Origin of the sequence: Chryseobacterium viscerum (assembly GCF_025949665.1) — a bacterium.
Classification (GTDB): Bacteria; Bacteroidota; Bacteroidia; order Flavobacteriales; family Weeksellaceae; genus Chryseobacterium; species Chryseobacterium viscerum_A.
This window is the reverse complement of sequence record NZ_JAPDFT010000001.1, coordinates 2,768,235-2,825,905: the sequence shown is the minus strand read 5'-3', so window position 1 is coordinate 2,825,905 and position 57,671 is coordinate 2,768,235. Positions and strand designations below refer to the sequence as shown.

The 57,671-nt window shown below is 36.8% G+C and carries 40 protein-coding genes (1 of these 40 only partly in view); 19 read left to right on the top strand and 21 right to left on the bottom strand.

Going from position 1 to position 57,671, the window contains the following annotated elements:
• From dnaJ to proS, 5 genes are all read right to left on the bottom strand, one after another.
• Nucleotides 1–746 carry the 5' portion of a molecular chaperone DnaJ gene (gene dnaJ / locus OL225_RS12715; protein WP_047377037.1) on the bottom strand. It extends 373 nt beyond the left edge of the window, so 746 of the gene's 1,119 nt are visible here — the first part of the coding sequence; the start codon lies at nt 744–746; the stop codon falls past the left edge of the window.
• Between the two features lie 101 nt (nt 747–847).
• Entirely contained in the window at nt 848–1,384 is a 537-nt protein-coding gene (locus OL225_RS12710) for a nucleotide exchange factor GrpE (RefSeq protein ID WP_047377036.1), read from the bottom strand.
• Between the two features lie 223 nt (nt 1,385–1,607).
• Nucleotides 1,608–2,942 carry an Nramp family divalent metal transporter gene (locus OL225_RS12705; RefSeq protein WP_264518503.1) on the bottom strand — a complete coding sequence of 445 codons (1,335 nt, stop codon included), beginning with the start codon at nt 2,940–2,942 and terminating at the stop codon, nt 1,608–1,610.
• A gap of 113 nt (nt 2,943–3,055) precedes the next feature.
• Nucleotides 3,056–4,384 (bottom strand): OmpA family protein, encoded by a 1,329-nt coding sequence (locus tag OL225_RS12700; protein WP_264518502.1) that lies wholly within the window; start codon nt 4,382–4,384, stop codon nt 3,056–3,058.
• A gap of 118 nt (nt 4,385–4,502) precedes the next feature.
• Nucleotides 4,503–5,978: a proline--tRNA ligase gene (gene proS, locus OL225_RS12695; RefSeq protein ID WP_047377197.1), complete on the bottom strand. Its 1,476-nt coding sequence runs from the start codon at nt 5,976–5,978 to the stop codon at nt 4,503–4,505.
• 144 nt (nt 5,979–6,122) lie between these two features.
• Between proS and OL225_RS12690 the strand changes: the two genes are divergently transcribed.
• The gene (locus OL225_RS12690; RefSeq protein ID WP_264518501.1) at nt 6,123–7,223 is read left to right on the top strand and encodes a prolyl-tRNA synthetase; all 1,101 of its coding nucleotides are present in this window, start codon (nt 6,123–6,125) and stop codon (nt 7,221–7,223) included.
• A gap of 53 nt (nt 7,224–7,276) precedes the next feature.
• The gene (locus OL225_RS12685; protein WP_264518500.1) at nt 7,277–8,662 is read left to right on the top strand and encodes an OmpP1/FadL family transporter; all 1,386 of its coding nucleotides are present in this window, start codon (nt 7,277–7,279) and stop codon (nt 8,660–8,662) included.
• A 58-nt stretch (nt 8,663–8,720) separates the two neighbouring features.
• Here the strand turns inward: OL225_RS12685 and OL225_RS12680 are convergent, their stop codons facing one another.
• Nucleotides 8,721–9,449 (bottom strand): ZIP family metal transporter, encoded by a 729-nt coding sequence (locus tag OL225_RS12680; protein WP_047377031.1) that lies wholly within the window; start codon nt 9,447–9,449, stop codon nt 8,721–8,723.
• Complete coding sequence (locus OL225_RS12675) at nt 9,449–10,174, bottom strand: class I SAM-dependent DNA methyltransferase (protein ID WP_264518499.1); 726 nt, start codon at nt 10,172–10,174, stop codon at nt 9,449–9,451. The genes OL225_RS12680 and OL225_RS12675 overlap by 1 nt, the downstream gene beginning before the upstream one ends.
• 137 nt (nt 10,175–10,311) lie before the next feature.
• Between OL225_RS12675 and OL225_RS12670 the strand changes: the two genes are divergently transcribed.
• Complete coding sequence (locus OL225_RS12670) at nt 10,312–11,475, top strand: THUMP domain-containing class I SAM-dependent RNA methyltransferase (protein ID WP_047377029.1); 1,164 nt, start codon at nt 10,312–10,314, stop codon at nt 11,473–11,475.
• A 742-nt stretch (nt 11,476–12,217) separates the two neighbouring features.
• Here the strand turns inward: OL225_RS12670 and OL225_RS12665 are convergent.
• Complete coding sequence (locus OL225_RS12665) at nt 12,218–13,024, bottom strand: helix-turn-helix domain-containing protein (protein ID WP_264518498.1); 807 nt, start codon at nt 13,022–13,024, stop codon at nt 12,218–12,220.
• 39 nt (nt 13,025–13,063) lie between these two features.
• Complete coding sequence (locus OL225_RS12660) at nt 13,064–14,077, bottom strand: SDR family NAD(P)-dependent oxidoreductase (RefSeq protein ID WP_264518497.1); 1,014 nt, start codon at nt 14,075–14,077, stop codon at nt 13,064–13,066.
• 209 nt (nt 14,078–14,286) lie between these two features.
• On the opposite strand from OL225_RS12660, the gene OL225_RS12655 reads away from it, so the two are divergent.
• Nucleotides 14,287–15,291 (top strand): glycosyltransferase, encoded by a 1,005-nt coding sequence (locus OL225_RS12655; protein WP_264518496.1) that lies wholly within the window; start codon nt 14,287–14,289, stop codon nt 15,289–15,291.
• A gap of 207 nt (nt 15,292–15,498) precedes the next feature.
• On the opposite strand, the gene OL225_RS12650 is transcribed toward OL225_RS12655, so the two are convergent.
• The gene (locus OL225_RS12650) at nt 15,499–16,728 is read right to left on the bottom strand and encodes an aminotransferase class I/II-fold pyridoxal phosphate-dependent enzyme (protein WP_264518495.1); all 1,230 of its coding nucleotides are present in this window, start codon (nt 16,726–16,728) and stop codon (nt 15,499–15,501) included.
• 158 nt (nt 16,729–16,886) lie between these two features.
• Between OL225_RS12650 and OL225_RS12645 the strand changes: the two genes are divergently transcribed.
• The gene (locus OL225_RS12645; protein WP_047377024.1) at nt 16,887–17,345 is read left to right on the top strand and encodes an Lrp/AsnC family transcriptional regulator; all 459 of its coding nucleotides are present in this window, start codon (nt 16,887–16,889) and stop codon (nt 17,343–17,345) included.
• A 35-nt stretch (nt 17,346–17,380) separates the two neighbouring features.
• Here OL225_RS12645 and OL225_RS12640 read toward each other — a convergent pair whose 3' ends face one another.
• The 6 genes from OL225_RS12640 to OL225_RS12615 all read right to left on the bottom strand — a co-directional run bounded on the left by OL225_RS12640 (nt 17,381) and on the right by OL225_RS12615 (nt 27,653).
• Complete coding sequence (locus OL225_RS12640) at nt 17,381–18,121, bottom strand: hypothetical protein (protein ID WP_264518494.1); 741 nt, start codon at nt 18,119–18,121, stop codon at nt 17,381–17,383.
• A 24-nt stretch (nt 18,122–18,145) separates the two neighbouring features.
• The gene (locus OL225_RS12635) at nt 18,146–19,231 is read right to left on the bottom strand and encodes a serine hydrolase domain-containing protein (protein WP_264518493.1); all 1,086 of its coding nucleotides are present in this window, start codon (nt 19,229–19,231) and stop codon (nt 18,146–18,148) included.
• Between the two features lie 198 nt (nt 19,232–19,429).
• Nucleotides 19,430–20,461, bottom strand: coding sequence for a bestrophin family protein (locus OL225_RS12630; protein ID WP_047377021.1), 1,032 nt, complete (start codon nt 20,459–20,461; stop codon nt 19,430–19,432).
• A gap of 207 nt (nt 20,462–20,668) precedes the next feature.
• A complete protein-coding gene (locus OL225_RS12625; RefSeq protein ID WP_264518492.1) occupies nt 20,669–22,741 on the bottom strand; it encodes a thiamine pyrophosphate-dependent enzyme in 2,073 nt (690 codons plus the stop codon).
• A gap of 75 nt (nt 22,742–22,816) precedes the next feature.
• Nucleotides 22,817–24,958: a S8 family peptidase gene (locus OL225_RS12620; protein WP_264518491.1), complete on the bottom strand. Its 2,142-nt coding sequence runs from the start codon at nt 24,956–24,958 to the stop codon at nt 22,817–22,819.
• A 520-nt stretch (nt 24,959–25,478) separates the two neighbouring features.
• Nucleotides 25,479–27,653, bottom strand: a complete 2,175-nt coding sequence (locus tag OL225_RS12615; protein ID WP_264518490.1) for a S8 family peptidase — start codon at nt 27,651–27,653, stop codon at nt 25,479–25,481.
• A gap of 403 nt (nt 27,654–28,056) precedes the next feature.
• Between OL225_RS12615 and dnaE the strand changes: the two genes are divergently transcribed.
• The 4 genes from dnaE (at nt 28,057) to OL225_RS12595 (ending at nt 42,052) form a co-directional block, all read left to right on the top strand.
• On the top strand, nt 28,057–32,724 hold the full coding sequence (gene dnaE, locus OL225_RS12610; protein WP_264518489.1) for a DNA polymerase III subunit alpha: 4,668 nt from the start codon (nt 28,057–28,059) through the stop codon (nt 32,722–32,724).
• Between the two features lie 346 nt (nt 32,725–33,070).
• The gene (locus OL225_RS12605) at nt 33,071–36,616 is read left to right on the top strand and encodes a T9SS type A sorting domain-containing protein (RefSeq protein ID WP_264518488.1); all 3,546 of its coding nucleotides are present in this window, start codon (nt 33,071–33,073) and stop codon (nt 36,614–36,616) included.
• Nucleotides 36,617–36,742: 126 nt separating this feature from the next.
• Nucleotides 36,743–39,556, top strand: a complete 2,814-nt coding sequence (locus OL225_RS12600; RefSeq protein WP_264518487.1) for a T9SS type A sorting domain-containing protein — start codon at nt 36,743–36,745, stop codon at nt 39,554–39,556.
• Nucleotides 39,557–39,727: 171 nt separating this feature from the next.
• Nucleotides 39,728–42,052, top strand: a complete 2,325-nt coding sequence (locus OL225_RS12595) for a fibronectin type III domain-containing protein (protein WP_264518486.1) — start codon at nt 39,728–39,730, stop codon at nt 42,050–42,052.
• 177 nt (nt 42,053–42,229) lie between these two features.
• Here the strand turns inward: OL225_RS12595 and OL225_RS12590 are convergent, their stop codons facing one another.
• Nucleotides 42,230–42,388, bottom strand: a complete 159-nt coding sequence (locus tag OL225_RS12590; protein ID WP_156118404.1) for a hypothetical protein — start codon at nt 42,386–42,388, stop codon at nt 42,230–42,232.
• A gap of 43 nt (nt 42,389–42,431) precedes the next feature.
• A complete protein-coding gene (locus tag OL225_RS12585; protein WP_047377013.1) occupies nt 42,432–43,259 on the bottom strand; it encodes an ion transporter in 828 nt (275 codons plus the stop codon).
• Nucleotides 43,260–43,931: 672 nt separating this feature from the next.
• Here OL225_RS12585 and OL225_RS12580 point away from each other — a divergent pair.
• The 3 genes from OL225_RS12580 (at nt 43,932) to OL225_RS12570 (ending at nt 46,364) form a co-directional block, all read left to right on the top strand.
• The gene (locus OL225_RS12580; RefSeq protein WP_264518485.1) at nt 43,932–44,357 is read left to right on the top strand and encodes a hypothetical protein; all 426 of its coding nucleotides are present in this window, start codon (nt 43,932–43,934) and stop codon (nt 44,355–44,357) included.
• Nucleotides 44,358–44,487: 130 nt separating this feature from the next.
• Nucleotides 44,488–45,585: a Nif3-like dinuclear metal center hexameric protein gene (locus tag OL225_RS12575; protein WP_264518484.1), complete on the top strand. Its 1,098-nt coding sequence runs from the start codon at nt 44,488–44,490 to the stop codon at nt 45,583–45,585.
• Nucleotides 45,586–45,587: 2 nt separating this feature from the next.
• Nucleotides 45,588–46,364: a zinc ribbon domain-containing protein gene (locus tag OL225_RS12570; protein ID WP_047377010.1), complete on the top strand. Its 777-nt coding sequence runs from the start codon at nt 45,588–45,590 to the stop codon at nt 46,362–46,364.
• Nucleotides 46,365–46,696: 332 nt separating this feature from the next.
• Here the strand turns inward: OL225_RS12570 and OL225_RS12565 are convergent, their stop codons facing one another.
• Nucleotides 46,697–48,475 carry an AMP-dependent synthetase/ligase gene (locus OL225_RS12565; RefSeq protein WP_047377009.1) on the bottom strand — a complete coding sequence of 593 codons (1,779 nt, stop codon included), beginning with the start codon at nt 48,473–48,475 and terminating at the stop codon, nt 46,697–46,699.
• A gap of 368 nt (nt 48,476–48,843) precedes the next feature.
• Here OL225_RS12565 and OL225_RS12560 point away from each other — a divergent pair, with 368 nt between their 5' ends.
• Together OL225_RS12560 and OL225_RS12555 are read left to right on the top strand one after the other, a co-directional pair.
• Nucleotides 48,844–49,983, top strand: a complete 1,140-nt coding sequence (locus OL225_RS12560) for an acyl-CoA dehydrogenase family protein (RefSeq protein WP_047377008.1) — start codon at nt 48,844–48,846, stop codon at nt 49,981–49,983.
• Nucleotides 49,984–50,005: 22 nt separating this feature from the next.
• On the top strand, nt 50,006–50,371 hold the full coding sequence (locus OL225_RS12555; protein WP_047377007.1) for a hypothetical protein: 366 nt from the start codon (nt 50,006–50,008) through the stop codon (nt 50,369–50,371).
• A gap of 268 nt (nt 50,372–50,639) precedes the next feature.
• On the opposite strand, the gene OL225_RS12550 is transcribed toward OL225_RS12555, so the two are convergent.
• Both OL225_RS12550 and OL225_RS12545 read right to left on the bottom strand, forming a co-directional pair.
• Nucleotides 50,640–51,584, bottom strand: coding sequence for a DUF4349 domain-containing protein (locus OL225_RS12550; RefSeq protein WP_264518483.1), 945 nt, complete (start codon nt 51,582–51,584; stop codon nt 50,640–50,642).
• 444 nt (nt 51,585–52,028) lie between these two features.
• Nucleotides 52,029–53,624 (bottom strand): peptide chain release factor 3, encoded by a 1,596-nt coding sequence (locus tag OL225_RS12545; protein ID WP_264518482.1) that lies wholly within the window; start codon nt 53,622–53,624, stop codon nt 52,029–52,031.
• Between the two features lie 221 nt (nt 53,625–53,845).
• On the opposite strand from OL225_RS12545, the gene OL225_RS12540 reads away from it, so the two are divergent.
• The 5 genes from OL225_RS12540 (at nt 53,846) to OL225_RS12520 (ending at nt 57,620) form a co-directional block, all read left to right on the top strand.
• Complete coding sequence (locus OL225_RS12540; RefSeq protein WP_264518481.1) at nt 53,846–54,676, top strand: CPBP family intramembrane glutamic endopeptidase; 831 nt, start codon at nt 53,846–53,848, stop codon at nt 54,674–54,676.
• A gap of 41 nt (nt 54,677–54,717) precedes the next feature.
• Entirely contained in the window at nt 54,718–55,293 is a 576-nt protein-coding gene (rdgB, locus tag OL225_RS12535; protein WP_407293451.1) for an RdgB/HAM1 family non-canonical purine NTP pyrophosphatase, read from the top strand.
• Between the two features lie 68 nt (nt 55,294–55,361).
• Complete coding sequence (locus OL225_RS12530) at nt 55,362–56,276, top strand: ribonuclease Z (RefSeq protein WP_264518480.1); 915 nt, start codon at nt 55,362–55,364, stop codon at nt 56,274–56,276.
• Between the two features lie 7 nt (nt 56,277–56,283).
• A complete protein-coding gene (locus OL225_RS12525) occupies nt 56,284–57,054 on the top strand; it encodes a TIGR02757 family protein (RefSeq protein ID WP_413541852.1) in 771 nt (256 codons plus the stop codon).
• An 11-nt stretch (nt 57,055–57,065) separates the two neighbouring features.
• Nucleotides 57,066–57,620, top strand: a complete 555-nt coding sequence (locus OL225_RS12520) for a DUF1003 domain-containing protein (protein ID WP_047377002.1) — start codon at nt 57,066–57,068, stop codon at nt 57,618–57,620.
• The last annotated feature ends 51 nt before the right edge of the window (nt 57,621–57,671 follow it).

Below are 57,671 nucleotides of genomic sequence, written 5' to 3'. Positions count from 1 at the left end.
ATCACCAATAAATCTCCCGGAATTCCACCAAATGGCGCATCATTTCCTTTTCCTCTTACATTAAGCTGGATGCCGTCTCTTGCCCCTGCAGGGATGTTGATTGTGATTTCCTCCTCATCTTTGATAAGACCTTGCGCATTGGCTCCTGCAGGAATCTTGTCAGCAACTTTTCCAATTCCCTGACAGGTACTACAAGTTGTCTGAGTCTGCATTTGACCAAACATGGTATTCATTACTTTAAGCTGAACACCGGAACCGTTACAGGTAGGACATATTTTTGAAGTGGCACCTTCTGCCATCTTCATTTTTTTTACCTTAATGGTTTTTTGAGTTCCGTTTACCATTTCCTCAAGGTTCAGTTTGATTCTGATTCTTAAATTAGAACCTTTCACCTGCTGACGGCCGCCACCGCCACCACCGAATCCTCCGAAACCACCACCGAAAATATCTCCAAACTGACTGAAAATATCTTCCATGTTCATTCCGCCTCCGAAGCCTCCGCCTCCAAAACCGCCGTTTCCACCTACTCCGGCATGACCAAACTGGTCGTAACGAGCACGTTTCTGATCGTCGCTTAGAACTTCGTAAGCTTCAGCTGCTTCTTTAAACTTTTCTTCAGCCTCTTTATCACCAGGATTTTTATCCGGGTGAAATTTGATAGCCATTTTACGGTATGCTTTTTTTATTTCGTCGGCCGATGCAGATTTGCTGATCTCAAGAACCTCGTAATAATCTCTTTTTGACATGACAATTTTATAATTGATTGTTGATAAATGATAAAAGATATTGTAAAGCTAATAAGTGAAACATTCATCAATTATCACTCACCATTTATCATTTATGAATTTTAATTTCCTGTTACTACTTTTGCAAAACGGATTACTTTATCACCTAAAGTATATCCAGTTTCAATAACGTCTACGATTTTTCCTTTCAAATCTTCTGATGGAGCAGGGATTTGAGTAATCGCTTCATGGAAATCAACATTAAAGCTGTCACCAGCTCTCACTTCCATTGTTTGTAAGCCTTTTTCGGTAAGTTTATTTTTGAATTTCTGATAGATCAGTTCCACCCCTTGAAGGTCAGCCGGATTTCCGTTCTTAGCGATTTCCTTTAATGCTCTTTCAAAATCATCTAAAACGCCTAACATTGAAACCATCATTTCCTGGTTGGCATACTGGAAGAATTCCATCTTCTCTTTGCTCGTTCTTTTTTTATAGTTTTCGAATTCAGCATATAATCTGATGTAACGGTCTTTTTCTTCTGCCAAAAGTTCTTCTGGTGAAGGAGCAACTGTCACATTGTCCTGAGATGCTGCGTCATTCTGAACATTGTTTTCTTCCTGATTATTGATGCTTTCTTCGTTAATATCCTGGTTTTCCATAATTCAATATTTATTTACTGATTGTTTGACAAAGAGCCTGCCAAATCTGAAATCAGGACATTAAGGCAGAAAAATGAGTAATGGTGAATAGTGAATAAATCAATTCGCTTCGCTCATGAATTTGTCGTAGTGTAAGCTTTAAAAATTGACTTTGCGAAGCAAAAACTGACCATTGACCATTGACTTTAACAATGTCCAATTAAAAAACTAAAGTTGCGTTTTTCTATTCTCCTGCAAACGTCTGGTACAGAAGGTACAGGTTTAAAACAATGATAATAATAGAAATTGCCCATACGCAGATTTTAAGAACCGGCTTATTGACAAATTCTCCCATCTTGGCTTTATCATTGGTGAACATCACCAGTGGAACAACAGCAAAGCTTAGCTGCATGGAGAGAATTACCTGGCTTAAAACCAATAATTCGGTCGTTCCCTGTTCGCCATAAAGAATAGCGACAATAAGGGCAGGAATTACAGCAATAAGTCTTGTGATAAGTCTTCGCAGCCATGGCTTTAATCTGATATTCAAGAAACCTTCCATTACAATTTGTCCTGCAAGCGTTCCTGTCAATGTAGAATTCTGTCCTGATGCCAATAAAGCAATAGCAAATGCAATACTTGCCATAGAAGCTCCTAAAATAGGAGTCAACATTTTATAAGCATCATGAATGTCCGCAACATGCTCATTTCCTGTTGTATGGAATGTGGCAGCTGCAAGAATAAGGATTGCAGCATTGATGAAGAATGCCAGCATCAATGAAACTGTGCTGTCCAGGGTGGCAAACTTTATAGCTTCTTTTTTTCCTTCGGTATCGCGGGTATAATCTCTGGTCTGTACAATACTGCTGTGCAGATACAGGTTGTGGGGCATTACTGTAGCTCCTAAGATCCCAATGGCAATATAAAGCATTGCAGGGTTCTGAATGATTTCTTTCTGAGGAACCAATCCTCCCAGAATTTCATTGAAAGCAGGTTTAGAAATAATGATTTCATAGACAAAACAGGCCAGGATAATGAATATAAGACCTCCTACAATACTTTCAATCCATCGGAAACCTTTGGCCTGAAGTAAGAGGATAATTAAAACATCCACTGTTGTGATGACAATTCCCCAGGTGAGCGGAATATGAAATAAAAGATTTAATGCAATGGCAGAACCAATGACCTCGGCGAGATCACAGGCGGCAATGGCTATTTCACAAAATACCCATAGAATAAAATTGGTAGTAGGGCTGAAGTGATCTCTGCAGGCCTGCGCAAGATCTCTTTCTGCAACAACTCCTAGTTTCACGGATAAATGCTGCAGAACCATTGCGAAAATATTGGAAATAAGAATTACGGAAAGCAGGGTATATCCAAACTGGGCTCCTCCAGCGATATCCGTAGCCCAGTTTCCCGGATCCATATATCCTACAGCAATCATCAGTCCCGGTCCGGCAAATGCAAGATATTTCCTCCAGAAATTTGCATTTTTAGGAACTTTGATCGATGAATAAACCTCTGATAAGGAATGAGATGTTTTATCTTTTCGCCAGGCGCTTTTTATATTGAAATTCATAAATGTTAGAAATGACTAACAAATTTAATTAAATAAATGTAAACAAAGAAATCATGGCACAAAAAAATCCCGGAAATTATTTCCCGGGATCTAATTTTTATTGAATCTAAAGATTATTTTGCAAATCTTACAGACATTTTTCTGTCAGCAGCTCTTTCTGCATCAGAAGCTTTTGCGTCTACTTTTGCAAATTGACTTCCGTAACCGTCTGCAGCAATTACCTGTGCACCAACGCCAGCTTTAGCTAAAGCAGCTTTGATAAATTCAGCTCTGGCTTTTGACAATTTTACGTTAGAAGCTTCGTTTCCTGTTTTATCAGTGTAACCTCCAACTTTGATTTTTGCATCAGGGAAAGCCTTAAGGATAGCTACAAGGTTATCCAATTGTCCTTGTGAACCTGCTTCCAGTTCAGTAGAGCTTCCCATTTTGAAATTAACATGGTCGAAATCGTACCACTTATCTTTCAATGCAGAATCATCAGCTGCATTTTTGTAACCACCAGATTTCAGGAATGAAATCATCTGATCCTCCATACCACCTTTATAACCTTTTAACATTACACCATTAAGATCAATGTTTTCGTCGGTTTTAGCGGTAGCCGGAACAGGTGTTGCAGTTCCTGTTGCAGCTGTATCTGTCGTAGAACTGGTTGCTGCAGAGTCAGACGTACTGGTAGTTGTAGTAGTTGTCTGCTTTTTCTCGCACTGTTTCCATAGGAAATATCCGGCTGCCAATAACAGTAAAAGCGGAAGCAACCATTTCCAGATTGAGCCTCCGCCTTGATTATTGTTATTATTATCGTTAAATTGTTCTCTTATTTCTCTTGCTCCTTCAGAAACATTTTCTCTTGCCGTAGCAACACCTTCTGAGATATTATCTTTAGCAGTAGAAGCTACCGAAGAAACTGTTTCCTTAGCCTGGCCAAACCAATTTTCAGCTCCTAATCCAAAGGAAGCCAAAGAAAGACCTGCCGGCAATAAGGAAGAAATAATGCCTTTCTGATCACTCAGTAAGCTGGAAATACCTGAAGCGCCCAAATTATTGTCTGCTGCATATTTTCCAACCGTGCCTACTGTAGCTCCAGTCACCAGGTTTAACAAAGAACCTGCAGAGGTATTGCTTACTCCTGAAAAACTAGCAATGGAATTGACTAATCCACTTACTTTATCTCCAAAAATTGAAGACAACAACGTAGAAATAATAGGATTGCTAGACGATCCGCCTAATAAATTTCCTAAAATTCCACTTGAAGAGGCTTGTGTAATAGCATCCACAACGCCAGGCTTATCTGCACTATTAGCTAATCCGCCTACTACAGCAGGTAATAATCCACCAATTGCTTTAGAAATACCGGATTCACTTTCTCCAAACTGCGATGCAGCCTGTGAAACTAAAGCGGGACCTAATTGTCCTTTAATTAAATCAATGACATTTAAAGACATAATAATAAATTTTTTTGATTAATGTTGAGATAAATTTAAACAAAAATCCGTCCAAATGTCATTTTTTTTTGAATATTTCTTTAAAAATTGACGATTTATTTTTTAATCATTAAAATTATTAATAAGCTTTTGCGAATAATACACGTCTCTTAGATGGTTTTCCAGAAACCAATGAAATTCCTTCTTCTACATCATCATCCAAAGGAATACATCTGATAGTAGCCTTCGTTTCATCCTTGATCTGTTCTTCTTCTTCAGCTGTACCATCCCAGTGAGCATAGATGAAACCACCTTTCTCTTCAAGAACTTTTTTGAATTCTTCGTAAGTATCTACTTTTGTGAAATTATCTTTTCTGAATTCTAAAGCTTTGTTGTAAAGATCCTGCTGAATTGTTTTCAATAGATCTTCGATATAAGTATCTAAACCATCGATAGAACGAACTTCTTTCGTCAGATTGTCTCTTCTGGCAATTTCCACAGATTTGTTCTCAAGATCTCTTGGTCCCATTGCTATTCTTACAGGAACTCCCTTCAATTCGTATTCTGCAAATTTCCAGCCCGGTTTGTTCTGTGTGTCATTATCAAATTTCACAGAAATACCTTTTGCTCTCAGTTTAGCCTGAATATCCAAAGCAACTTCACTGATTTGCTCTAGCTGCTCTTCTCCTTTAAAGATCGGAACAATCACCACCTGAATCGGTGCCAGAGTAGGAGGCAGTACCAATCCGAAATCATCGGAGTGTGTCATAATCAAAGCTCCCATCAAACGGGTTGATGTTCCCCATGACGTAGCCCATGCATGTTCTATTTTTCCTTCTTTATTGGTGAATTTTACGTCAAATGCTTTTGCGAAATTCTGACCTAGGAAGTGAGATGTTCCTGCCTGTAAAGCTTTTCCATCCTGCATCAGTGCTTCGATACAGTATGTTTCATCAGCTCCTGCAAATCTTTCAGATGGAGTTTTTAATCCCTGAATTACCGGCATCGCCATAAAGTTTTCTGCAAAATCTGCATATACTTTATTCATCTTTTCTGCTTCTTCAACAGCTTCATCCTTTGTAGCATGAGCAGTGTGGCCTTCCTGCCATAAGAATTCTGCAGTTCTTAAGAAAAGACGGGTTCTCATTTCCCAACGTACAACATTCGCCCATTGGTTGATCAATATCGGTAGGTCTCTGTAAGATTGAATCCAGTTTTTGTATGTATTCCAGATAATAGCTTCTGAAGTAGGACGAACGATAAGTTCTTCTTCCAGTTTCGCATCCGGATCCACAATCAGTTTAGACGGATTGTCCGGATCGGTTTTTAATCTGTAATGAGTAACAACAGCACATTCTTTTGCAAAACCTTCTGCATTCTTTTCCTCTGCCTCAAACAAGCTCTTGGGCACAAAAAGCGGGAAGTATGCGTTAACGTGACCTGTTTCTTTGAACTTTCTATCCATTTCATCACGCATTTTTTCCCAGATTGCATAGCCATACGGTTTGATCACCATACATCCACGCACACCTGAGTTTTCAGCTAAATCAGCTTTTACAACCAGCTCATTATACCATTTGCTGTAATCTTCGCTTCTTGAGGTTAATTTTGCCATTATTTTTTTTAATTTTTTTAACTTTTGTACATTATTGTTATCTAAAAATAAAAATCTATTTTTGATAGATTTTTTTACCAGTATTTTGGTACATTTTTGGTACAGATTGCAAATATAATTTAAATTAAAAATTTTTACGTTATCATGAAAAGAAATATACATAAAAATTTGCTTGGTCTGCTAAGATCCAAAGGGGTGTTGGCAATATCAGGCGGATTATTACTTGTGTCTTGTGGTGCTCAGATGGGAGGGTATAGCGAGACAGATGGGGTGTATTACGACCCCAATAAGGATACGCTACCTGAAGGAGTTATCATCAATGATAGCGGAAACAGAGTAGGAGAATATTATGACTATTATCAGGATTCCAATGTCATCCAAAATGCACAGACGAATTCCAGAGAACAGCAAAACAGATATAATGACTGGAGTGGTACCAATCCGAATTGGAACTCCAACGCCACAGATTCAGATTGGGGGCTTTATGCAGGTTCTCAGACGAACTATTATGACAACTCATGGGGATGGGGATCTCCTTGGGGATGGTATGGTGGTTATAGCCCATATTGGGGCTGGGGCATGAACCGTGGCTGGGGCTGGGGTGCTAGTATGTCCTGGGGTTGGGGCGGATCATTCGGATGGGGCTGGGGAGGCTCTTACGGATGGGGAAGCCCATACTGGGGATATGGTGGATATTATGATCCATTCTGGGGCGGTTACGGAAACCCTTACTGGGGATACGGAGGCGGTTACTGGGGTGGTGGCTACTACAACAGACCTGTTTATAGAAGAAGCGGTACCAGTGGAGGAGGATTCCAGAATACAGGTGTAGCCAACGCAGTATACAGAACCAATACAGCCAATTCAGGCTTCAGAAATAGTAATGGTGGTTTCAGAAACACAAACAATGGTGGTTTCAGAGATTCTAACTCAAACGGAGGCTTCAGAAATAATAATGGCGGTTTCAGAGACGGTAATTCCGGAGGCTTCAGAAACGGTAATTCCGGAGGTTTCAGAAATACACAACAAAATGGAGGATTCCGTAATACTGCACCACAGACAAGACCTAATTATAATTATCAGCAATCACAGCCTAGAAACAATGGAGGTTTCAGATCCAATGATTCAGGAGGTTTCAGATCTAGCGGCGGCTTCAACTCCGGTGGAGGCGGCTTCAGAGGTGGTTCTTCTGGCGGCGGTGGCGGAATGAGATCCGGCGGCGGAGGCAGAGGTGGATTCAGATAATTTTCAAACGAATAAACTATTAAAAAATAATGTTAAAAAAATCTTTAGTATTAATGAGTATTTCTGCTGCATTTTATGCGCAGGCTCAGGATGTTTCTGTGATAAGAAATACCGTGGATGTTTACTCAAGTACTCCTATGGTGGGATCGGCTAAATTCAATGCAATGGCAGGATCTAATGGTGCGCTGGGAGGTGATGCAAACTCTTTGCTTACCAACCCGGCAGGTTTAGGGGTAGCTATTTCAGGAGAGGTTTCAGGAACTTTATCTATTTTAGGCAATAAAAACAGCAGCTCTTTAGCTGGATCTACTATAGACTATAGCAAAACTAAGGGAGACCTTGGAAATGCAGGCGGTATCATTGCTTTCCCACTGATGACAGAAACGGGTTGGAAGTTTATTAATATCGGTATTAATTTTTCCAATCAGACTCTTGATAATGTAATCCAGTCACCAGGTAATAACAATGTTGTTTACGCTTTTGATAAAGATGATATAACCAAGGACGCAGCATTGGCAGGACATATCTATGAAAGATATGGTAATTTGTCAAAGATGAGCTTTGGGGTAGGAGCGAATTATAATCATAATTTATATTTAGGGGCAGGTTTCAATTTTTTCAACGCTTCAGTTGATCAATATGATACCTTATTTTACCGAAATCTTACCAATAATTCTACAGAAGGATTCAGTAAGCAGGATACTCCTTACTCAGAGAGATCTTCAGGGTTTTCAGCTTCATTAGGGGTGATCGGAAAGCTAAGTCCTAATTTCAGAGTGGGAGCATCTCTTGAAACTCCTACATTCTGGACGATAGACAGAAATTACTATTTCTATAATGATCCTGTTTACGGAGACGATATGGGTGCTGAAAACAGAAAATTTACTTCGCCTCTTAAAGCAACAGTGAGTGCTGCATTTGTAGCAAGTAAAAATTTCTCTTTAAACGTAGATTATACCCTTGGACTTACAAAACCTGATTATAAGGTATATGGTGGTGCAGAGAGTGTGTTGAATGACTTCTTTAAAGAGAATTATAAAAACCTTTCTGAAGTAAGAGTTGGAGCTGAGTATAGAGTACAGCAGTTCAGACTGAGAGGAGGTTATGCTTACCAGTCAAGTCCTTTTGATGCGCTTACAATCAGCAGATTTAATGATGCAGGCAGCGTAGGAGATCAATCATACAGCAACATGATGCTAAGCGATAGAAACACACTTTCTTTCGGTATTGGGTATGATTTCAAATCATTCTATGTAGATGCATCTTATCAGAATATCTCATCTAAGTATACCAACCCTTTTATGAGAGGATATATGGATGGTAATTCAGATTCATCTTATTATTCTGCTAATAATATCTTTGAAAGTGATTCGTATGCGGCAAGTGAGGTTAAAAATAACAGAAACAATTTCTTCCTTACAGTAGGATGGAAGTTCTAAGCTTTAATAAGCTATATACAATAAAAAAGCTCCGGATTTTCGGAGCTTTTTTTATTTTTTAATGAGAATGAGCAACAGGATGTTGATGGAAGAAATGCATCATCAATGCAAGTGAAACTCCTAAAACAACCAGTCCGATCTTTACCCAGTCAATATTGTGATTTTTATTGCTTTCAAAAATGATCACCGATGAAATATGAAGGAAAATTCCCCCTACAATCGCCAGGAAATAAGGCTGAAGATCAGGATTGAAATAGTTTCCTAGCAGCATTCCCATTGGGGAAGCAAGGGCAAATAAAGCTACAATGAGAATAGAGGGATAGGATGAAGAACTTTTTGATTCTCCTTTTCTGTTGAATAAAAATGCTCCCAGAATAAACGAAATAGGAAGATTGTGAAATACAATTCCCCAAAGATAAGGAGACATCTCTTGCTCTTCATTGGCAAGAGGAATCCCTTCAATAAATGCATGGATGAATAATCCAACCATTAAAGCAACGGGAAGAATATTATGCTCACTATGATGATGGAAATGTCCGTGTTCAAAACCTTTGGTAAGAGCTTCCAGAATCATCTGTAGAAGAACTCCTGCAATTACAAATATCCCAAGATTACTGTTTCCGGAAGAGGTGTAAACCTGTGGAAAGACTTCGTTGAGACAGATTGTAATCAAAAAACCAGCACTTAGTATCAGTAGATTTTTGGCCAGTTTTTCTTTTTTACCAAAGTGTTTTCCCAGAAATACTCCAGTTATTACACTTAAAATCAGTAAAAGTACTGTTGTCATTATTTTTTCTTAAATAAATTGATACAACGTGGGGAATTTTCTTTATTAAATTCATTCAGCTGATAGTCTCCCCATATTTTTATTCTTTCAAAACCACACTCCGAAGCATAAGCATGGATGGCTTCCAGTGTGTGAAGCTTTACTTTCTCAAAGAAATGAAAAGGTTTACCGTCTGCTTCAAAACGGATATCTTTGATGACATGTCTGCCCTCTATTTTTTTCAGGATTTTAAAGTCTATATCACCGCGGGTGACTGCTGTTTCCGGAACTAAAGTATTTCTTACATACTCTTCATTCAGATAATCAAGTACAAAATATCCTCCGGGCTTCAATGCATTGTAAACAGACTGGAATACTTTTTTATCATCATTTTCATTATCAAAATACCCAAAACTTGTAAATAAGTTGAATACCGCATCCATAGGATCTGCATCAATTGGATTTCTCATGTCATGAACTTCAAAAATCAATGTTTGATTTTCATATTGTTTGTCAGATTCAATGCTTTGTCTTGAAAGGTCAAGCCCCAAAACATCATACCCTAATTTATTAAGGAAAACAGAGTGTCTTCCCTTTCCACAGGCAAGATCTATGATTTTCGACTGAGGCGGCAACTGAAGGTCCGCAGTGAGCTTTGTAATGAAGTTTTCTGCTTCAGTATAGTCTCTGTTGCTATAAAGCAAATGATAATAAGGGGTATCAAACCAAGATTCAAACCATTCCATAATGCAAAAATAACTAAATTTGTGCGGTTAAAAGCAAAGTATTTTACAACATTAAGAGATTGAAAAATTCAATTGGACAAGAAGTTGGATAGCTAATCTTTTAATTTTTAAAACTTTAAATCTTTTAATTCATACTTATGGATACAGAAAATATTAAAATACAGATAAAGACATTCTTCGGATTGGAGCAGATTCTGGCAGAAGAAATCAAAAAACTGGGCGGAAGAAATGTTGAAATTAAAAACAGAGCGGTAAATTGTGAAGGAGATCTTGGTTTTCTTTACAAGATCAATTACTCTGCGAGAACAGCATTGAAAATTTTAGTGCCGATTCATGAGTTTAAGGCTTTCAACCAGCATCAGTTTTATGACAGACTATTCAAATTTGAATGGGAAAACTTCATGGATGTTGATCAGTCTTTCTCTATTGATGCAACGGTAAACTCAGAAACATTCAAACATTCTCAGTTTGTGACTTTAAAAATGAAGGATGCCATCGTGGATTATTTTCAGGAAAAATTCAAAAGACGTCCGAATGTAGAAACAAGAAATCCGGATATCAAATTCCATCTTCATATTGACAGAGAATTGGTGATGATTTCAATGGACTCTTCAGGAGATCCTTTGTTTAAAAGAGGGTACAGAAGAGAACAGGGAGAAGCTCCTATCAATGAAGTTCTGGCTAGCGGAATGCTTCAGCTGGCAGGTTGGGACGGAAAAGGAAATTTCCTTGATCCAATGTGTGGTTCCGGAACATTACTGATTGAAGCGGCTATGATCGCGATGGATCTTCCGGCTCAGATTTTCAGAAAGAGATTCGGATTCCAGAACTGGAATAATTATGATGCAGAACTGTTTTCGAAAATTAAAGAATTCAGAATTAACAGAGTCAGACAATTTGATGGAAAAATTGTTGGGTATGACATTGATGCAAGAATGCTGAATGCTGCAAGAATGAATGTAGAAGCAGCAGAAATGGAAGACGTTATCGAGATTAAAAAACAGAACTTCTTTGATTCCAAAAAAGAATTGTTCCCGTTATTAATGGTATTCAATCCTCCGTATGATGAGAGAATTTCCATTAATGATGATGATTTCTACAAGAAAATCGGAGATACCTTCAAGACCCATTATCCAAATACATTAGCATGGCTGATCTCTTCTGATCTTGAAGCCGTGAAGAAAATCGGTTTACGACCTTCACGAAAAATCAAACTTTTCAACGGAAAGCTGGAAACGAGATTTTTACAGTACGAAATGTATGAAGGAACGAAGAAAGTGCATAAGCTGGAAGATAAATAACGAGAAAAATGTTAGGAGGTTTTTTTGATCTGTTAGATACTTTATTTAGTGTATCCGGATTGTTTCAGTCTGGTTCGGGATCATCGCGTTCAAGTTCTGACAGAAAGAGCCTGAATTACGATGAGAAACCTCAAAAGAAAGTATCTAACAGATCAAAATACTTCACAGAGAAAGTAAGTGCTGTAGCTTTGGTATTGGCAGCATTTTCTTTTTTTATTGTTTTTAAAGATCCTTTACCTGCACAAAATTATACACAAACTTTAGTGATAGCTTCTTTAATAGGAATTGGTATTTCATGTATAGCATTTTTTATTTTGCATGTTTTGGAACTTTATTATTTTAAAACCTTGTTTAAACTGATTCTTTTCAGCTGTTCAGTAATTGTTTTTTTAATTTCTGCAGTATTATATCTCTACTTTAGGTCGGGATTGTTTATATAAAAAGGACAAAATAGTATGAAGGAGCGAAGAAAATGCATAAATTGGAAGATAAATAGCGATTAGAAATGTCCTGGAATTTTTTTGATATATTTGATATAGTTTTGGATGCATTCGGCCTGTTTAGTTCCGGATCAAAATCATCAGTTTCAAAACCTAAAAAAAAGGCTCTGAATCATAATGTAATCTCTCAAAAGAAAGAATCAAAAGATTCAGATGTTTCACAGAAAAAATAAGTGTAACAGATTATTAGTTTAATCAAAATAATAAAAATAGGTTGTACAAATGTGTACAACCTATTTTGTTTATCGTGCCAGTGACGGAGCAAAACCATACTGTTTTTTAAAGGCATGTGAAAAATGTGACAGGTCTTCAAAGCCTACTTCCAGAAAAACATCGGAAGGTTTTTTATTCTTTTCAGATAAATGATAATAGGCCAGTTCAAGACGTTTTTGAGTAAGCCACCTCTGTGGAGTGGTTTGAAAAATCTTTCTGAAATCACGGTTAAATGTTGATAAACTTCTTCCAGTCAGATACCCGAATCGTTCCAAAGGCATGTTGAACATATAATTTTTTTCCATAAAACTTATCATATCCACTTTTCCCGGCTCATCAAAATCAGCCAGGACAGCATCTATATTCTGATCAATTTCCCTTAAAATACTGATGGCTTCAGTGATCTTTAAATGAGCTATATTTTCGGGAAGAGAACCCTCCATTTCAAAATAAGGAATAAGAGAGGCAAGGCAGCTGTTCAGAAGCGGATGACTGCTAAAGCTATAAATACTGGATTCCCGATATCCTGTTTTCTTTTGATTATCTACAGTGCTGTAAAATGCTTTCAACCGTTCTGTGGTGAGGTGCATTACTACTGCTTTATGAGGAAGCCCGTCCTTTGGATAATTGATAATCGTGGCAAGATGATTCCTCGGGATCAGAAAAATATCTCCGGCTTTGAACAAATAGGTTTTATCGGCCTGAATAATTTTCGTTTCCCCTGATATAAACCATACCAGCATATGATATTCAAAAACGGTTTCCGTTTTGAACAGTTTGTCATCATAGCTGGAAAGCTTAATATCCGGTGTGAGGTATTGTATCTGGAAATCCATTGTCAAAAGTTTTTCATTACAAATGTATTTAAAAAACACTTATTTGGTTTCAAAGTTGAATCCTAACATCTCTTCGCTCAGTTTCCATAATTGTTCAGCATTGTTTTTGTCGATAGAATAGGGCTGTACTCCACGGATGGTAGCCGGCTCATCAAACCTGTGCTCAATCTGTCCTCTGTCGATCTCTGCAATATCACAGTTTTCACAATAAACTCCACCTATTTCGTTGAGCTGAGGACTTACAGAACACCAGACTGTTGTTGCAGCTCCTTGTGATAAGGTTTTCAGTCTTGCTTCCACTTCCGGTTTGATATTTCCGTTTTCATCATGGGTTCCAAGCTGTTTAAAAAGTTCAATAGGTTCTTCTCTTCCCAGATCAGTTCCATATACAGAACCCGGATGAAGGGAATAAGCTCTGATATTGAATTCTTTTCCTCTCTCATCAAGTTCTACCGCAAATAAATTACAGGCTGTTTTGGATTGGCCATATCCGGAGAGGGTATCATAATCTCTTTTCTCAAAATTGGGATCTTCAAAATTAAACGGAGCCATCTGATGTCCGTAGGATGAAACACTTATGACTCTTGCTCCATCTGCTTTTTTCAGAGCCGTCCATAGTTTTGCGGTAAGATGAAACTGTCCTAGGTAGTTCGTTGCCAGTTGAGATTCAAGCCCTCTGGCGTCTCTGCGGAGAGGAACCCACATAATTCCTGCATTATTAATAAGAAGATCCAGGCTTCTGCCGGACGAGATAAATCTTTCTGCAAAAGCGTCAATAGATGCCGGGTCCATCAGATCCATTTTTTCAAGTTCAAAATTTTCAATTCCTGTAAGGTTTTTCTCTGCTTTTTCAATATCTCTGGCAGGAATGATAACATGCGCTCCGGCTGAAGTAAGGGCTTTTGTGGTTTCAAGGCCGATACCTGCGTATCCTCCCGTAATGATAACGTTTTTTCCGGTAAGATCAATTCCCTGAATAACTTCCTGAGCTGTTGAAAACGCATTAAAGCCAGATTGAATAGGTTGCTGCAATGAGCTGATAGTTGGTTTCATTTTTTTGTTGTTTTAAATTTCTATAGCAAAATTAGGATGAATTCCCTGTCTTCATTTTGTTTAAAATGTCAAATAACTTGGCTCAGAATTTCATTTGTAATCTCCATGTATTAAGGCAAATAGAATTATATATCGTTAATTTCCCTGAATAAGCTGTTAAACTGTTTGTAGGTTGTTCTGTGAATAAGTAATTTTGAAAAATTTTCAATTTGAAGCCTACTATTTCCATTGTCGTTGCCATTTACAACCGAAAAGATGAACTTTTTGAGCTGCTGACCTCTCTTACCCAGCAGACAGATAAGGATTTCGAGATCATTATCGTAGATGATGGTTCTTTGATTGATCTGAAACCAACCATTAAAAACTTTGAACAGGGTTTAGATATTAAATATTTCAGAAAGGATAACTCAGGGCCCGGATTGACAAGAAATTACGGTGCGGCAAGAGCAGCGAATGAATGGCTGGTATTTGTAGACAGTGATGTTATTGTTGAAAAGGATTATATTGAACATATTAAAAACGATATTCTTACCATTCCTTGTGACGCGTTTGGAGGAGCAGATAAGGCGCATAAAGGGTTTAATCTGATGCAGAAGGCTATTTCTTATTCTATGACTTCTGTTTTTACTACCGGAGGAATAAGGGGAAGTAAGAAAGCTGTTTCTAAATTCCAGCCCAGAAGTTTCAACATGGGTGTGAAAAAAGCTGTTTTTGAAAAAGTAGGTGGATTTTCAGAAATGAGAATAGGTGAGGATCCGGATCTTTCCATGACCCTTTGGGAGAACGGTTTTACTACTGCTTTTTTTGATGATATTGCCGTATATCATAAACGTAGAGTTGATTTTGGAAAATTTTCCAAGCAGGTTTATCAGTTTGGTTGCGCAAGACCAATTCTTAATCAGAGACACCCTAACTATGTGAAGATTTCTTTTGCATTTCCTACTTTATTTATGCTAGGATACGGAATGGGCTTTCTTGAGTATTTTATAATGGGAAGAGGGGTTATCCTTTCTTTTTACGGATTATATACCTTTTTGGTGTTGTTTCACGCTTTATTACTGACTAAAAATATCAGTATTGCTGGTATGGCAGTTATTTCCACTTATATTCAGATGTTTTCTTATGGATATGGTTTTTTAAAATCCTGGATTCTGCTGAATGTTCTAAAAATGAAACCTGAGGAGGCTTTTCCTCATCATTACTATAAGAAGTAAGAGGGCTGATCGTTTGCAAAAGACATTCAATAGGAATGGGCTTTAGCCCATTTATCAAATAAATAACATCTTCCAATGGCTTTAGCCGTAATCTAAAGATAATACACAACGTTTGCTATTCCGTAAGAATTCAGATCAGAGGTCGTAATTTAAACCAAAATAAAAAAAGGCTGTTTCAAACGAAACAGCCTTTTTACAATAATAAATTTAGGATATAGAAATGTTTTCATGGTGGTTAAGAACACCTACTTTCAGCATACACTCCTTCATTTTATGGTAAGTTCTTTTAATATCGTGGTCAAGGCCGATGGAGAATCTGATCAATCCGTCAGAAATCCCTATGGAAGCACGTTCTTCCTCTGGAATTTCAGATGAAGTAGATTTTCCTGAGCATGAGAATAAGGTTTTATAGAACCCTAAGCTTACTGCAAGGTAGCCAAGGTTTTCTGCCTGCATCATTTCCATCAGTTCGTTCGCTTTTTCTGTTGTGCCTGCATCCAGAGTCAGTAATCCTCCGTATCCGTATTCTTCATGAATCATGCTTTTCATTAATTCATGGTTCTTGTGTGATGGCAATCCCGGATAAGATACCATTAAACCATCTTCCTCGAATCTTTCGGCAAGATACATGGCATTATGGCTGTGCTGTTTTATTCTGATATGCAATGTTCTCAGGTTCTTTAGGATACTTGAAGACCTTAGACTGTCCATAGTAGGACCAAGAAGCATACACGCTCCGGAATTTACATTTTTAGTATCATCAATAAATGCCTGTGTTGCACAATATACACCTCCTACAGTATCACTGCTTCCGTTGATGAATTTCGTCAAACTGTGGATTACAACATCAGCCCCGAATACTGTCGGTGAGATTGAAAGAGGAGAGAAGGTGTTATCTACAATCAGTTTCAGATTGTGTTTTTTACAGATTTCGGAAAGTTTTCTAAGGTCTGCTACTTCAAGAAGCGGATTGCTCACACTTTCACAGTAGATCACTTTAGTATTGGGAGTAATTGCATTTTCTACAGCCTCAAAATTGTTGATGTCAACAAAGCTGGTTGCTACATTAAACTGAGGCATGAAGTTTTTAAGAAAAGCATAAGTTCCTCCGTAGATGGTTCTGCTTGAAATAATATGGTCTCCACTTTTGCATACCTGCATCAAAACAGAAGTAATAGCTCCCATTCCGGATGCTGTAACGTTGGCAGATTCCGTGTTTTCCATCTTGGCAAGAGCCTGAGCCAGATAAAGGTTCATCGGGGATGAATGTCTGGAATACAGGTAGCATCCTTCCGCATTTCCTTCAAAAGTATCAAACATAGTCTTTGCAGAAAGGAACGTATAGGTAGAGCTGTCAGAGATAGAAGGATTCACTCCTCCGAATTCACCAAAATACTGAAGATCCTGGATCTCGTTGGCTGCGTTAAAGTTTTCCATAAATATTTGTTTTTATTTTATTGTCACAATTTGCACTAATTTGCTAATTATTACAACATAAATTTGAATTTATAGAATATAAAACTGTAAAATATTGTTTATTTAGAAAAAATATTTAGTATCTTCGATATTATTAAACTTTTACCAAAAAAATATCTATGGAACTTGACGAAACTGATAAGAAACTCTTGTTTTTTCTACAGGAAGACTGCAAACAAACCACCAAAGAGTTGTCCGGGAAGCTTGGATTATCTGTTACAGCTGTTTATGAGCGAGTGAAAAAGCTTGAAAATTCAGGCGTTATTTCAAAATATGTAGCCTTGCTGGACAAAAGCAAAGTTAAGAAAAATTTTATCGTTCTGTGTCATGTGAAATTAAGCCAGCATAAAAAAGAATTTGTACTTCAGTTTGAAAAGGAGGTGATGGATCTGCAGGAAGTGACAGAGTGTTTCCATGTAAGCGGTGATTATGATTATATCCTTAAGATAGGCGTAAAAGATATTGAAGATTATCGCAGTTTTATGCTGACAAAACTTACGACGCTTCAGCACATCGCAAGCACACACAGCTCATTTATGATTTCTGAAGTAAAAAATACAACGGCGATCGTATTATAGATTATTGGACTGCCTTATGATAAAAAACGATCGGTTCAGATCGTTTTTTCATTAATAAAAAAGGAAGTTACTTCCGGTTTTTGTATCAGCTGTTCCAGATATGATTTTAAGGTTTCAGAGGTCAGATCAGTTGTATTATTGATCTGTATGCTTCGGAGGCTTCCGTCTTTCTGTGGGGCAATCAAAATGATATTGCCATATTTCAGATGATAAAGTTTCATGTTTACAATGGCAAAGTCTTCCTTTTCAAGAGTGGTGAAGGCTGAGAAGTCGATTCTGTTATCAGAAGTCTTTATAAATCCTTGCCCGATTACATCCGGAAAGTTCCTTGAGACAATATTCATTTTACTGGATGTATATTCTTTGTCATCAATGAAATCTGTAAGAACAAGAATCGTAAAGAATACTCTGTCTTTATTTTTGACCTTATGTGAATTTAGAGTTCCCCAGTTGTTTTCAAGAAAACTTGTATAGACAATCCTTTTGCCCTGAAGTTTTAATCCGAAAAAATTTCCCAGTGTTCCCACTCCTTTAAAGCCGTCTTTCTGAATACTGTCATAGATAGGATAAGGAAATACACCGTATGTAAAGGGCCCTGAATCTTTGCCCTTTACTTTGAGTTCTTCTTCCATTCTTTTAAAATCTAAATCTTCCTTTTGATTTTGTATTTTTAACTGTTTTTCTCTTACGTTTTTGATGTTTTCGGAGGACTGCGCGAAAGACAGGTTTGCAATAAAGATTAAAGTAAAAGCTAAATAGAATTTTGTGTTCTTCAATTGGTATTAGTTTTATATTGGTTGTTATAGATCTCCTTTTGTCATTTTATCAATGAAATAATGAAGTTTTTTAATCTCGGTTCTGCCTTTGTTTTTGTCATTTAAAAAACAAGTGGTCACAATAACCATTTTTAAGTCTGGAATGACGCATATGAGCTGGCCGCCATAACCTGTTGCTACGAAAGCCTGATGTCCGTTGGTCTTCCTTCGCCACCAGTAATAGCCATATCCGTTGGCATCCGGCATTACATCCCAGTAATCCAGTTTTACATGCTCTGCTGTAGATTCCTGAATCCATTTTGAAGACACGATCTGTTTGCCGCTAAATTTTCCGTTATTCAGAATCATAATACCGAATTTCAGCAGATCTTCAGGTTTCATAAAAAGCTCTGAAGCTGCAAAGTTTCTATCCATTGAATCCGTATCCCATCGGGGAATATTCATTTTTAAAGGTCTAAAAAGATTTTCTGCAGCAAATTGTTTCAGATTCGTTTTTACAATTTTTGCCAAAGCAGCCCCAAAAAGATGGCTTTCACCGCTGTTGTAATTAAAAACTGTTCCCGGATATTCTTCAAAAGGCAGATCCAGTACAAATTTTACGGGATCACCGGAAAAAGACATCGCTGTTGAGATTTTTGAATTTTCAACCCAGTCAAAACCACCTTGCATGGTCAGTAGATTTTTTAATGTTAATGTATTTCTAATGGAATCATGAGTTACCTTTCCTTCAATGTTGGAAATATTTTTAAATCTGCTCCTTGAGACATTGTATTCCGGAAGAATTTTTAAAACCGGAGTGTTGAGGTTGGGCAGGATGTTTTTATCCTGTGCAATACCTGCCAGAACAGAGACAATACTTTTGGTAACAGATTTTACACTGAAGATGGTTTCTTTATTGGCTCCGTGAAAATAGTGTTCGTAAATTATCTTATTGTTTTGCGAAACCATAAAAGATCCCAGAGAAGGAATGCTATCAGTGATTTCTTTGGTGAACTGGTCTGTAAATTCTTTCGGTAATTCTTTGTTAAAGGCAACCTGTGAATTCACTTTAGGGCAGAATAAGGTAAGACATAGCATAGTCAAAACCTGCAGTACTTGCTTGGATCTCATTGTTTAAAAAGAAGGGATAAATTATTAGCTGATGAAAAAAGTACAAGCCAAATCTATCCGGATGGATCAACATAGCCAATGCTTTCAATGCCTCTAAATTATGAAAAACAATGAACTTTTAAAATATATTTTACCGAATATTTTTATTTTTTAGAAAGATTCTGAAATTCGGTTTTATTAAAAAGGATAAGTGAAAAATTATACCAATACACCATTTTTAGAAGAAATAGGATCAGGAAGGTCTGTTTCTCCGCTCATCTGAAGAAGATCAATTTCAATTGTTCGGCAGATAGAAAGCATAGGAACATCAAACATTAATCCTGCAAAAGGGTTTTCAGAATAATCTCCCACCAGTTCCATGATAATGTAGATCCATCCGATGATGATACAGAATGGAATAGAAGTCCAGATTCCCCAATCGCCAAGTTTTGCAAACTCATTGACTAATCCCAGAGGAAGAAGCATGATAAACAGGATGTTAAAAACAAAGGCTGTACTGGCAAACTGTCTTGGGGAAGGGAATTTTTTGATTCTTTCTGCCTGTCCCTGAAAATTATAGAATTCATTCAAGGCGTTCTGCAGCTGAGTCTGGTTGAATTCTGTAATGGCTCCCATATTTTTCAGCTCATTGATGTCTTTTGCCTGTTGAGATACCAGGTAAGTGGCAAAATTTTTATAATCATTTTTAAGTTCATATTCTTCCTCCGAAAGATATTTGTGGAGGAAAATAGGGGCTCTTCCGTAATCCGGAAACCCGGCTTTAATCAATCTGTTTCTTCTCAGGTTAATATTCCCGAATTTATTATTTTCCGTACTGATATGCTCCCATTCTGTAGGAACCAGAAGCTGTTCACGGAAAGTGTATAGCCACGCAATATGACGATAAACGATTCTTCTTTTACGGTCTTCAAGATCAAAAACACCAATTTCTTCATTTTTGGTATCAAAGGCATACACCATAGATGCAAACGAACGGCTGGAATTCACAATGCCACCCCAGATTTTTCTGGCTTCCCAAAGTCTGTCATACGCCTGGTTATTTTTAAAACCCACAAGGAACGCTTCTGCTGTACCAATCAGTGCAACAGGAACCCAGGGAATCGTCATCCAGTGCCAGTTGAAGAAATAAAAGAAAACAGCAATCAATGTACACCAGATAGAGATGAGGATAAGATGCACACCGGCAAGATTGAGAACCTGTTTATAATTGACGTATTTGGTTGTGATCATAAAGAAGAATGTGTTTTGCGTGTAGAGACAAAATAAATACCAAACTGTGATGTGCTTTGTTTTGTAATGCCTGCCAGGTAATGAATAATTGGGTTTTCTTGGTTTATAATAGTCTAAAATTGAGGTTGATAATCTTAAATAAAAGTAATGAAAAAATTGCATAAAAAAAACCTCTAAAATTTTTAGAGGTTTTAATTTTATATAAATTTAATATTTCAATATTTCTTCAATCTTACTGCTGAGCTTTTCAGCATTTGGAAGCATTTCTTTTTCCAGTACCAGATTGATCGGAACAGCAGGTACATCCAGTGATCCCATTGTTTCTACAGGTGCGTCAAGATACTTGAAGCAGTTTTTAGAGATACGGTGTGCGAAAGCTTCTGCAAAAGAGTTGTTAAGCTGTTCTTCGGTGAGAACGATACATTTTCCATGAGCTTTTACTCTTTCAAAAACAAGTTCTTCATCAAGAGGAATTAAAGTTCTTAAGTCAATCACCTCAACTCTTCCGTTGAAATTTTTAGCTGCTTCTTTCGCCCAATAAACTCCCATTCCGTAAGTAACTACTAGTAAGGTTCTGCCTTTTTCAGTTTCATCCTTATCAGCTTCAATGATTACTTTTCCTTTTCCAAACGGAAGAACATAGTCTTCAGCTGGTTCTATTGTTTTAGCATCTTCGGTTCCCGGAACTTTACTCCAGTATAATCCTTTGTGCTCCAGCATTACTACCGGATTCGGATCATAATAAGCTGCTTTTAATAATCCTTTGAAATCGGCAGCATTACTTGGATATGCTATTTTGATTCCTTTTATATTGGCTAAAATACTTTCAACGCTTCCGCTGTGGTAAGGACCACCTCCTCCATATGCCCCGATAGGAACACGGATGATGTTGCTTACAGGGAATTTTCCACCGCTTAAGTAGCTCGACTTTGAGATCTCTGTGATTAGCTGGTTTATTCCCGGGTAAATATAATCTGCAAACTGAACTTCAACAATTGGTTTCAGTCCCACAGCACTCATCCCAGCTGTAGATCCAATGATATAAGCCTCCTGAATCGCTGTATTGAATACTCTTTTGCTTCCGAATTTTTTCCCTAAAGTCACTGTTTCACGGAAAACCCCACCAATTCTTTCTCCTACATCCTGTCCGTAAAGAAGAGCTTCAGGGTGTTTCCACATCAATTCCTGTATCGCGTGGATAGCAGCATCTACCATTACAATTTTTTCTCCGTTGGCGGGTTCACGTGTTCCTGTTTCCTCTGTAATTGGAGTAGGTGCAAAAACGTGCTGCATTACGGTTTCAGGTTTCGGATCTTCTGCATTTTTAGCTTTTTCAAAAGCTTCTTCTGCTTCAAGGCGGGCCTTTTTAGTGATTTGCTTCAAAAGATCTTCATCAATGCCTGTTTCCAGTAGATGTTTTCTAAGAATTTCTCCCGGATCTTTAGCTCTATGTTTTGTTAAATCTTCTTCGTCTCTATAGAATTCTCTTCTTACTCCGGAAGTGTGATGCCCGATCAATACTGTTTTTGCGCAGACAACCAAAGGTTTTCTTTCGGTTCTTACAAAATCCACCGCTTTTTTCATGGCTTCGAAACTTTCCACGAAATCTGTTCCGTCTACTCTCATCCTGCTTAATCCGGTGAATCCTGCTACAAAATCATAAGCATCACAGGTTCTTGCCTCATCCTTTGTTACGGAAATTCCCCATTCATTATCCTGAACCAGGAATATGATAGGAAGCTGATGTAATGCGGCAAACTGTAAAGCTTCACTCACTTCACCTTCTGTAACAGAATTGTCTCCAAGGCTGCACACAACAACAGGGTTGTTTTCGAACTCCTGAAGATTAAAGTCCTGTATGTATTTGATTCCCTGAGCTACTCCTGTAGTAGGGATAGTCTGCATCCCCGTAGCGGAGCTCTGGTGAACAATTTTGGGTTTGTTTTCGTCCCTGCTTGAAGGGTGGGAATAATAAGACCTTCCTCCTGAAAAAGGATCATCAGCTTTAGCCAGTAATTGAAGCATTAACTGATAGGGTTCAAAACCAATTCCTAAAAGAATACTTTCGTCTCTGTAATAAGGAGAAACCCAGTCTTCTTTCTTTAGCTGATAGGCTGTTGCAAGCTGTATAGCTTCGTGGCCTCTTGAAGTACTATGAACGTATTTACAGATATTTCTGTTTTCTTCGTAAATATCAGCCATTGCTTTGGCCAGCATCATGTGATTATACGCTTTGAGCAATATATCCTGAGAAACTTTTTCGTGAAGTGCATTTTCCATAGGAAGCAAATATACACAAAAAAACAAAATACTAACAACTGTTAGTATTTTGTAAAAAATCTTTGTCTATATAGGTTATTCCTTGATCACTTTTTTAGAAATAACATCTTTGTCTGTTTTTACTTCAATGATGTAAATTCCTTTGGTGTATGTGGATAAATCTATCTGTTCTTTGTCATTGTTGATGATTCCGTTTTGTAATTTTTTCCCTGTAAGATCATATACATTGAAAGTGGATTTTTTAGGTGCTTTCAGGATGTTTGTAAAGTCCTTCGTAATCGTAGGGGAAATTGCGAGATTATTAAGAGGGTTTGCAGTGTCCTTAGTTCCTAATAGCTCAGTAAATCCTGTTACAATAATAGAGTAGTTTTGAGGAGCATTTCCGCCTGAGTTGTTTTTGAGTATCCCTTTATTGGTAATCTCTATTTTATAAGTTCTTCCTGCAACCGGGGCATCAATGATAACCTGTTCCACATTATCTACAGTGTTATCTCCCTTGGTAGCCGGAGTCATTGGGTTGTTGGCATCCAGTTTCCACGGATAATACACGGTGTTTGTAGTGGTGTCTGTAATTTTCAGATCCAGATCATTAATTAATTTGGAACTTCTGTTATTGTAAATATTTCCCCATTGATTTGTGAAGTTGGTAAACTCAGGATCTATCCAGGATATGGTCACCTTTAACGGTTCTGAGCCTGATGCTTTTACTGTTTTTACATTGGCAACCCCGCTATTTAAGGTTTCATCATTGAAAATGATACTATTGTTAGATTTTCCAACAAGAAGTTCAGCTCCTTTTTTAGCATCAATAAACCCCCAGCCAAATTGTGGATCAGGACCAATATTTCCTGCTTCTTTTGCTGAGTGTACCATTAAGGTTTTTGCTGATGCAGCATTTAATAAGCTTCCGGAAAACAGTTGTTTGTTAATCTGTGTCCAAAGTCCAACAATACCTGTTACTACAGGTGCAGAATAAGAAGTACCATCTCCTATATCAATTTTACTGCCTCCTGTAGCATTATTATCTGTCCATGCACTGGCAACACTTGTTCCTACAGCAGTGATGTCTGGTTTGATACCTCCGTCATCTCTTGGTCCTGCACTGCTATAAACGGAATGGATAACATCTGAAGAGTTTGTGTATCTTCCATCATTAGTTGTAATTCTATCCGCTGCTGCTACAACGATAATATTTTTCCCTAGAGAGCCAATTCCTATACAGTCATATCCTTGAGCGCAATTATTGGGAGGTAAAACATCGGTTGCTGCGAATTCAACTAAATTTCCTGAACTATTTTTATAATACTTTTTATAAGTACTTGTATCAGCACTAGGTCCTTCACCAAATGAATTTCCTGCGGACTTTATGATAATGTATGATGGGTTGTTGTATACAATCTGATCATAATCACGGTCATTGGTATGATAAGTTCCCTGAGCATCAAATGTAGTATTGGGGCTTGAAAACGCCCCATTCCATACCCATGAAGGTTCATTATTAATCAGTTGAGGGTCTGCCCATCCCTGATTAGTTCCATATGAGTGATTTGAAATGTTAGGTTGAGCTGTTGTGATTTTTTGAAATACTGTTTTTTGGGTAGTTTCACCGTCCAGAACAGAAGTTCCAAAAGCATATGCATCTATAGTAGAATTAGGTGCAATTCCTTTGAAATTAACCTGTCTTGTTGTACCATTTGTAAACGTTACAGTGTATGGGTAATCTTTTGCTCCTATAAAACTGGAAACAGCTGTTGCGTGGTCACCATAGTTGACAGTGCTGCTTTCTTTATTCGTTATTCTATTCGGTAAATTGTTAAAAAAAACATGACCAGCAAATACTCTTGCTACACCGGATGAGGTGCTTCCGTCGAAAATGGTAAACTTAATGCCTTCTCCATTAAACGATCCCGTTAAACCTGTAATAGTTCCTCCCTGTAAAAAATCAGAATTGGAGTTTTTAATCTGATCCATGTCATGAGCTTGAAAAAAATAAGGTCTGTTATCGGGTAAAAATCCTGCCAGATTGGTTCTTTGCTGCTCGATTTCTTTTAAAACTTCAGGAGTTTTGTTAGCGCCATATCGTTTAGATACATAAGAATCAAACCTCTCATTGTTGTCTATTCTTTGGCGTTCTAACTTTCTATTCAATTCTTCGTTGTTTTGCGCACTTGTTAATGTAATAATCAATGTGCTGATTAAAAGTAATTGTTTCTTCATTTTGAGTAATAAATTGTAAAAATTATAGTTAGTCAAAATTATAGCAAAAAACTGATAATTAGTTAGTTTTGGTAAATAATTCTAATTTTTTTAATAATATTTTAATATTTTATTTCATGTTTGTTTGAGTTGTTTATTTTTTTAATAAGATGTGCATGTTTTTGTTATTTTCAATATTACTGTTTATTGCTTTTTTAGTATAAAACAATAATTGGAAAAAATGGTATTTAACATTTGAAACAGAAACGACCAGTTTATCAAAAAACTCAACGCTTTGTTTTCAGATTCTGATAACTGGCTAAAATGATTCAGGGTACATGGTTGTTGTTTGTTTTTTGGAGATTGGTTGAAAATAAGTCTAAATAAACCTAATTGTAATTAACTCATACAGCCAATATTTAAGGTATAAGAGTGTTTAGCATGAGTTCTTGATTTATCTTGAGAGAATGGAAGTAAGTATGCAAAAAAACAGAATACTAACTGTTGTTAGTATTCTGTAAAAATTCTATGTAGATACAGGTTATTCCTTGATCACTTTTTTGGAAATAACATCTTTGTCTGTTTTTACTTCAATGATGTAAATTCCTTTAGTGTAAGTGGATAAATCAATCTGTTCTTTATCATTGCTGATGGTACCGCTTTGTAATTTTTTTCCTGTAAGATCATACACATTGAAAGTTGATTTTTTAGGTGCTTTCAGAATGTTTGTGAAGTCCTTCGTAATCGTAGGGGAAATTGCGAGATTATTAAGAGGGCTTGCAGCATCCTTAGTTCCTAATAGCTCCGTAAATCCGGTTACTATAATAGAGTAGTTTTGAGGAGCATTACCACCTGAATCGTTTTTAAGTGTCCCTTTATTGGTAATCTCTATTTTATAAGTTCTTCCGGCAACCGGAGCATCAATGACAACCTGTTCCACATTATCTACAGTGTTATCTCCTTTGGTAGCCGGAGTCATTGGGTTGTTGGCATTCAATTTCCATGGATAATACACGGTGTTGGTAGTGGTGTCTGTGATTTTTAGATCCAGATCATTGACTAATCTTGAATTTCTGATATTATATAAATCTGCCCATGTCGTGTTGTCGGTTATATTTACGTTGTATGCAGGGTCTATCCATGATATGGTAACTTTTAAAGGTTCTGAACCTGATGCTTTTACTGTTTTTACATTGGCAACCCCATTATTTAAAGTTTCATTATTAAAAATGATACTGTTATTGGATTTCCCTACCAGCAGTTCAGCTCCTTTTTTTGCATTAATTAAACCCCATCCGAAATGTGGATCCGGACCAATATTTCCAGCTTCTAATGCAGAATGAATCATTAATGTTTTTGCGGAAGCTGCATTAAGCTCGGTGCCGGTAAAAAGCTGCTGGTTGATTTGTGCCCAAAGTCCAATAATTCCGGTAACAATGGGTGCGGAATATGATGTTCCGGTTCCATATTCATAATCTTCCTGATTTGCACTGTTTACACTGGCAGATAGAACATCTGTTCCTGTTGCTGTAATATCTGGTTTTATACCACCATCGTCTCTCGGACCTGCACTGCTGCTGGCAGAATGAATGACATCAGCAGATGCTGTATATCTGTTTTCATTATTGTTAATGACATTATTATTAGCAACAATAATAATATTTTTTGCTAACGATCCTATACCTATGCAGTCATACCCTTGAGCGCAGTTATCGGCTGGTTTAGTATCAGTAGAAGAAAATTGAACAGGATTCCCGTTATTGGTATAAAAAGCGGGCAAAAAATTATATGCTGTGGGCCCCATTCCATAATCATTTCCTGCAGCTTTTACTATAATATAGGAGGGATTATTATATACAATTTTATCATAATTTTGATCTTCTGCAAAGTATGTTCCATTTAAATTAGCTGAGTTATTTGGGCTTGAGAATGCTCCATTCCATACTAAAACATATTGACCCTGTGATACTTCTACAGGTTCCCATCCGGCAGTCATTCCATATGAATGATTTGAGATTTTAGGTTGGGCAATTAATATCTTTTGAAAAATATTACTTTGAGTTGTGTTTCCTGGAAGGGTGGAAGCGTTCATGAAATAGGAATCTATTGTTGAGCTTTTTGCTACTCCTGCAAGATTTAAATTATTGAAAGTAGCATTTACGCTTCCATCTGGATTATAAAAAGTTTTTGTAAGACTATAAGGTTTAGCTCCTATAAATCCTGATACGGCAGTTGCATGAGAATGGTAAGCTATACTATCCGGATTTTCTTTGTTGGTAATCCGATTTGGCAAATTATTGAATAATTGATGAGATTCTAAAACACGGCCGCCATCAAAAACAGTATACTTGATATTTTCTCCATTGAATGAACCTGATAAACCATTAATTTGTCCATTTTGAATTTGGTCAGCATTAGAGTTTTTAATCTGTCTTATGTCATTTAACTTTTGAAAATAAGGGGTTCCATCGGGAGTAAATCCTGCAACGCTGCTTTTTTTGTTTTCAATATTCTTTGTAATTTCTTCTAACAGTTTGTTTGGAGCCTTTTGGGTTTCATCCTTTCTGTTTCTTTTTAATTTTTCAACATAGTTGTCAAACTTTTTATTATTTTCTATTCTTTGTTTTTCAAACTCATTCATTAAAGCTTGATTGTTTTTTTGCGCACCCACCAAAGAAATAACTAAAGTGCTGATCGAAATAAAGATCTTCTTCATAATTTTTGATAAAAGGTTAAATGTTGTATTGTTATTCAAAATTATCAGTACTGTATTTTATTTCCAATTTTAATGCTTGTAATTTTACTATATGCGCTGTTTGGTGTATTTTAATTTGTATTTTGTTTATAATTTTATATTATATTTAATTTTTATAGGTTTATTTTCATTCAGTTTGAGAGTAGAAAACTGAAAAAGCTGATCAGATTACTTTTTTTCCATACAAATTGGGACCGAAAACAAGAATTTTAATGAAATCAACATCAGGTATTACTAAAAATTGTGTCTTTTTTAATTTCTTTTAAGCAAAACGCTGACTTCATAATGACCTTTTCAAAACAAATAATTGGAAAAAATGAAGTAACTTTACATTCTCTTTTTTATTAAAAAGTTAGAACATTATATGTATTTAATTTTTGACACAGAAACAACCGGTTTACCAAAAAATTTCAACGCTCCGCTTTCAGATTCGGAAAACTGGCCAAGAATGGTTCAGATTGCATGGCAGGTACATGATGATGATGGGAATTTAGTTGAAAATCAGGATTATATAATAAAACCTGAAGGGTATGATATTCCTTTCAATGCAGCCCGTATTCATGGAATTACAACGAAAATTGCCAATGAAGAAGGACGTGACCTTGAAGAAATTTTAAAAGAATTTGCTGAAGTTTTAGATAGAGTAAGAGTCGTTTCCGGACATAATGTGGAATTCGATTACAATATCGTAGGAGCAGAATTTTACAGAAAAAACCTTAAAGATAACCTACAGGAAAAACCCAGAGCAGATACCATGATTTTGGGAACCGACTTCTGTCAGTTAGGCGGAGGAAGGGGTGGAAGATACAAATCTCCGAAACTTGAAGAACTTTACGAAAAGCTTTATGGAAGCAAGTTTGATGAAGCGCATAATGCTGCTGCCGACGTAAATGCTACGGCAAGAGCTTTTTTTGAAATGATAAGAATAGGAGTTGTTCCCGCAGAAACATTGAAGATTTCTGAGGATCAGCTTGCATATTTCAAGAGCCTTTATCCTGATCCGATAAAACCTTTTAATATTGTTATCAGAAGGCAGGTTGCGGATTTTCATAACAAGAAAAAGCAGCAGGATTTCGGAAGTGTTGATGAAATTGATCTTGGTAAATATTTCAATTTTGACAATCATAGTGTTTTCTCAACATTAATGGCCACTTCCAGTATTAATGATTTAATTAAAAAAGCTACGGATGATAATTTCCCTGCCGTTGGAATGGTAGATTTGGGAAATATGATGGGCGCTTTTAAATTTGTTTCAGCAATTGAAGGTGCAAATGGTGACCGTGCAAAAAAGCATAAAGAATATTTAGCAAAAAAGCAGGAAGCTGAAGAAAACGGAGAAGAATTTAATGAGGCTGAACCTGTTTCTGAACCTTTAATTCCTGTTGTGGGTTGTGAATTTTATATTTCAGACCGTTACGAACAGAAGCAGTTTACCAAAGATGATCCTGACAGAAGAACACAGGTGGTTTTGCTGGCGAAAGATTTTGAAGGATATAAAAACTTAGCAAAACTTTCAAGTATTGGATTCTTAAAAGGATTTTATTTTGGAGTTCCCAGAATCAGCCGTGAATTGATTGCTGAATATAAAGAAGGGTTAATTGCTCTGACTTCCGGAATTCTGGGAGATGTTCCGGATGCTATTTTAAATACCGGTGAACAAAAAGGAGAGGAGCTTTTCAAATGGTGGAAAGAAACTTTTGAAGATGATTTTTATGTACAGATTCAAAATCATAAACTGCCTGAAGAAGAGCATTTAAATGACGTTTTACTGCATTTTGCAGATAAATATAATGTTAAGATTTTAGCACAGAACGAAACTTTTTATACCAATAAAGATGATTCTAATATTCAGGATATTGTAAGCTGTATCAAAGACGGTGAAAAATTGACAACTCCTGTCGGAAAAGGCTTTGGGAAGAGAAGAGGATTGGCTACAGGAGAATATTATATCAAAAATTCTGATGAAATAAAAGAAGCTTTTTTAGCTTATCCTGATGCTTTTGATGCTTATGAAGAATTCACTGCAAAATTCAAACCCTATACATTAAAAAGAGATGTATTGCTTCCAAAATTTGATATTCCGGAAGAATTTATTCATGCTGAAGATGATATTGATGGAGGGAAACGGGGTGAAATGGCGTATTTGACTCATTTAACCTATGAAGGGGCGAAAAAAAGATATGCAGATACCGGAATCACAGACGAAATTAAAGAACGTTTGGATTTTGAACTGGAAGTAGTTGCCAATACAGGATACCCTGGTTATTTCCTGATTGTACAGGATTTTTGTAATGAAGCAAGAAAAATGGGCGTTTGGGTTGGTCCAGGCCGTGGTTCTGCTGCAGGTTCTGCCGTAGCTTACTGTACCGGAATTACCAATGTGGATCCTATTAAGTATGATTTGCTTTTTGAAAGATTTTTGAATCCGGAAAGGGTTTCCATGCCGGATATTGATATTGATTTTGATGATGAGGGACGTGATAAAATCATCAAATGGGTAGTTGAAAAATACGGTAAAAACCAGGTAGCTCAGATTATTACGTACTCGGTTTTAGGAGGGAAATCTGCAATTAAAGATGCGGGAAGGGTGCTGGATGTTCCGATTCCTGATACCAATAATATTGCAAAATTAATTCCGCCAAGTCCGGGGATGAACATTGCAAAAGCTTTATCTAAATATGATAAACTAAAACCGGAAGAACAGATGCTTGTTGATGAAATGAGATATGTTCTGAACAGTCCGGATGATGCCCGTCATGATGTACTTGCGAGTGCAAAAAAAATGGAGGGCTGTATCCGAAATACCGGTATTCATGCCTGCGGGGTGATTATTACACCAGAAGATGTAAGTAATCTGGTTCCGGTGACTATTGCTGCAAAAGATGCAGATATCCTGGTTTCGCAGTTTGATAACTCCGTGGCAGAAAGTGCAGGTCTTCTGAAGATGGACTTCCTGGGGTTGAGAACTTTGACGATCATTAAAGATGCATTGAAGCTGGTGAAAGCAAGATATGATATAGATATTGATCCGGATCTTATTCCGCTTGATGATACGAAGACTTATCAATTATTTAAAGAAGGAAGAACAGTAGGAATTTTCCAATATGAAAGTCCCGGGATGCAAAAATACATGAGGGAGCTTAAGCCAACGGTTTTTGCCGACCTTATTGCAATGAATGCTTTGTATCGTCCGGGTCCGATCAAATACATTCCAAACTTTATCAACAGAAAGCACGGAATTGAAGAGATCGTTTATGACTTACCTGAAACAGAAGAGTACTTAAAAGAAACATACGGGATTACTGTTTATCAGGAGCAGGTAATGCTTTTGTCTCAGAAGCTGGCCAATTTTACAAAAGGTGAAGCCGATACTTTGAGAAAAGCGATGGGTAAAAAGCAGATCGATGTTCTTAATAAAATGTACCCGAAATTTATTGAAGGAGGTAGGAAAAACAATCTGAATGAAGAAAGGCTGGAGAAAATCTGGAATGACTGGAAAGCCTTTGCGGAATATGCCTTCAACAAATCTCACTCCACTTGCTACGCATTTATTGCTTACCAGACAGCTTATCTGAAAGCCAATTACCCTGCGGAATATATGGCAAGTGTGATGAGTAATAACATTAACAATACGGATTCAATTACCATGTTTATGGAGGATTGTAAAAGTATGGGAGTGGATGTATTAGGACCGGATGTGAATGAATCTCAATATAAATTTTCTGTAAACGAAAAAGGACAGATCCGTTTCGGATTGGGAGCAATCAAAGGGATTGGAGAAGGTCCGAGTGAAGGAATTACACGGGAAAGAGCGAACGGAAGATTCAAAAATATTTATGATTTTTTTGAAAGAATTCTGCCTTCGCAAATGAATAAAAGAGTAGCGGAAAGTTTGGTGCTTGCAGGAGCTTTTGATGAATTGGATTCTTTCCATAGAGGTCAGTATTTTGATATTGATATGGCTGGAAGAACAAATCTTGAAAGATTGATCAGATACGGACAAAGCTTTCAGGAGAGTAAAAATGAAATGGAACACTCTCTTTTTGCGGATTTTGCAGAAGAAGTTCAGATTGAGCAGCCGAAACTGGCACCATGCCCGGAATGGCCAAACATGCATAAACTTAATAAAGAAAAAGAAACCATCGGATTTTATCTTTCCGCACACCCTTTGGATGAATTTAAATACCAATATCAGTTTATGCAGGGGCAGCTTTCTAAAAAGGCGGTGTTGGAAAAGGATGAGGAAAAAGTAGTTATAGATGAAGCTCCTATTTTGGAAAAAGATTCTATTGATGAGGTTGCTGATCTTGTAGAAATTGTTTCTGATGACATCGTTGCCGGTGAAGAAGAGGAGATTATAGAAGAAGTTATAAAAAAAGCTGAACCAAAAGGGGTTTTTCATTTTTTGAATCTTGATGAAGTGGATGCCTATAAAGAACAGGCTTTCGCCAATAAACAGGAAGAACTTTTTGAAGAAAAGAAAAAAGACTGGAAAACTTTACAGAAAGAAAGAGAAAACGGTGGTGGCGGAAAAGAATATACTGTCGCTGGTCTGATTACGGAATATGTGGTAAAAGATGGTTTCAGAAGCGGTGAAAAAGTAGCTTTTGTTACGCTGGAAGATTATTCGGGATCTTATTCATTCAGATTGGGAGACAGGGATTATATGAGGCTGAAGGAGAAACTGGAGGTTCAGAGATTTGTAATTTTCAAAATAAAATTTGCTCAGGTGAAGGATGGAAGAGTCTTCGTTAATGTAAATGATGTGATAGAACTACAGGAAGCTTTTGAAAGGTTTGCGAAGAGTATATCTTTGGTCATGGACGTTATGGATGTAAGAGCTGAAGATCTGGATTTTTTCAGAACGGTGCTTGATAGAAATAAAGGAAATCAAAAGCTGAAGTTCTTTATCAGAAATCTTGAGGATGACTCTCATATCGAAGTGCAGTCTATGAAGCATTCGGTAGATCTGAATGGAGATTTGATTAAAGAAATTCAGTTATTGAATAAATATGAGTTCTATTTAAATTAAAGTAAAATATACTATTTAAAAAGAGTGGCTTAGGTCACTCTTTTTTTTGTTTACATATTGAGAATATTTATGAAAAATTTTAAATGCTTTTTTGCAATAAATAGAAAAATATTCTGAAGTCTATTTTAATTATATAGTAATTTAAATCGTTGATTATTAGTATTTTATTATTTTTCAACGTATTGCGAAATATCTGTTAAAATTAAATAAACGTTTGATTTTATTGTATTTTATTGCTGTTTTTATTTGTTTTTGTTTATTGTTTTGTGATATTTTCTGATTTTTTAGTTAAAATTTAAATTAATATTTATACATTTATCGCCCTAACTTTTATTATTAACTATTTATGAAGAAATTACTACTATTAAGTCTATTTTTAATAGCTTCCATTACCAATGCCCAGATAATGCTGGGAAGCGGGACTACCCAGGGCGGATATGTTCCTATTGATGTCAACTACGGATACAACTACACGCAGCAGATTTTTACTAAAAGTGAAATTAATGCTAACGCTGCGGGGAATATCACCGGAATGAAGTTTTATTTACCAAATAATGCTGATATTACAAAATCAGTAGATTGGGTAGTGTATGTAGGCCATACTACTAAAACATCTTTTTCCAGTACTACAGACTGGATTCCTACATCTGGTTTGTCTCAGGTGTTTTCGGGGACAGTAAGTGCTTCCGGAGGAGAAGTGACTGTAAACTTTACCACACCTTTTACTTATAATAATACGGATAACCTTGTTGTTGCTGTTGATGAGAATACTACAGATTATACAGCAACTTCAAACAGGTTCTATACTTTTACAGGAGCTTCCAATTCAACTTTGTATTATAGAAGCGATACAACCAATCCGGATCCGGCTTCGCCACCTACGGGAACAAGAACAACAACGAAATCTATTACCAATCTGCTGGGGCTTACTCCGGGAGTTCCGGCTTGTCCTGCTGTTTCTGCACCTGCCGCTGCTGCAACGGGCGTTTCGGTATTGCCTACCATTAGCTGGGCTGTTGCAAGCTCTGCATCATCATATAAGATCAGCATCGGAACAACGCCGGGTGCCACCAACGTGATGAACATGCAGGATGTAGGAAATGTAACTTCCTATACTTTAACGAGTTCTCTGAGTTTTGATACTCAGTATTATTATACAGTATATGCTGCCAATTCTACCGGAGTTTCTGCTGCATGTACAGAAAGATCTTTTACCACCATGGCTACCTTAGGATGTCCGTCTGTGAGTGCGCCTACAGCTGCTCAGGTTGGTTTACCTGTGTTGACTACTTTTTCCTGGCCTGCAGTAAGTGGAGCGTTGGGATACAACTTAAGTATTGGAACATCAGCAGGTTCATCCAATGTTTTGAGTAATTTTAATATGGGTAACGTTACTACTTACACCCTTACTCCTGCACAGCAGCTGAACCCTACAACACAGTATTATTATACTATTACAGCTTATAATGGTGGTGTTGTATCAACAGGTTGTACTGAAAGAAATTTCACAACTACTGTTGTACCTCCGGCAAATGATAACTGTTCAGATGCTATAAATTTAACAGTAAATCCTTCTTTGGCTTGTACTGCTACAACTCCTGGTAATACATTGGGAGCTACAGAATCTATGGCTGCCGGTGCTTGCAACGGAAGTCCAAATGATGATGTTTGGTATAAATTTACTGCAACAGCTGCAAGCCATGTTATAGCGATCTCTAATGTAACTTCTACAGGAACTACAACAGGGATTTCAGATATGTATTTCCAGGTATTATCAGGAAGCTGTGGTACTATGACAAGTATGCTGTGTTCTGATGCTGATACGAATATTGTTACCGGTCTTACTCCGGGTCAGACGTATTATATCAGAGTATACACTTATTCATCTACTGTTACTGCCAATGCAAGTTTCAATATCTGTGTAAGTACACCACCGGCACCACCAGCTAATGACGACTGTGCAAACGCGGTGGCTATTACTATTAACCCTGATATGAGTTGTGCTAGTGTTACAGCAGGGACTACATTGGGAGGAACAAGTTCGGGAGTTGCTCTTGGTTCTTGTTCAGGAACAGCTGACGATGATGTTTGGTATAAATTTACTGCAACATCAACAGGTCATACTTTCCAGCTGAAAAATATAGTTTCTGTAGGAAATGTTTCTACAACATCTTTGTATGCCCAGGTATTTAGTGGCGCTTGTGGCGCTTTGGTAAGTACTAATTGTATCAGTTCAAATACAAGCTTTACAAACTTAACGGGTCTTACTGCAGGTCAGACTTATTATGTAAGAGTATACACTTATGATTCTAATTCAGGGGCAAGTTTCTATGCAAACTCTTTTGATATCTGTATGGGAACGCTTCCTGCAGCTCCTGCTAATGATGAGTGTTCTGCTGCTGTTTCTTTATCTGTGAGCCCAACACTTACATGTGCTTCACCGGTATCCGGAACAACTTTAAGTGCAACTAATTCAGGATTGGCGGTAAGTCCGTGTACAGGAACAGCAGATGATGATGTTTGGTACAAATTTACAGCTACAGGTACTGATCATGTAGTATTGCTTTCAAACGTTACAGCGGTTGGAACTTCTACATCAACGAGTGTATATACTCAGGTTTTCAGTGGAGCTTGTGGTACTTTGACGAGTATTAAATGCGGTACGGCAGTAAATACACCGCTTACTGGTCTTACTCCAGGGCAGACTTATTATGTGAGGGTTTATAATTCCAATACAAATGGTAGTACACTATATGCTAATAGTTTCAATATCTGTATTGGTACACCTCCTCCTCCGCCTGCAAATGATGATTGTGCAAACGCTACATCTCTTTCTGTAAGCAGTACAGATGCTTTTGTGAATGCTATGAATGGTTCTACTGTGAGTGCTACTCAGAGTTCAGGAGTTACAGCACCTACATGTAGTGCATCAGGTATCAATGATGATGTTTGGTATTCATTTACTGCAACAGGTGCAACACATCTTGTACATGTTTTATATACTGATAATGCGACAAGTACACAGATCTATTCTGGAACATGTGGAGCTTTAACAGCTATGACTTGTTTTGATGGTGCTTATGGAAATTCCAGTGTATTATTGCAAAACCTTGTAGTAGGACAAACGTATTATGTTAGAGTGTATTCTTCTACAAGTACTGCAACTACAACATCCAATTTCCAGATTGCTGTAACCACTCCTTCACCTGTAATTAATGATACTTGTGATACAGCTATTGCTCTGGCTTGTAATGGTACTGCTCAGGGTGTTAATGCTCTTGCCGGGGATGAAACACTTCCTGCTTCAACATGTGGTAGTTCTGGAAGCACGGCATCTTATAAAGGTGTTTGGTATACCGTAAAAGCTACTGAAAATGGTCCTATTACTATTGATGCTTGTGGTACACAATATGACGCCTATTTAAGAGTGTATACAGGTACTTGTGGTTCACTTACTTGTTTCAGCAACAGTTCAGGTGTAGGATATGCTGATGCCGGTTGTGCCAATACTCTTTATAATGCTCCGACATTAACATTTACAGGAGTTGCGGGTACTACTTATTATGTATTACTTACAGGATATGCTGCATCTAGAATTGGTAATTATAACATTTCTGTTACACAAGGATGTTCAGGGCTTGCAACAGCTGAAGTTGAAAAGAAAAACAATGAAATTAAAGCTTACCCTAATCCATTTGTTGACGATCTGAATATTTCAGATGCTTCTAAAGTAAAATCTGCTTCTGTAGTTGATGTTGCGGGAAGAATAGTGAAGACTATTGACAATCCTTCTTCTGCGCTTCACCTGGGAGATCTGAAACAAGGAATGTATTTAGTAGTACTGAATATGAAAGATGGATCTAAGCAAACGATAAAAGCGATTAAAAGATAAAATGTATTAATTATATAACATGAAACGACAGCTAAACAGCTGTCGTTTTTTTATTTTTAAACATTCTGAAAAAGTGTTTTAAATTATTGTAAATTCGTAGACGTATTAATAACCAAAAACTTATACATGAAGAAAATCTTATTTTTATGCTTACTGATGGTGAGTATTGTACTAAGTGCTCAAATCAAATTAGGCGCAGGAAGTACAGACACGGGTAATGCTCCGGTCAATAGTGGTTTTACCTTCTCTTATTCTCAGCAGATTTATACAAAACAAGAAATCAATGCTGATACAGCCGGGAATATTACCGGGCTTAAATTTTACTTAACGTCTTCTGCAAACCCTGCATATTTATCAAACTGGGTAGTGTATTTGGGGCACACCACAAAAAACTCTTTAGATTATCAGACAGGTTGGATTCCTGTTGCAGAAATGACACAAGTTTATTCAGGTACAGTGACAAATGTAAACGGAGTTGTAGAGGTGACATTTACGACCCCTTTCCCATATGATAATGCAAGAAATTTGGTTGTTGCAGTAGATGAAAATGGATTTAATTCTAATTCAAATAATCCGTTTTTTGTGTATAATACTATGGAGCAGGCTCTTTATACTGAGAGTAATACTGTTAATCCGGACCCTGCCAATCCTCCAATTGGCCATTTTTTACCTTATAAGCCTGTGGTGAGTCTTATGGGGTTAGTTCCTAATCCATTACCGGATTGTCCGATCATCAGTTATCCTGCAAACAATGCTTCGTCTGTACCGGTTCTTCCTAATTTTACGTGGGTTGCTGTACAGGGAGCTACAAGTTATAAAGTTTCTGTCGGAACAACTCCAGGAGGAACAGATATTGTTAATCAACAGTCGGTAACGACAACAAACTTTACTCCGTCATCTCCACTTTTAGCAAGTACAGTTTATTATCTTAAAATAACAGCAGTAGGGCCGGCAGGAGAGTCTTCCGGTTGTGTTAATCAGAAATTTACAACAGTGCCGGGTATACCCTCCAATGATGAGTGTATGAATGCTATAACTCTGCCTGTAAATCCAGATCTGAATTGTATTGACTTTACTTCTGGAACTACTGTGATGTCAACTGTATCGTCTCCTGCATCATCATGTAGTACGAGTACTGGTGACGTATGGTATAAGTTTACAGCTACTTCTTCTACGCATACAGTTAATCTTAAGGAGGTAACCTCTGTACCATTAGGAGGTGGGTATGTTTATTTTCAGGTTTTAAAAGGTGATTGTGGTAATTTGACAAGTATATTATGTTCTGGTTCTGGATGTGGTTATGTGACAAGTGCATCCTGTCCTGTTTCTGTTGTTAATAACCTTACTGTAGGAGAGACCTATTATATAAGAGTATTTAGTGGATCAGGCTATTCATCTCATAAATTTGATATATGTGTAGGAACAGTTCCACCGCCGCCATCCAATGATAATTGTATCAATGCTATAAGTGTTCCTGTGAATTCTGGGATGGATTGTATCAATGTTACTTCCGGAACGACTTTATCATCAACGAAGTCTGCTGTATCTTGTGACAATTTCTCCAGATATGATGTGTGGTATAAATTTATAGCAACCGATACCAAGCATATCATTAAATTGATTAATAAAGTTGCTGTGGGAGAACCAAACTCTTTGGGAGGATTAAATTTTAATGTGCTTGGTGGCAGTTGTGCTAATCCTGTATGTGTAGGAATAGGAGGGGCTGTTGGACTTGTTACTGGTTTTACGGTGGGAGAAACTTATTACCTCAGAGTATTTGATGTACAAGGAACACCCCAATCGGGTTTCAATTTTGATTTATGTATTACAAAAGATTTGACACCGCTTCCAGCAAATGACGAATGTGCAAATGCGGTCTCTTTGGTCGTTAATCCGGATTTGACCTGTGTCGGGGGACTTGAAGGAAGTACTTTGGGAGCAACAGTTTCAGCGATGTTACCAGCAGCTTCGTGTGCCGGAATTGGGGTTCAGAATGATGTTTGGTTTAAATTTGTTGCCACAGGAACCAGCCACAGAATTAGTTTTAAAAATATTATTGATGTTGGAGTGAGTGGTACACAACAAGATATACGATTTGAGGTTTTCAAAGGTAGCTGCGGGGCTTTAACAAGTGTAAAATGTGGTGGAAGCGTTAATAGTTCTAGTTATATTAATAATGTTTCAGGATTGATTGCGGGTGAAACCTATTATATAAGGGCATACAGTACAGGTATTGGTATTGCTGTCAAATTCAATATATGTGTAGGAACATTGCAGCCTCCTGTTAATGATGATTGTACTGGTGCTTTGCCGGTTTCAAATTTCCCATATACTTATACGCAGATTGATGCTGAGCATACTACCAATAATAACGGATTTATAAACTCTTGCAATTCTGCAATGAATGACGGAACATGGTTTACTTTCGTGGGTGATGGTTTTCTGCATAAGATTACAGTTTCAAGACCTTTAAATAGCAGATTTAATTTTGGTATTGGTGCATATAAAGGAAGTTGTGGAAACTTGACGTGTGTAAAAAGAGTAGATTTTACTGGTTCAAGCCCAGTTATTATGGATTTGCCAACTGTTGCGGGAACCGTTTATTATATAAATATTGGAGATCGGGATTACTATACCGATACAGTAGAAGGTATTTTTACTATTACTATAGAAAAAGTAACCAGTCTTGGTACTTCTGAGGTTTCCCAAAATACGGAAAGTATAGAAGTGTATCCAAACCCATTTACAAACGTACTGAATATTGCAAAACCAGATAAAGTAAAATCAGTTTCCATTCTGGATTCTACCGGAAGACTGATTAAAACAATTGAAAAACCTTCTTCTGAACTTCAATTGAGAGATCTGAAAGAAGGATTGTATTTAGTTGTTTTGAATATGAAAGACGGATCTAAACAAACCGTTAAAGCAATTAAAAGATAAATAAATTCTTAAAAAAATAAAAAAAGCGACTGCTCAATTTGGGCAGTCGCTCTTTTTTTTTACGGAATTGCCTTATGTTAAAAGAAAAGTGGTATTTGTTATTATATGATGAAAAAAATATTTTTTTTGTTGCTGATTTTCACTAGATTTGAGTAACTAATACTGATTTATATGAAAAACTTTTTACTCGTTGGTTTTTTAATAACTGGCTTTTTATCTTCCGCACAGACTTACTGTACGCCGGCATTTGCTAGCGGATGTAGTGGAGGGGATATGATAGACTCTTTTACCATTCCGGGTGCCGGATTTAATCATGCAGATACAGGCTGTTCTGTTGATTCGTATGGAGATTTTACTTCTATGACAATTAACCTTAATGCAGGTTTAAACTATGATTTTAGCGTTAAACATGGTTATAGTGATCAGAATGTACGGATCTGGATAGATTTTAATAATGACGGAACTTTTGATGATGCAGCTCCAGAGCTTGTAGCTTCAGCAAGCAGTACCCTTGTAGGAGCAAACAATATTACTTCAGGGCTTATAACAATTCCTTCTACCGTAACTCCGGGTACTTACAGGATGAGAGTAGGAGATAGATTCTCCAGTGATCCTATCCCCTGCAATATATCTGGCTATGGAGAAGCACATGATTATACAGTTGTAATAGGAGCGGTTCCTACCTGCTTTGCTCCAACCGGTTTAACGGTTTCAACAGTTACCACAAATACAGCTCAGATTGCGTGGACAGCACCAGCTTCTGCTCCGGGCAGCGGCTATGAATATTATTACTCAACATCCAATACATATCCTACAGCGGCTACTGTAGTTTCCGGAACCAGTAATGCTTTAACGGCTAATTTGTCTACACTTGCTCCGGCAACTGTTTACCACGTATGGGTACGTTCTGCATGCAGTACTACAGATAAGAGTGCATGGTCTCAAATGGCAACATTTATGACAGCTTGTGTTTCTGTAGGTGTGCCATACGCACTGGATTTCGAGAGTGTAACTCCTCCTGATCTCCCGAATTGTACTTCAGTAGTGAATGATGGGTCAGGAAATATGTGGGAAACTGGCGATCTGGACGCTCAAGGATTTACAGGAAATGTTCTTAAGTATTCTTATGACTATGCCAATAATGCTGATACCTGGTTTTTCACTAATGGAATCAACCTTACAGCAGGAGTTACTTACAGAGTCAAATATAAATATGCAAATGCAGAAGGATTTGTATATGCTGAAAAATTAAAAGTAGCCTACGGAACTTCAGCCACAGGTGCAGGAATGACCAATGCACTGGCAGATCACCCGAATGTAGTTACCAGTACTGCAACAAGTGCTTTTGTGAACTTTACACCAACAACTACAGGTGTATATTATATTGGATTCCAGGCATATTCTGATGCTAACATGAACAAGCTGTATGTAGATGATATTAATGTAGATGTTGCACCTGCTTGTAGTGAGCCAACTGCTCTGGCTATCTCAAATATTACTGCCGGAGGAGCTACGGTTTCCTGGACGGCTGCCACTCCCGTACCTGCAAACGGATATGACATTTATTACAGCACAACCAATACAGCTCCTACAGCGGCAAGTACACCAAATTTCACAGGAGTTACAGCAATTACTTATAACATTCCAGGTTTAGCACCAGACACTGTCTACTATGTATGGGTGAGATCTGCATGTAGTGCAACAAGCAAAAGTGCATGGAGCGATCCTGTTACATTTACTACATTATGTTCAAGTGCGAACCTTCCTTATCTTGTAGATTTTGAGAGTGTTACTACTCCGGATCTTCCTGGTTGTACTATGAATACCAATATGGGATCGGGGAATGACTGGGAAACTTCAGACCCACCTTCTGATAGCCAGGGATTTACCACCAATGTACTAAGGTATCATTATAATTCTTCCAATGCTGCCAATGCATGGTTCTTTACCCAAGGATTGAATCTGACAGCAGGAGTACAGTATACAATCAGCTATAAATATGGGAATAATTCATCAACTTATGCTGAAAAACTAAAAGTAGCTTACGGAACTTCACCGGTTGAATCTGCGATGACAAACTCAGTGGCAGATTATCCTTCAATCAACGATGAAATGGCTCATACAGAGTCTATAACGTTTACAGTTCCTGTTACCGGAGTGTATTTCTTTGGATTTAATGCCTATTCAGATGCAGACCAGTTTAATCTGTATGTAGATGATATAAGCATCAGCAATGCGAATCTGGCAACATCTGAAGTTTCTGCAGCGAAAAACAGTATCAAAGTATATCCTAATCCATTTACGGATGTATTAAATATTTCTGATGTGAAAAATGTGAAAAATGTATCAGTAACGGATGTTGCAGGAAGATTAGTGAAAACTATTGCAAACCCTGAATCTACAATACATTTAAGAGACTTAATGCAGGGCGTTTACTTAGTAACTTTAGAAATGAAAGACGGATCTAAGCAGACCATTAAAGCCATTAAAAAATAATTTATCATTTAAATAAAAAAGAAAGAGACGGGTCAGTGATGATCCGTCCTTTTTATTATAATGACATTGACAATCAATGGATCAAAAGAAAGATGAGCGAAATATTTCACTCATCTTTTTTATTTTGTACTAAAGTTCTAGTTGATTACAAATTATTTCCCCATCGCTCATTACTCATCATTTGTTGGGTACCGGTTGTATCTCTCCCTTATTCATAAGGTCAAAAACAGTAGGGAAGAACATTACTAATATAAAGTAGACGATGATCATCAGCACCACCAGTGCAAAAAGAATGATCACTAGACTATTCGGTTTGTTTTTCTTTTTTGGTTCCATGATTTTCTGGTATTTGGTGAATAAATTATATTGATATTCAATATCAAGCTAATTTCTTGCCACATTTCTTGCAATACCTTGCATCATCATCAATATCTTCGTTACCACAGCGTTCACAGATCAGTTCCAGGTTTTGTCTCTTGTTTCTCATTTCTGCCGTTACAATACCGGTAGGAACTGCAATAATAGAATAACCGGCCAGCATCAGAACAACTGCAAAAAACTTTCCTAAAGGTGTGATTGGGGATACATCACCATATCCTACAGTAGTTACGGTAACCACCGCCCAATAGATAGATTGTGGGATGGTTTCAAATCCCTGCCGCCCGCCTTCCACCATAAACATCAGTGATCCTACAATCACGGAGAATATAATCAGAAATAAAAGGAAGATGTAAATTTTTCTCGAACTGTTTTTCAGAGCCCTTACAATAAGGTAGCCGTCATTCATAAAATCCAGTAAGTTGAAAATCCTGAAAATCCTCAACATTCTCAGCATCCTGAAAATCAGGAAATACTTAGTGATAGGAAAGAAAAAGCTAAGGAAAAAAGGAACCAGTGCAAGAAAATCTATAACTCCGAAAAAACTGAAAATATAATTTCGTTTATTTTTTACCACTGCAATACGCATAGAATACTCAAGAGTGAAGAAAATTGAAATCACCCACTCCAGAATCAGGAAGGTATAATGAAACCTTTTATCAAGCTGAGGTACACTTTCCATCATAATGATAGCAGTACTTGCAAGAATTAAAGATAATAAGATGATATCAAACAGTTTTCCGAGCCTGGTATCGGAACGATAAATGATCCGGTAAAGGAATCTTTTCCAAAGTTTGTCCTCAGGAACAAGATTATGTTCTCTTTCCATTTATATAGGTTATTTCACAGCGAAGTTAGTAATTTCTATAAAGTATAGGGTAAAGATATGATTGTTAAAAGAATCCTGCAAATGTTAAAAGTATTTCTATCATTAAAAAGTGAATTATTAATACTTAATTTAATGATTTTCAATACATTATAATATACAAAATACAAATAAAATATGACATATAAAAATTTATTTTTTAACATAATACTAACTCAAGTTTGTAATTTTATCCAACAAAAGCTTTATATCATGAGAAAAATTTTAACCTTGTTTATTCTGTTTTTCATAAGCAGTTTTGTACACGCTCAGGTTGGGATTAATACTTGAACACCCAATGGTGCTGCAGTACTGGATATAGTCTCCAACCAGAAAGGGATTCTCATTCCTCGTCTTACTGATACTGACCGGGATACATACCTGGCAGATAATAACGCTTCCACAGTACCGCCTGCAGGTGTTGCGAATGCTAACCTTACTGCAGGAACACTTATTTTTAATACGACAACGAATAACTTCCAGTATTGGGATGGTACCCTCTGGAGACAGCTTTTTGTTCCCACATCTTCTCAGGCTGGTAACGACGGTGTCGTTAAAATAAATTCTGGAAACGCAAATGTAAAACCTTCATTCAGTTTAAGTGCAGCAGGAAGCGGGTATGGCCCAAGACAACAGGTGCTTTATGCCACACCGCTGGTCTTTGCAGCAAGTCCTACTACAAGCTGGCCGGAAACCACAGTTCCATTTCCGGGAGTTACATCCAATATTTATGTTGCTGCTACGGGTAAATGGAGGGAAAATGAAATTAACGGACAGGTCCATGTCTGGAGGGCTATCGCTACGATTACTCCGGGGTCCAACTCTTCAGGATCCGTAAAAGCTACTTTTAAAAACCCTGATTCCGGTTTTGAAATTAACTCTATCCAGTTGCTGCCAAGTGGTTCAAGTGGATCAGGTAACATCCTTACGTTCTATTTCTATACCATTGCAGATCCTGCGAGTCTTGATCCGGGAAGAGGCTATCAGCTTTTTATGGAAGCCGATATCAACTGTAGTGTGGTAATGGAATCCTTTACAAGAGTATCGCTTTTCAAAGATTAACAGTGTCTATTTATTTTTTTAATATCAAATTGAAACCGGCCGATGAAAGCCGGTTTTTTATTGAATCAGAAATATGCTTTGGATTTTTAGTAAAATTAATATCTTCGCTGTAACTGTAAAATATAAATTAATGAAGCTAAAAACTGTAATTGCAAAGATTGAAGAGGAAATAAGTATCAGACAGGCAGAAGATTTTGATAATGTAGGTCTGTTGTGTGGTATTTATGATCGTGATGTATCTGGGATTCTGGTTTGTCATGATGCTTTGGAAAATGTTGTAGATGAAGCTATTGAAAGAAACTGCAATCTTATTGTATGTTTCCATCCGATTATATTTTCCGGACTCAAATCTTTAACAGGGAAAAATTATGTAGAAAGAGCTGTTTTAAAAGCTATCGAAAATAAAGTGGCGATCTATGCCATTCATACAGCATTTGATAATGATTTCTTTGGGGTTAATTATGGAATTTGCAGTCAGTTGGGATTAAAGAATATGAAAATTCTTCAACCGAAAGAAAATAATTTAAAACAGCTGACGGTTTTTGTTCCGAAAGAGCATTCCGAAAAAGTAAAAGAAGCTATGTTTTCAGCAGGAGCAGGAAATATAGGTTTCTATGACGAATGCAGTTTTACGGTCAATGGTAACGGAACATTCAGACCGGTAGAGGGTTCAAATCCATTCTCAGGACAGCAGGGCATTCGTGAAAATGCAGATGAAGATATGATCTCTGTAATTTTTGAAGGCTTTAAACAAGGTCAGATTGTAGGAGCGATGAAAGCCGCACATCCTTACGAAGAAGTAGCTCACCAAATATACAGCCTGGATAATAAAAACCATCATGCCGGACTGGGAATGTATGGTGACCTGGAAGAAGAAATGGATGAAAAAGATTTCCTGGGGTTTGTAAAAGAAAAGTTTGGTCTTGAGGTGATAAAACATTCTTCATTTAACAATAAAAAAATCAAAAGAGTAGGGGTTCTGGGAGGTTCCGGAGCGAGTGGAATAAGATCTGCTGCTTCCAGGAAATGTGATGCTTATCTTACCGGAGATCTTAAATATCACGACTATTTTTTAGCTGAGTCTAAAATGCTGATTTGTGATATTGGCCATTATGAATCGGAACAATTTGTTACCCAACAATTATTTGAAATTTTATCACAAAAATTTAGTACATTTGCAATTTCAAAATCTATTGAAAAAACAAACCCAGTAAATTATTTCATTTAAATATGGCAAAAACCAACGATATTTCAGTTGAAGAAAAATTAAGAGCTTTATACGATTTACAGATCATTGATTCAAGATTGGATGAAATCCGAAATACTAGAGGAGAATTGCCAATTGAAGTTGAAGATCTTGAAATCGAGATTGAAGGTCTTGAAAAAAGAGCTGAAAAATTTCATGCTGATATCAAAGATCAGGACGATCAGATCAAAACAAAGCATGAAGTTATTAACCATGCTAAAACTTTAATTGAGAAGTACAAATCTCAGCAGGATAATGTAAGAAACAATAAAGAGTTTGAAGCATTAGGAAAGGAAATGGAATTCCAGGATCTGGAAATTCAGCTTGCTGAAAAAAGAATTAAAGAATTCGGAGTGAAAATTGCTCACAAAAACGAAACTTTAAGTGAACTGAATACTAAGATCGACGATTTGAAAAGCCACTTGAAATTCAAGAAAGAAGAATTAGATGGTCTTATCTCTGAAACTCAGAAAGAAGAAGAATATCTTTTAGAGCAATCTAAAGAATATGCAGGTAAAATCGATGAGAGATTATTGGCTTCTTACAACAGAATCAGAACAAATTCTATTAACGGTCTTGCAGTAGTAGGATTAGAAAGAGGAGCTCCAAAAGGATCTTTCTTCACCATTCCGCCTCAAAAGCAAATGGAAATTGCTCAGAGAAAGAAAATTATTATTGATGAGCATTCAGGGAAAATCCTTGTTGATGACGAACTGGTAATGGAAGAAAACGAAAGAATGAAATCTGTAATTAAATTCTAATTATTGATTTTAAAACAATACAAAAGCTGTTTCATTTCTGAAACAGCTTTTTTGTGTATATGTAATAGGAACAGGCTTACCCCGTTTAAACTTTTAGCATAATGTATTTTTTGCGGTGTCTCTGTCATTCCGCAGAAATCTCAACTCTACTTTTTGATTATAGTATGGATTCCTACGGAATGACAAAGGTTGGCTATAATTAGATTAAAAAAATCAATGGTGGTGAATCAATAGAAACGGGCTTTAGCCCGTTTAACTAAAAAAATAAATCTTCCTATTGGCTTTAGCCAAAACAGAAAAAAACCGCCTCAAAATGAAGCGGTTGATATTATTTACTCATGATGATCATACATCTTATTATACAAAGCAATAAACTTCTCTTTTACTGCCTTTCTTTTTAGTTTTAAAGTTGGAGTAAGCAATCCGCTTTCAATGCTCCATACTTCAGGAGTAAGCTCAATCTTTTTAATTTTTTCCCAGTTTCCAAGATGTTCGTTGATTCCTTCGATTTCCTTTTCAATCCTTTGCTTCAGCTCAGTACTTTTTGCAATCTCTTCTGGTGTAGAGCCTATATTCAGATTATTTCTCATAGCCCAGCTTTTTGCAAATTCAAAATCAGGCTGTACCAAAGCACATGGCATTTTTTCACCATCACCTACAACCATGATCTGTTCTATGAACTTAGAAGCTTTTGCTAAATTTTCAATCGTCTGTGGGGCAATATATTTTCCACCAGAAGTTTTGAACATTTCTTTCTTACGGTCAGTGATCTGTAAAAACCCGTCACTATCAATATGTCCGATATCTCCGGTTTTGAAAAACCCATCTTCTGTAAAGGCTTCTTTGGTCATCTCTTCATTTTGGAAATACCCTTTGAAAACAGATGGTCCTTTTACTGTAATTTCACCATCTTCCTGGATCTTTACTTTTAAATTATCCAATGGAATACCTACCGTTCCTACTTTCATTTTCTCAAAGCTGTTTACGGAAATTACCGGGGAAGTTTCTGTTAAACCATAACCTTCCAAAATTGGAATTCCTGCATTTTGGAACATTAAGTTAAGTCTTGTAGATAATGCCGCAGATCCTGAAACTAATGTCACAATTTCACCGCCTAAACCTTCTCTCCATTTGGAAAATACCAGTTTGTCTGCAATGATTTCCTGAAGTCCGGATGGTTTCGAGATTACTTTTTTCTTGCTGATCAGATTCAAAGCCCAGAAGAATATTTTTGATTTTAATCCTCCGGCAGAAGATCCCGTATTGTAAATTTTATCATATACCTTTTCTACCAACCTTGGGACTACAGTCATATAATGGGGCTTCACTTCTTTCACGTTTTCCCCCATTTTCTCGATGCTTTCAGCAAAATAAAGAGAAAAACCGTTGTATTGATAGAGATAGAAAAGCATCCTTTCAAAGATATGGCAGATTGGCAGGAAGCTTAATGCTCTTGTTTCCTTATAATCCAAGCTCTTTTTCTTTGGAATTCTTGGAATAGCACCCAATACGTTTGAAACAATATTATTGTGAGTAAGCATTACTCCTTTAGGTCTTCCGGTAGTTCCAGAAGTATAAATAATAGTCGCAAGATCCTCTGTATTGATGGCATTGGAAAGGTCGTCTACTTCAATTTGTGTAGATTCATCTTTACCCAGATCCAGAATTTCTCTCCAGTTGGCAGCGCCGCTGATGTTGTCGAAAGTAAATATTCCCTGTAGACTTGGGATATTATGTTTTACTTTCATTACCTTAGTCAACAGCTCTTTGTCAGAAACAAAACAGTACTGAATTTCAGCATTGTTGAAGATAAATTCGTAATCTTCAGGTGAAATGCTCGGATAAACAGGTACAGAAACAACTCCGATCTGAGAAAGACCAAAGTCCATAATTGCCCATTCAGTACGGGAATTGGTAGTAATCAAAGCGATTTTATCACCCGGTTTTATGCCCAGCTTCAGTAACCCTCTGGATATCTTATTTCCCTCATTAATAAACTCCTGTGTAGAAGTTTTTTTCCACTCACCCTGATACTTAGTTACAAACATATCCGTTTTCGGATATTTTTCTAAAGCGTAGTGCGGAATATCGAATAATCTCTTGATCGTCATGATTTTTTAAATAATTTATAAAGAAATTTAAATATAAGCATTTTTTTTAATTGAAAACATAGGAATGTAATAATTAGGAATTAGTTAAATGCTTGCCATAATATATTGAATCAAAAAGAGGGCTGGAAGCCTTTAAAGGGTGGTTCCGGGGGCTCATTACAGATCCGGTATACCTTAACCTGCTGTTTTTACTTTCCCTCCTGAATTGGATGGTATTCCCGATTGGTAAACCGGGATGTCATTTGTAGGCACTTTGAACCTTAGAATCTGTTTCAACTCCCTTTTTCTGTGCGTTTTTCCTGTCTTTAATTTATTTTTTCAGATTTGCTTAAAAAGTGTAAATTTACGGCTATCTAATTATTTTTTTTATGGACTTTAATTTATCGGAAGAACAGCTGATGATTCAGCAGGCAGCAAGAGATTTTGCACAGAACGAACTATTACCTGGAGTGATTGAAAGAGACCGTGACCAGAAATTCCCTGCAGAACAGGTGAAAAAAATGGGAGAAATGGGACTTTTAGGAATGATGGTAGATCCACAATACGGAGGAGCAGGTATGGACAGCGTTTCTTACGTGCTGGCAATGGAGGAGATTGCAAAAGTGGATGCTTCTGCAGCTGTTGTAATGTCTGTAAATAACTCATTGGTTTGTGCCGGTCTTGAAAAATTTGCTTCTGAAGAACAGAAAGTAAAATATCTTACTCCATTGGCTAGCGGGCAGGTAATAGGAGCATTTGCATTATCTGAGCCTGAAGCTGGTTCTGATGCTACTTCTCAGAAAACAACTGCTGAAGACAAAGGAGATTATTATCTTTTAAACGGAATCAAAAACTGGATCACCAACGGTGGAACAGCTACTTATTATATCGTAATTGCACAGACAGATCCTGAGAAAAAACACAAAGGGATCAATGCTTTCATCGTAGAAAGAGGATGGGAAGGATTTGAAATCGGATTGAAAGAAGACAAATTAGGAATCAGAGGAAGTGATACACACTCTTTGATCTTTAATAACGTAAAAGTTCCAAAAGAAAACAGAATTGGTGCTGATGGATTCGGGTTCAACTTTGCAATGGCTGTATTGAACGGAGGTAGAATCGGTATTGCTTCTCAGGCTTTAGGTATTGCTTCAGGAGCTTACGAACTGGCATTGAAATATGCTAAAACAAGAAAAGCTTTCAAAACTGAGATCATTAACCACCAGGCTATTGCATTCAAATTGGCTGATATGGCAACTCAGATCACAGCGGCAAGAATGTTATGTTTCAAAGCAGCATGTGAAAAAGATGCAGGAAAAGATATCTCTGAAAGTGGAGCTATGGCGAAACTATACTCTTCTCAGGTAGCAATGGATACTACTATTGAAGCAGTACAGATCCATGGTGGATACGGATACGTGAAAGAATACCATGTAGAAAGATTAATGAGAGATGCAAAAATCACTCAGATCTACGAAGGAACTTCTGAAATTCAGAAAATTGTGATCTCAAGAAGTATCGCGAAATAACATTTTATAAAACACACTACCTATGAAAAAATCTTTGTGGATCATCCTCGGTGTTGTACTGTTGTTACTAGGTGTATTTGTCTGGTATAAGTACTATTTTGTTTTCGGAGAAGGGGTAAAATCCGGATACCTGAACTATGCTATGAAAAAAGGTTATATCTTCAAGACCTATGAAGGTAAGCTGATTCAGGAAGGCTTCGGGAGAGGAAAAACAGGAACAATTACAAGCTATGAGTTTGAGTTTTCTGTAGATGATCCTGAGATTTTCAAACAATTGGAAACGAACAGCGGTAAAACCTTTGATCTGCATTACAAAGAATACAATGGTGCTCTTCCATGGAGAGGAAATACAAAGTTTGTCGTAGACAAAGTAGTGAATATGAAATAAAACAAATAAGGCTCTCAATCTGAGGGCCTTATTTTACACCAAATCACAAAATATTAATATATGAAATAAAAATTTCCAAACTTATTTTGAATCTTGTTTGACAACAAAGATTCATCACATTTTGCTTCTACTTAAAGTTAAAAGGAATTTTCCAGATAAGCAAACTGTTTCACTGAATATTTGATAAAATTAGACATTAGAATTGAAATTCAATTCTAAACCTCATTAAAAAAACATTAAAAATCCACCCTGAAGATGGATTTTAAACTTAGTGAGAGTCGTTATGAGGAATATTTTTATTTTTCTTTTTGTAAAAGTAATATCCAATACCGGCAATAAGAAATAAAGGCCATAACGGAAGAATAAAGAGGAAAATAGAAGTGATTACCTCCCAACCTGATTCAATGGCTGCCAATGATTTTCCACCGAAAGTTTTAGGTTCTTTTTCTGTTTGAGCCTTATCACTGATATTTACATTGATCGTACAGATTGTATTGTCTGTATAATTACGCCCTGAAACCTGAATATCCTTAGTATCTATGTCTCCAACATTATTGTTGATGGCATCCATTAAACCATCAAAATGCTGGATTGGAACTTTGATATCAAGGCTGTATGTCTTTTGATTCTCTCCATAAGGGCTGGCAGATTCCACATAAGAAAGATTTTCACTTTTGATGTAGCCGTTGTTTTTATGGGCTTCTTCTCTGATGATTTCCTTCACAGTTTCCGCATTCTCCGCTTTTATAACAAGATACCCTGATTTTACCATTTTATCTTTTGGCATATTCAGTTCATAACTGTCATTTTTAGGCTTGTCTTTATAAATGATTTTGGTTTCTTTAATCACCTTTGGAGCCGGAGTTTTTACTGCTATTTTTTCAGATGGTTTTTCAGCAGAATCTTTTTTCTCTAATTTGGATTCCAGTTTTGTAGTGGCTATTTTCTCAGATAAGGAATCCGCCATCTTCGAGGTGTTTTCTATTTTTTGCTGGATGTCGTTTTTAGTACTCTCAAAATCTTTTATTTTAATACTGGCAGAATCCATAATCTGGTTTGCTGTTTTACCTGCATTGTCAATGGTTTCTGTAGCAGCAGTAGCAGTACTGTCGGCTGTATTAATAACTTCATTGATTTTATTTTGTGCTGCTTCTCCTTTTTTACACATAATGAAGGTGCCTGATACAGCAATAAGTAATATGAACTTTTTCATAACATTAATTTTTTTGATGAAGTAAAATTAGTAGGGAAGTTCTTGTAAAGATTGTAAATAGAATGTATTGTGCTGGTAAAGTGCTAACTGTTTTATTTTCAGTATTTTGTATTTGTTTTACAAAAGATTTACAAAGTAGTTTCCCTGTTTAGGATACTAAAAGAGTAGGATATGTGTTCTTGGAGTGTTTGATAACAAAGTTTTATTAGATTAGATTCCTGCGGAATGACAAACAGAGCGATAAATTTATCCATACACTTTGTCATTCCGCCAAATATTAGTTCAGTAACCTAAAAATTCCCCTCCTCTGGAGGGGTGGCAAAAATTCAACGAATTTTTGACGGGGTGGTTTTAAAAAATACATAATAAAAAAATCCGCAGAAAACTTCTGCGGATCTATATTGTAAACAATTTCGGCCTTTTGTGATTTTGCCTGTTTATTTCTTAATTTTCCTGGAACTCACTAATGAAATGTAATTTTACATTCGGGAATTTCTCCTGTGTCATATGAATGGTGAAAGATGAGTCTGCAAGAAATACCAGTTGATTGTATTTATCTCTTGCCAGGAATCTTTGCTTTAATCTTGCAAATTCTTTGAATTCTTCAGATTTTTCATCTGCTTCTACCCAACATGCTTTGTGCATAGATAGAGGCTCATAAGTACATTTTGCACCATATTCATGTTCCAGACGGTATTGGATAACCTCATACTGAAGTGCTCCTACAGTTCCGATAATTTTCCTTCCGTTCATTTCAAGCGTAAATAGCTGTGCAACCCCTTCATCCATCAGCTGGTCAATACCTTTTGCCAATTGCTTAGCTTTCAACGGATCGTTGTTGTTGATATAGCGGAAATGTTCAGGAGAGAAACTAGGAATACCTTTGAAGCTCAATTTTTCTCCTCCTGTAAGTGTATCTCCGATTCTGAAACTTCCGGTATCATGTAAACCTACGATATCACCAGGGAAACTTTCTTCCACTACCTCTTTTTTATCTGCAAAGAATGCGTTAGGAGAAGAGAATTTCATTTTTTTACCCTCTCTTACCAATAAATAGTTCTCATTTCTCTTGAATGTTCCTGAAACAATCTTTACGAAAGCAAGTCTGTCTCTGTGTTTAGGGTCCATATTAGCATGGATTTTGAAAACAAATCCTGTGAAAGTGCTTTCTTCAGGTTTTACAAGACGCGTATCACTTTCTTTTGGCTGCGGCATTGGAGCAATATCAATGAAAGCATCCAGTAATTCACGTACTCCGAAGTTATTTAAAGCTGAACCGAAGAATACAGGCTGAAGATCACCTTTCATATAATCATCACGATTAAATTCAGGATAAACAGATTGAATAAGATCAAGTTCTTCTCTTAAAGTTTTGGCTGCTTTTTCACCAATCACTTCATCAATAGAAGTATCATTGATGTCATCAAACTTGATAGAATCTCCAACTTTCTGTTTTTTCTCCTCTAAGAATAACTGAATATTGTTTTCCCAGATGTTATAAATCCCCTGGAAATCACTCCCCATACCAATTGGTAAAGAAAGCGGACAAACTGTTAGTCCTAATTTTTGTTCAACCTCATCCAAAAGATCGAAAGCATCTTTCCCTTCACGGTCCAATTTATTGATGAAAACCAACATAGGAATGTTTCTCATTCTGCAAACCTTAACAAGTTTCTCAGTCTGTTCCTCAACTCCTTTTGCAACGTCAATAACAACGATCACAGAATCCACAGCCGTTAAAGTTCTGTAGGTATCTTCAGCAAAGTCTTTGTGACCCGGAGTATCCAGGATATTGATTTTGTGGTCTCTATATTCAAAAGCCAATACGGAAGTTGCTACAGAGATCCCTCTCTGTCTTTCGATTTCCATAAAGTCGGAGGTAGCCCCTTTTTTTATTTTGTTGGATTTTACCGCACCCGCTTCCTGAATAGCACCACCGAAAAGAAGCAGCTTTTCTGTAAGAGTTGTTTTTCCGGCATCCGGGTGGGAAATAATCCCGAAGGTCTTTCTTTTTTGTATTTCTTTGATTAAGTCTGACATATCGTATTTTGAAGTTGCAAAAATCGGGATTTTTTGCGAGGTTTTCAAATTTAAATTACAACAATGCTTATCAGTATAGGGAGTGGGTGGGTAGTAGAGTTTGGAACCGGTTTACAAATGGCCGTTATAACGTCATTAAATAAATAAGAAATTCCTTTTTTAGTTGCCTGTAGCATTCAAAAAAATTATCTTTGTTTCTAATAAACTTTTACAGAGAAAGGATGGAAAATAGCAAATATCCGAAGTTTACGTTCACATGGTTTGGCGGTGTTGTTTTGGTGGTTGGATTATTTGTAGGAACAATGGCTGTTTCTTTATTCAGCACTTTTTGGAAAGTTGTTTTCAGGGAAAATATAGAATTGAAAGACTGGTTCCTTATGGTTGCAAATTCTGTAGGATTCCTTACTGCTATTGCCTTTTTTGATTTTTTCATCGTAAGGCGCACTACCCAAAAGAAGCTTAACTTCAACTTATCATCCGTTAACTTCTCTACCTATCTCCTTATTTTTCCAATGATGGCGGGAATGATGTTTATTTCTGAATTTATTGCCGCTCAGATTCCTACTACAGGACCTTTCTTTGGTGATTTTTATGAATATTTTACCCAGTTGATGAGCCAGCTGACAGATAATCCGGTGGTAATGATTATCATGACCGTAATCATGGCTCCGATTTTTGAGGAGATTATATTCAGAGGGATTATCCAGAAAGGATTGATTAATAAAGGAGTAAAACCCTGGAAAGCAATTTTGTATGCTTCCATTATTTTTGGAGTGGTTCACGGAAACCCATGGCAGTTTATCAGTGCAGTGATGCTGGGCTGTGTGCTGGGATTGGTATATCATAAAACAAAATCTTTACTAATGCCCATACTGCTGCATGCGTTTAATAATTTAACCCTGTCGCTGTTGGTACTTTATGGTAAAGATGAAAGTTTTGCAAAAGTTCTTAATGTTTCAGAATGGCTTGTACTGGCTGTAGGAATTATACTTTTCTCTTTATTCTATTATCTTTTTATGAAAAAGTATAAAGTGCATTATGCTGAAATGTAAGTAACCAGGTTAAAAAAGTAAAATTGAAAATGAATATAGAAATGGAATTATTAGTAGCTACACACAACGAACATAAAAAAGAAGAAATTCAACAGATCCTGGGAAGTGATTGCGTTGTGAAAAGTCTTACCGATTATCATATTCACGAAGAAATTGTGGAAGATGGAGACTCTTTTCATGCCAATGCCCTGATCAAGGCAAAATACTGCTTCGAAAAAACAGGTGTTCCAAGTTTGGGAGATGATAGCGGACTTGTAGTAGAGTCTTTGGATGGAAGACCTGGGATCTTCTCTGCACGTTACGCCGGAGATCACGATTTTGCGAAAAATATTGAAAAGGTGCTGGAGGAAATGCAAGGAATTGAAAATAGAAAGGCTTATTTCGTTACTGTTCTGTGCTACTATGATGAAAACGGAGCGCAATATTTTGAAGGAAGAGTTCACGGAAATTTACTGACAGAAAATAAAGGCTTCAAAGGATTCGGGTATGATCCTATTTTTGTTCCGGTAGGATATGAAAAAACCTTTGCAGAAATGGATCCGGAAGACAAAAACAAAATCAGCCACCGTAAGCAGGCCTTAGATTTATTTATGGATTTTTTAAAAGTGACTGATTAAGTTTAAATATCAGGGTGAACTACCCATTTAGATTTTCTGTCGTACATTTGTTATAATAAATTATTGATTTGAGTACTTATTTAACAATATTAGGCTTCAACTCAGCAATTCCGACTATCAATACATCACCCACAGCTCAGCTGCTGGAAATGGAAGAAAGGCTCTTCCTTATTGATTGTGGAGAAGGTACACAGGTACAGCTGAGAAAAGCAAAAGCAAGATTTTCAAAAATCAATCATATTTTTATCTCCCATCTTCATGGGGATCATTGTTTCGGGCTTCCGGGACTTATTGCTTCTTTCCGTCTTTTAGGAAGAGATACCCCGCTGCATGTTTATGGTCCGAAAGGTATTAAGAAGATGCTGGAAACCATTTTCCAGATTACGGAAACACACCGCGGTTTTGAAGTGGTATACCATGAACTGGATAAAGATTATTCCGAAAAAATATATGAAGACAACAGAGTAGAGGTATATACTATTCCGCTGGATCACAGGATTTACTGTAACGGTTACCTTTTTAAGGAAAAGCCGAAAGACAGACATCTTAATATGAAAGAAATTGCCAAATACAGTGAGATTGAAACCTGTGATTATCACAATATAAAAGCAGGAAAAGATTTTGTATTGAGTGATGGCTATGTTCTTAAAAACGAAATTCTGACTCTTGAACCTGCTCCGCCGGTATCCTACGCATTTTGCAGCGATACGCGTTACCTTGAAAGTGTGATTCCGATTATTAAAAATGTTACCGTTCTCTATCATGAATCGACATTTTTACATGATTTGAAGGAAATGGCTGATTATACAGGACATACTACGGCATTGGAGGCGGCAACGATTGCCCAGAAAGCTCAGGTTGAAAAATTAATTTTAGGACATTTTTCCAACAGATATGCTGATCTGACTGTGTTTACTGATGAAGCAAGAAATATTTTCCCCAATACATTTTTACCAAAAGCTTTGGAAAGTGTAAAGATTTAGAATGAATATGCTGAAATTTGAAGAACTCAGAGATTTTCTCAACGAAAAAGCAGATCAGTATAATACTCCTGATTTTATTGAAAATGATCCCATACAGATTCCTCATCGTTTTTCTTTAAAACAGGATATTGAAATTGCAGGATTTCTGGCAGCCACAATTTCCTGGGGAAACAGAAAATCAATCATTAATTCTGCGGATAAGATGCTTGATATTATGGGAAATTCTCCCTATGATTTTGTGATGAATTATTCAGAAAAAGATCTGGAAGCTATTCAGGATAAAAGTATTCACAGAACTTTCAATGGACAGGACTTTTCCTATTTCATCAAACAGTTCAACAGGATTTATAAAGAAAATGAAAGCCTGGAAAGTCTGTTTGAAGTAAAAGAGCCGGAGAATAATTTTCTCCACGCTATAGAACGATTCAGGAATGGATTTCTGGAAACAGAAAAACACAGAAGTCATAAACACATCAGTTCGCCTTACAAAAACTCTTCTGCCAAAAGGATTATTATGTTTCTGAGGTGGATGGTGCGTAAAGATAAGCGGGGGGTAGATTTTGGAATTTGGAAAAATATAGATCAGAAAAACCTTTCCATTCCTTTGGATGTGCATACCGGAAATATTTCCAGAAAATTGGGATTGGTTTCCAGAACACAGAATGACTGGAAAACGGTAGAAGAACTGGATGCTACCATTAGAAAATTTGATGAAGCAGATCCTGCAAAATATGATTTTGCATTGTTTGGATTAGGGGTAACCAAAGAACTGTTATAAAAATATAAAGGATGAAAAAATATAACGAAAAAACAGAAGTTCTTGAAAAAATAGCGGATAGTATTACATCATGGATAGGGTCTATTCAGTCTCTGATTGTACATACTTTGCTGTTTCTTACTTCGTTTTTGCTTCCAATGCTGCATATAGTGGATTTTGATAAGATGCTTCTGATTCTTACTACAGTGCTTTCTCTGGAAGCTATTTATCTGGCCATTTTTATCCAGATGTCGGTTAATAAAAGTCACGAGAAAATTGAAGATATCCAGGAAGATATTGAAGAGATCAGTGAAGATATTGAAGACATTCAGGAAGATATCGAAGAGATCAGTGAGGATATCGAAGAAATCAGCGAAGACATTGAAGAGATCAATGAGGATATAGAAGATATCCAGGAAGACATTGAAGAGATTAATGAAGAAGAGGAAGAAGAAGATCACAATGAAAGAGCAAAAAACGTAATATTGAGAAGTAATGTAAACTCTAATAAAAACGAAATAAAAGCATTAAAAGATATTATCTCTCAGCTGAAAAATGAAATTGAGCAATTGAAAAAAGAAGAATAGTTGTAACTGAATAATGATAATGAAATATAAACAGATCAATTGGGTTGATCT

Bases quoted from the DNA above. Each gene is read 5' to 3' on its own strand.
- OL225_RS12605 (WP_264518488.1), top strand. From the start codon at position 33,071: ATGAAGAAATTACTACTATTAAGTCTATTTTTAATAGCTTCCATTACC.
- OL225_RS12600 (WP_264518487.1), top strand. From the start codon at position 36,743: ATGAAGAAAATCTTATTTTTATGCTTACTGATGGTGAGTATTGTACTA.
- OL225_RS12645 (WP_047377024.1), top strand. From the start codon at position 16,887: ATGGAACTTGACGAAACTGATAAGAAACTCTTGTTTTTTCTACAGGAA.
- OL225_RS12705 (WP_264518503.1), bottom strand. From the start codon at position 2,942: ATGAATTTCAATATAAAAAGCGCCTGGCGAAAAGATAAAACATCTCAT.
- OL225_RS12670 (WP_047377029.1), top strand. From the start codon at position 10,312: ATGGATACAGAAAATATTAAAATACAGATAAAGACATTCTTCGGATTG.
- dnaE (WP_264518489.1), top strand. From the start codon at position 28,057: ATGTATTTAATTTTTGACACAGAAACAACCGGTTTACCAAAAAATTTC.
- OL225_RS12595 (WP_264518486.1), top strand. From the start codon at position 39,728: ATGAAAAACTTTTTACTCGTTGGTTTTTTAATAACTGGCTTTTTATCT.
- OL225_RS12540 (WP_264518481.1), top strand. From the start codon at position 53,846: ATGGAAAATAGCAAATATCCGAAGTTTACGTTCACATGGTTTGGCGGT.
- OL225_RS12675 (WP_264518499.1), bottom strand. From the start codon at position 10,174: ATGGAATGGTTTGAATCTTGGTTTGATACCCCTTATTATCATTTGCTT.
- OL225_RS12545 (WP_264518482.1), bottom strand. From the start codon at position 53,624: ATGTCAGACTTAATCAAAGAAATACAAAAAAGAAAGACCTTCGGGATT.
- OL225_RS12615 (WP_264518490.1), bottom strand. From the start codon at position 27,653: ATGAAGAAGATCTTTATTTCGATCAGCACTTTAGTTATTTCTTTGGTG.
- OL225_RS12710 (WP_047377036.1), bottom strand. From the start codon at position 1,384: ATGGAAAACCAGGATATTAACGAAGAAAGCATCAATAATCAGGAAGAA.
- OL225_RS12525 (WP_413541852.1), top strand. From the start codon at position 56,284: ATGCTGAAATTTGAAGAACTCAGAGATTTTCTCAACGAAAAAGCAGAT.
- OL225_RS12550 (WP_264518483.1), bottom strand. From the start codon at position 51,584: ATGAAAAAGTTCATATTACTTATTGCTGTATCAGGCACCTTCATTATG.
- proS (WP_047377197.1), bottom strand. From the start codon at position 5,978: ATGGCAAAATTAACCTCAAGAAGCGAAGATTACAGCAAATGGTATAAT.
- OL225_RS12665 (WP_264518498.1), bottom strand. From the start codon at position 13,024: ATGGATTTCCAGATACAATACCTCACACCGGATATTAAGCTTTCCAGC.
- OL225_RS12660 (WP_264518497.1), bottom strand. From the start codon at position 14,077: ATGAAACCAACTATCAGCTCATTGCAGCAACCTATTCAATCTGGCTTT.
- OL225_RS12575 (WP_264518484.1), top strand. From the start codon at position 44,488: ATGAAGCTAAAAACTGTAATTGCAAAGATTGAAGAGGAAATAAGTATC.
- OL225_RS12650 (WP_264518495.1), bottom strand. From the start codon at position 16,728: ATGGAAAACTTTAACGCAGCCAACGAGATCCAGGATCTTCAGTATTTT.
- rdgB (WP_407293451.1), top strand. From the start codon at position 54,718: ATGGAATTATTAGTAGCTACACACAACGAACATAAAAAAGAAGAAATT.
- OL225_RS12620 (WP_264518491.1), bottom strand. From the start codon at position 24,958: ATGAAGAAACAATTACTTTTAATCAGCACATTGATTATTACATTAACA.
- OL225_RS12585 (WP_047377013.1), bottom strand. From the start codon at position 43,259: ATGGAAAGAGAACATAATCTTGTTCCTGAGGACAAACTTTGGAAAAGA.
- OL225_RS12565 (WP_047377009.1), bottom strand. From the start codon at position 48,475: ATGACGATCAAGAGATTATTCGATATTCCGCACTACGCTTTAGAAAAA.
- OL225_RS12690 (WP_264518501.1), top strand. From the start codon at position 6,123: ATGAAAAGAAATATACATAAAAATTTGCTTGGTCTGCTAAGATCCAAA.
- OL225_RS12700 (WP_264518502.1), bottom strand. From the start codon at position 4,384: ATGTCTTTAAATGTCATTGATTTAATTAAAGGACAATTAGGTCCCGCT.
- OL225_RS12625 (WP_264518492.1), bottom strand. From the start codon at position 22,741: ATGGAAAATGCACTTCACGAAAAAGTTTCTCAGGATATATTGCTCAAA.
- OL225_RS12555 (WP_047377007.1), top strand. From the start codon at position 50,006: ATGAAAAAATCTTTGTGGATCATCCTCGGTGTTGTACTGTTGTTACTA.
- OL225_RS12680 (WP_047377031.1), bottom strand. From the start codon at position 9,449: ATGACAACAGTACTTTTACTGATTTTAAGTGTAATAACTGGAGTATTT.
- OL225_RS12520 (WP_047377002.1), top strand. From the start codon at position 57,066: ATGAAAAAATATAACGAAAAAACAGAAGTTCTTGAAAAAATAGCGGAT.
- OL225_RS12635 (WP_264518493.1), bottom strand. From the start codon at position 19,231: ATGAGATCCAAGCAAGTACTGCAGGTTTTGACTATGCTATGTCTTACC.
- OL225_RS12590 (WP_156118404.1), bottom strand. From the start codon at position 42,388: ATGGAACCAAAAAAGAAAAACAAACCGAATAGTCTAGTGATCATTCTT.
- OL225_RS12570 (WP_047377010.1), top strand. From the start codon at position 45,588: ATGGCAAAAACCAACGATATTTCAGTTGAAGAAAAATTAAGAGCTTTA.
- OL225_RS12685 (WP_264518500.1), top strand. From the start codon at position 7,277: ATGAGTATTTCTGCTGCATTTTATGCGCAGGCTCAGGATGTTTCTGTG.
- OL225_RS12560 (WP_047377008.1), top strand. From the start codon at position 48,844: ATGGACTTTAATTTATCGGAAGAACAGCTGATGATTCAGCAGGCAGCA.
- OL225_RS12630 (WP_047377021.1), bottom strand. From the start codon at position 20,461: ATGATCACAACCAAATACGTCAATTATAAACAGGTTCTCAATCTTGCC.